This window comes from Vibrio lentus (assembly GCF_002875945.1).
In the GTDB taxonomy this organism is placed as follows: Bacteria; Pseudomonadota; Gammaproteobacteria; order Enterobacterales; family Vibrionaceae; genus Vibrio; species Vibrio apostichopi.
In genome coordinates this window covers 173,015-230,685 of record NZ_MCZK01000101.1, presented here as the reverse complement: position 1 = coordinate 230,685, position 57,671 = coordinate 173,015, and the positions used below count along the sequence as shown (strand labels likewise).

The 57,671-nt window shown below is 43.8% G+C and carries 49 protein-coding genes (2 of these 49 running past the window's edge); 16 read left to right on the top strand and 33 right to left on the bottom strand.

Annotated elements, in window-relative coordinates; genetic code table 11:
- The 3 genes from BCT49_RS08610 to BCT49_RS08600 form a co-directional block, all read left to right on the top strand.
- Positions 1 to 1,418, top strand: partial view of an NAD-dependent malic enzyme gene (locus tag BCT49_RS08610; protein WP_102434882.1) — the 3' portion only. Its footprint begins 271 nt before the window's first position; only the last 1,418 of its 1,689 coding nucleotides appear in the window; its start codon lies beyond the left edge, outside the window; it ends in the stop codon at positions 1,416 to 1,418.
- 214 nt (positions 1,419 to 1,632) lie between these two features.
- Positions 1,633 to 2,385: a SanA/YdcF family protein gene (locus tag BCT49_RS08605; protein ID WP_102434881.1), complete on the top strand. Its 753-nt coding sequence runs from the start codon at positions 1,633 to 1,635 to the stop codon at positions 2,383 to 2,385.
- A 245-nt stretch (positions 2,386 to 2,630) separates the two neighbouring features.
- The gene (locus BCT49_RS08600; RefSeq protein WP_102434880.1) at positions 2,631 to 4,001 is read left to right on the top strand and encodes an SLC13 family permease; all 1,371 of its coding nucleotides are present in this window, start codon (positions 2,631 to 2,633) and stop codon (positions 3,999 to 4,001) included.
- Between the two features lie 357 nt (positions 4,002 to 4,358).
- On the opposite strand, the gene BCT49_RS08595 is transcribed toward BCT49_RS08600, so the two are convergent.
- On the bottom strand, positions 4,359 to 4,709 hold the full coding sequence (locus BCT49_RS08595; protein ID WP_102434879.1) for a GlpM family protein: 351 nt from the start codon (positions 4,707 to 4,709) through the stop codon (positions 4,359 to 4,361).
- 122 nt (positions 4,710 to 4,831) lie between these two features.
- Entirely contained in the window at positions 4,832 to 6,127 is a 1,296-nt protein-coding gene (locus BCT49_RS08590; protein WP_102434878.1) for a GGDEF domain-containing protein, read from the bottom strand.
- A gap of 303 nt (positions 6,128 to 6,430) precedes the next feature.
- Here BCT49_RS08590 and BCT49_RS08585 point away from each other — a divergent pair, with 303 nt between their 5' ends.
- Complete coding sequence (locus BCT49_RS08585; RefSeq protein WP_102434877.1) at positions 6,431 to 7,255, top strand: DUF2797 domain-containing protein; 825 nt, start codon at positions 6,431 to 6,433, stop codon at positions 7,253 to 7,255.
- Between the two features lie 160 nt (positions 7,256 to 7,415).
- Here the strand turns inward: BCT49_RS08585 and BCT49_RS08580 are convergent, their stop codons facing one another.
- Complete coding sequence (locus tag BCT49_RS08580) at positions 7,416 to 8,708, bottom strand: sensor domain-containing diguanylate cyclase (protein WP_102434876.1); 1,293 nt, start codon at positions 8,706 to 8,708, stop codon at positions 7,416 to 7,418.
- Between the two features lie 286 nt (positions 8,709 to 8,994).
- Positions 8,995 to 9,879, bottom strand: coding sequence for a LysR family transcriptional regulator (locus BCT49_RS08575; RefSeq protein WP_102434875.1), 885 nt, complete (start codon positions 9,877 to 9,879; stop codon positions 8,995 to 8,997).
- 230 nt (positions 9,880 to 10,109) lie between these two features.
- Between BCT49_RS08575 and BCT49_RS08570 the strand changes: the two genes are divergently transcribed.
- The gene (locus BCT49_RS08570; protein ID WP_102434874.1) at positions 10,110 to 10,781 is read left to right on the top strand and encodes a type 1 glutamine amidotransferase domain-containing protein; all 672 of its coding nucleotides are present in this window, start codon (positions 10,110 to 10,112) and stop codon (positions 10,779 to 10,781) included.
- 180 nt (positions 10,782 to 10,961) lie between these two features.
- Here the strand turns inward: BCT49_RS08570 and BCT49_RS08565 are convergent, their stop codons facing one another.
- Together BCT49_RS08565 and BCT49_RS08560 are read right to left on the bottom strand one after the other, a co-directional pair.
- Positions 10,962 to 12,197 carry a cysteine desulfurase-like protein gene (locus BCT49_RS08565; RefSeq protein WP_102434873.1) on the bottom strand — a complete coding sequence of 412 codons (1,236 nt, stop codon included), beginning with the start codon at positions 12,195 to 12,197 and terminating at the stop codon, positions 10,962 to 10,964.
- Positions 12,181 to 12,837, bottom strand: a complete 657-nt coding sequence (locus BCT49_RS08560; RefSeq protein WP_029225866.1) for a 2OG-Fe dioxygenase family protein — start codon at positions 12,835 to 12,837, stop codon at positions 12,181 to 12,183. The genes BCT49_RS08565 and BCT49_RS08560 overlap by 17 nt, the downstream gene beginning before the upstream one ends.
- 1,016 nt (positions 12,838 to 13,853) lie before the next feature.
- Between BCT49_RS08560 and BCT49_RS08555 the strand changes: the two genes are divergently transcribed.
- Complete coding sequence (locus BCT49_RS08555) at positions 13,854 to 16,415, top strand: NACHT domain-containing protein (protein WP_102434872.1); 2,562 nt, start codon at positions 13,854 to 13,856, stop codon at positions 16,413 to 16,415.
- A 150-nt stretch (positions 16,416 to 16,565) separates the two neighbouring features.
- On the opposite strand, the gene BCT49_RS08550 is transcribed toward BCT49_RS08555, so the two are convergent.
- A complete protein-coding gene (locus tag BCT49_RS08550; protein ID WP_102434871.1) occupies positions 16,566 to 16,952 on the bottom strand; it encodes a DUF6575 domain-containing protein in 387 nt (128 codons plus the stop codon).
- 313 nt (positions 16,953 to 17,265) lie between these two features.
- On the opposite strand from BCT49_RS08550, the gene trxB reads away from it, so the two are divergent.
- The 5 genes from trxB (at position 17,266) to BCT49_RS08520 (ending at position 23,306) form a co-directional block, all read left to right on the top strand.
- Positions 17,266 to 18,225 carry a thioredoxin-disulfide reductase gene (gene trxB, locus BCT49_RS08545; protein ID WP_012603688.1) on the top strand — a complete coding sequence of 320 codons (960 nt, stop codon included), beginning with the start codon at positions 17,266 to 17,268 and terminating at the stop codon, positions 18,223 to 18,225.
- A 161-nt stretch (positions 18,226 to 18,386) separates the two neighbouring features.
- Complete coding sequence (gene cydD, locus BCT49_RS08540; RefSeq protein ID WP_102434870.1) at positions 18,387 to 20,171, top strand: heme ABC transporter permease/ATP-binding protein CydD; 1,785 nt, start codon at positions 18,387 to 18,389, stop codon at positions 20,169 to 20,171.
- A complete protein-coding gene (cydC, locus tag BCT49_RS08535) occupies positions 20,164 to 21,885 on the top strand; it encodes a heme ABC transporter ATP-binding protein/permease CydC (RefSeq protein WP_102434869.1) in 1,722 nt (573 codons plus the stop codon). Before cydD ends, cydC begins: the two co-directional genes overlap by 8 nt.
- A gap of 372 nt (positions 21,886 to 22,257) precedes the next feature.
- A complete protein-coding gene (locus BCT49_RS08525; RefSeq protein WP_102434867.1) occupies positions 22,258 to 22,833 on the top strand; it encodes a nucleoside 2-deoxyribosyltransferase in 576 nt (191 codons plus the stop codon).
- 125 nt (positions 22,834 to 22,958) lie between these two features.
- A complete protein-coding gene (locus tag BCT49_RS08520) occupies positions 22,959 to 23,306 on the top strand; it encodes a hypothetical protein (RefSeq protein WP_102434866.1) in 348 nt (115 codons plus the stop codon).
- Between the two features lie 179 nt (positions 23,307 to 23,485).
- Here BCT49_RS08520 and BCT49_RS08515 read toward each other — a convergent pair whose 3' ends face one another.
- A complete protein-coding gene (locus BCT49_RS08515) occupies positions 23,486 to 24,343 on the bottom strand; it encodes an EAL domain-containing protein (protein WP_102434865.1) in 858 nt (285 codons plus the stop codon).
- Between the two features lie 9 nt (positions 24,344 to 24,352).
- The gene (locus BCT49_RS08510; protein WP_102434864.1) at positions 24,353 to 24,643 is read right to left on the bottom strand and encodes a hypothetical protein; all 291 of its coding nucleotides are present in this window, start codon (positions 24,641 to 24,643) and stop codon (positions 24,353 to 24,355) included.
- Positions 24,644 to 24,902: 259 nt separating this feature from the next.
- On the opposite strand from BCT49_RS08510, the gene BCT49_RS08505 reads away from it, so the two are divergent.
- The 3 genes from BCT49_RS08505 to BCT49_RS08495 all read left to right on the top strand — a co-directional run bounded on the left by BCT49_RS08505 (position 24,903) and on the right by BCT49_RS08495 (position 28,206).
- Entirely contained in the window at positions 24,903 to 25,799 is an 897-nt protein-coding gene (locus BCT49_RS08505; RefSeq protein WP_102434863.1) for a winged helix-turn-helix domain-containing protein, read from the top strand.
- Positions 25,800 to 25,979: 180 nt separating this feature from the next.
- A complete protein-coding gene (locus BCT49_RS08500) occupies positions 25,980 to 26,597 on the top strand; it encodes a redoxin family protein (RefSeq protein WP_102434862.1) in 618 nt (205 codons plus the stop codon).
- A gap of 202 nt (positions 26,598 to 26,799) precedes the next feature.
- On the top strand, positions 26,800 to 28,206 hold the full coding sequence (locus BCT49_RS08495; RefSeq protein ID WP_102434861.1) for a hypothetical protein: 1,407 nt from the start codon (positions 26,800 to 26,802) through the stop codon (positions 28,204 to 28,206).
- An 84-nt stretch (positions 28,207 to 28,290) separates the two neighbouring features.
- Here the strand turns inward: BCT49_RS08495 and BCT49_RS08490 are convergent, their stop codons facing one another.
- The 9 genes from BCT49_RS08490 to BCT49_RS08450 all read right to left on the bottom strand — a co-directional run bounded on the left by BCT49_RS08490 (position 28,291) and on the right by BCT49_RS08450 (position 40,399).
- On the bottom strand, positions 28,291 to 30,174 hold the full coding sequence (locus BCT49_RS08490) for a methyl-accepting chemotaxis protein (RefSeq protein WP_102434860.1): 1,884 nt from the start codon (positions 30,172 to 30,174) through the stop codon (positions 28,291 to 28,293).
- Positions 30,175 to 30,508: 334 nt separating this feature from the next.
- Complete coding sequence (locus BCT49_RS08485) at positions 30,509 to 32,080, bottom strand: BCCT family transporter (RefSeq protein WP_102434859.1); 1,572 nt, start codon at positions 32,078 to 32,080, stop codon at positions 30,509 to 30,511.
- 270 nt (positions 32,081 to 32,350) lie between these two features.
- Positions 32,351 to 33,949, bottom strand: coding sequence for a BCCT family transporter (locus BCT49_RS08480; RefSeq protein WP_102434858.1), 1,599 nt, complete (start codon positions 33,947 to 33,949; stop codon positions 32,351 to 32,353).
- A 169-nt stretch (positions 33,950 to 34,118) separates the two neighbouring features.
- Positions 34,119 to 34,757 (bottom strand): response regulator transcription factor, encoded by a 639-nt coding sequence (locus tag BCT49_RS08475; protein ID WP_102434857.1) that lies wholly within the window; start codon positions 34,755 to 34,757, stop codon positions 34,119 to 34,121.
- Positions 34,750 to 36,105: a cache domain-containing protein gene (locus BCT49_RS08470; protein WP_102434856.1), complete on the bottom strand. Its 1,356-nt coding sequence runs from the start codon at positions 36,103 to 36,105 to the stop codon at positions 34,750 to 34,752. Before BCT49_RS08470 ends, BCT49_RS08475 begins: the two co-directional genes overlap by 8 nt.
- A 104-nt stretch (positions 36,106 to 36,209) precedes the next feature.
- Complete coding sequence (locus BCT49_RS08465; protein ID WP_017078694.1) at positions 36,210 to 37,493, bottom strand: TRAP transporter large permease; 1,284 nt, start codon at positions 37,491 to 37,493, stop codon at positions 36,210 to 36,212.
- 9 nt (positions 37,494 to 37,502) lie between these two features.
- On the bottom strand, positions 37,503 to 38,060 hold the full coding sequence (locus tag BCT49_RS08460) for a TRAP transporter small permease subunit (protein ID WP_102434855.1): 558 nt from the start codon (positions 38,058 to 38,060) through the stop codon (positions 37,503 to 37,505).
- Between the two features lie 265 nt (positions 38,061 to 38,325).
- The gene (locus tag BCT49_RS08455) at positions 38,326 to 39,420 is read right to left on the bottom strand and encodes a TRAP transporter substrate-binding protein (protein WP_102434854.1); all 1,095 of its coding nucleotides are present in this window, start codon (positions 39,418 to 39,420) and stop codon (positions 38,326 to 38,328) included.
- A gap of 586 nt (positions 39,421 to 40,006) precedes the next feature.
- Positions 40,007 to 40,399, bottom strand: a complete 393-nt coding sequence (locus BCT49_RS08450) for a MarR family transcriptional regulator (protein WP_102434853.1) — start codon at positions 40,397 to 40,399, stop codon at positions 40,007 to 40,009.
- 220 nt (positions 40,400 to 40,619) lie between these two features.
- Between BCT49_RS08450 and BCT49_RS08445 the strand changes: the two genes are divergently transcribed.
- Entirely contained in the window at positions 40,620 to 41,420 is an 801-nt protein-coding gene (locus tag BCT49_RS08445) for a DUF2982 domain-containing protein (RefSeq protein ID WP_102434852.1), read from the top strand.
- 123 nt (positions 41,421 to 41,543) lie between these two features.
- Here BCT49_RS08445 and BCT49_RS08440 read toward each other — a convergent pair whose 3' ends face one another.
- From BCT49_RS08440 to nrfB, 15 genes are all read right to left on the bottom strand, one after another.
- Complete coding sequence (locus BCT49_RS08440) at positions 41,544 to 42,197, bottom strand: MBL fold metallo-hydrolase (protein ID WP_102434851.1); 654 nt, start codon at positions 42,195 to 42,197, stop codon at positions 41,544 to 41,546.
- Between the two features lie 99 nt (positions 42,198 to 42,296).
- On the bottom strand, positions 42,297 to 42,845 hold the full coding sequence (locus tag BCT49_RS08435) for a YcbK family protein (RefSeq protein ID WP_004733385.1): 549 nt from the start codon (positions 42,843 to 42,845) through the stop codon (positions 42,297 to 42,299).
- Between the two features lie 200 nt (positions 42,846 to 43,045).
- Positions 43,046 to 44,584, bottom strand: coding sequence for a L,D-transpeptidase family protein (locus tag BCT49_RS08430; RefSeq protein ID WP_102434850.1), 1,539 nt, complete (start codon positions 44,582 to 44,584; stop codon positions 43,046 to 43,048).
- A gap of 81 nt (positions 44,585 to 44,665) precedes the next feature.
- Positions 44,666 to 45,754 carry a DUF1513 domain-containing protein gene (locus BCT49_RS08425; RefSeq protein WP_102434849.1) on the bottom strand — a complete coding sequence of 363 codons (1,089 nt, stop codon included), beginning with the start codon at positions 45,752 to 45,754 and terminating at the stop codon, positions 44,666 to 44,668.
- Positions 45,744 to 46,805: an imelysin family protein gene (locus BCT49_RS08420; protein WP_102434848.1), complete on the bottom strand. Its 1,062-nt coding sequence runs from the start codon at positions 46,803 to 46,805 to the stop codon at positions 45,744 to 45,746. The genes BCT49_RS08425 and BCT49_RS08420 overlap by 11 nt, the downstream gene beginning before the upstream one ends.
- Positions 46,806 to 46,947: 142 nt before the next feature.
- Positions 46,948 to 48,336 carry a di-heme oxidoredictase family protein gene (locus tag BCT49_RS08415; RefSeq protein ID WP_102434847.1) on the bottom strand — a complete coding sequence of 463 codons (1,389 nt, stop codon included), beginning with the start codon at positions 48,334 to 48,336 and terminating at the stop codon, positions 46,948 to 46,950.
- 112 nt (positions 48,337 to 48,448) lie between these two features.
- Positions 48,449 to 49,708 carry an imelysin family protein gene (locus tag BCT49_RS08410; protein ID WP_102434846.1) on the bottom strand — a complete coding sequence of 420 codons (1,260 nt, stop codon included), beginning with the start codon at positions 49,706 to 49,708 and terminating at the stop codon, positions 48,449 to 48,451.
- 177 nt (positions 49,709 to 49,885) lie between these two features.
- Positions 49,886 to 50,521 (bottom strand): GTP cyclohydrolase II, encoded by a 636-nt coding sequence (locus tag BCT49_RS08405; RefSeq protein WP_017110963.1) that lies wholly within the window; start codon positions 50,519 to 50,521, stop codon positions 49,886 to 49,888.
- Positions 50,522 to 50,730: 209 nt separating this feature from the next.
- Positions 50,731 to 50,907, bottom strand: coding sequence for a hypothetical protein (locus tag BCT49_RS25805; RefSeq protein WP_017106656.1), 177 nt, complete (start codon positions 50,905 to 50,907; stop codon positions 50,731 to 50,733).
- An 89-nt stretch (positions 50,908 to 50,996) separates the two neighbouring features.
- Positions 50,997 to 51,437, bottom strand: coding sequence for a heme lyase NrfEFG subunit NrfF (nrfF, locus tag BCT49_RS08400; RefSeq protein ID WP_102434845.1), 441 nt, complete (start codon positions 51,435 to 51,437; stop codon positions 50,997 to 50,999).
- The gene (locus tag BCT49_RS08395) at positions 51,434 to 51,991 is read right to left on the bottom strand and encodes a DsbE family thiol:disulfide interchange protein (RefSeq protein ID WP_102434844.1); all 558 of its coding nucleotides are present in this window, start codon (positions 51,989 to 51,991) and stop codon (positions 51,434 to 51,436) included. The genes nrfF and BCT49_RS08395 overlap by 4 nt, the downstream gene beginning before the upstream one ends.
- The gene (locus BCT49_RS08390; RefSeq protein WP_102434843.1) at positions 51,972 to 53,894 is read right to left on the bottom strand and encodes a heme lyase CcmF/NrfE family subunit; all 1,923 of its coding nucleotides are present in this window, start codon (positions 53,892 to 53,894) and stop codon (positions 51,972 to 51,974) included. The genes BCT49_RS08395 and BCT49_RS08390 overlap by 20 nt, the downstream gene beginning before the upstream one ends.
- Positions 53,895 to 54,068: 174 nt before the next feature.
- Positions 54,069 to 55,043 (bottom strand): cytochrome c nitrite reductase subunit NrfD, encoded by a 975-nt coding sequence (nrfD, locus tag BCT49_RS08385; RefSeq protein ID WP_102434842.1) that lies wholly within the window; start codon positions 55,041 to 55,043, stop codon positions 54,069 to 54,071.
- Between the two features lie 2 nt (positions 55,044 to 55,045).
- Positions 55,046 to 55,732, bottom strand: coding sequence for a cytochrome c nitrite reductase Fe-S protein (gene nrfC, locus BCT49_RS08380; protein ID WP_102434841.1), 687 nt, complete (start codon positions 55,730 to 55,732; stop codon positions 55,046 to 55,048).
- 3 nt (positions 55,733 to 55,735) lie between these two features.
- On the bottom strand, positions 55,736 to 56,320 hold the full coding sequence (gene nrfB, locus BCT49_RS08375; protein ID WP_086713605.1) for a cytochrome c nitrite reductase pentaheme subunit: 585 nt from the start codon (positions 56,318 to 56,320) through the stop codon (positions 55,736 to 55,738).
- 482 nt (positions 56,321 to 56,802) lie between these two features.
- Between nrfB and nrfA the strand changes: the two genes are divergently transcribed.
- On the top strand, positions 56,803 to 57,671 hold the 5' portion of the coding sequence (gene nrfA / locus BCT49_RS08370) for an ammonia-forming nitrite reductase cytochrome c552 subunit (protein WP_198595835.1). The gene runs 562 nt beyond the window's last position; the window shows 869 of its 1,431 coding nt (coding positions 1–869); it begins with the start codon at positions 56,803 to 56,805; the stop codon falls past the right edge of the window.

Genomic DNA, 57,671 nt, shown 5'->3' with positions numbered 1-57,671 from the left:
ACCACATCTCTGAAATGATGCCTATCATTTACACGCCAACGGTTGGCGCAGCATGTGAGAACTTCTCAAATATTTACCGTCGTGGCCGTGGTCTGTTTATTTCATACCCGAACCGCGACCGTATCGATGATCTACTGAATAATGCGACAAACCACAACGTTAAAGTTATCGTGGTTACGGATGGCGAGCGCATTCTTGGTTTGGGAGACCAAGGTATCGGTGGTATGGGTATTCCAATTGGTAAGCTCGCACTTTACACAGCTTGTGGCGGTATCAGCCCAGCTTACATGCTACCAATCGTACTCGATGTTGGTACGAACAACCCACAACGTCTTGCAGACCCAATGTACATGGGCTGGCGTCATCCTCGTATCACAGGTGCGGATTACGATGCATTCGTTGAAGAGTTCATCCAAGCAGTTCAACGTCGTTGGCCAGATGCTCTAGTTCAGTTCGAAGATTTCGCACAAAAGAACGCAATGCCACTGCTTGAACGTTACAAAGATCGCATCTGTTGTTTCAACGATGATATCCAAGGTACAGCAGCGGTTACTGTTGGTTCTCTACTTGCAGCATGTAAAGCAGCAAACAGCAAACTTTCAGATCAACGCATCACCTTCTTAGGTGCGGGTTCTGCAGGTTGTGGTATTGCTGAAGCTATCATTGCTCAAATGGTTTCTGAAGGTATCAGCGACGAGAAAGCACGTTCACAAGTTTACATGGTTGACCGTTGGGGTCTTCTACAAGAAGGCATGCAAAACCTACTTGATTTCCAACAACGCCTAGTACAAACCAATGCGAACACCAAAGATTGGGAAAGTGACGGTACTGGTTTCTCTCTACTTGACGTTGTTCGTCATGCTAAACCGACTGTACTGGTTGGTGTATCTGGCGCTCCAGGTCTGTTCAGCAAAGAAGTCATCAAAGAGATGAACCTTCACTGTGAACGCCCTATCGTGTTCCCACTATCAAACCCAACAAGCCGTGTTGAAGCGACACCAAACGACATTATTCGTTGGACTGATGGACAAGCACTTGTAGCGACAGGTAGCCCGTTTGAGCCAGTAACTCATAACGGTACTACTTACCCAATCGCTCAGTGTAACAACAGCTACATCTTCCCAGGTATTGGCCTTGGTGTATTGGCTGTGAATGCTTCACGCATTACTGATGAAATGCTGATGGAATCAAGCCGTGCGCTTGCAACGTGTTCTCCACTGGCTATCAATGGTTCGGGCGCACTACTTCCACCATTGGAAGAGATCCACACCGTGTCGAAAAAGATTGCTCTTGCCGTTGGTAAGAAAGCGATTGAACAAGGTGTTGCACTAGAAATCACTGAAGAAGCATTACAACAAGCGATTGACCAGCACTTCTGGCAGCCGGTTTACCGTCGCTACAAGCGTACTGCATTCTAATAAAGCGTACTGCTCTCTCAATAAAGCGTACTGCGCTTGGAATAATGCGTACTGCGCTTTGAATAAAGAGCGTTAACGACTCTTATATGAGCCTCTGCAATTGCAGGGGCTTTTTTCTTTACACTGTCTTGTCTTTTTAACTGATTTTTCTCATTTTTATTTGGTATTATCGAGCACTCAAAAAATAATGCTCAGTCAAAGGACCTTACCGAGAGTGAAATTCGATTCTCAAATTATCCGCAACAACTTACTTAAGGCTTGCAAGAAACTGCAAGGTTTTCTGTATGGCTCTTTCCTCGTCTTTCTGGTGGGCAGCGCTGCGGTTATTGCGATCGATTATTGGGTTTCATGGCAGGCAGAAGATCGCATCATCTACGAGATCGATGAAGTACCTGAACGCGAAGTGGCCGTTGTGCTTGGCACCAGCAAATATTTAGGCCGAACACTCAATGACTATTACAAATATCGAATTGAGGCCGCGATTGAGCTGTTTGATCGTGAGAAGGTCAATCAATTCCTGCTGAGTGGCGACAACGCTCATCGTTCTTACAATGAACCTTGGACGATGAAACGCGACCTATTGAGAGCAGGTGTCCCCGACGAACGTATCAATCTGGATTATGCTGGCTTTCGCACTTTGGATTCTATTGTTCGCGCGAAGAAGATATTTGATACTGATAACTTCCTGATCATCACTCAAAAATTCCACTGTGAAAGAGCGCTCTTTATCGCAAACTCTTATGATATTCATGCGCAATGTTTGGCGGTTTCCGGCCCAACTCACCACTCAGGTATCTCAATACGTTTAAGAGAAGTTTTTGCCCGAACCAAAGCGTTTCTTGACCTATACATTATGGGCACGACACCCAAATTTTTAGGGCCAAAAGAACCGATTCAGCCGAACCCAAAACAAGAATTACCCCCGATTCCTAGCCCAATTGCAGACCCAGCAGATACCGATGTGTAGAAATCTACACATTTTAAATTTGTTGCCTCACACTTCCCCACTGTTACACAAAAACACACCAACACGCCTTTATTAACTTAAGTAACATTCTCCCAACAAAGTCTGACCCTACATCAAGCCATACACCTCGAAGCTTTTTACTTTGAGAGCGGTATAACTTGAAATCAAGATACCTCGAAAATAATAAGCACCACTCAATGAAGTCGGTGCACCAATAAAACGAGGATAAACAAAAGGAGCGTCTTATGACGGCACTTGTTACTACACTGAAACATTGGTTGTTTACCCGCAACAGCATGATACTCATCGGCAATTTCACGTTATTTGCACTTTTGATCAATACCCTCCCTTTCGAAACACAAGTGAACACTGGCCTAAGTATTCTCGTATTTGTGGCTATCTTATGGTTAACCGAAGCGATCCACGTCAGCATCACTGCGCTGCTGGTTCCGTTACTCGCTGTGTTGTTCGGTGTATTTAACACGCCAGCTGCTTTGGCTAACTTTTCTAATCCAATCATCTTCCTATTTATGGGTGGTTTTGCCCTTGCCGCCGCGCTCAACAAACAAGAGCTCGATAAAGCGATTGCCGACAAAGTGTTGATGCTCGCGAAAGGCAAAATGTCGGTGGCAGTATTCATGCTATTTGGTGTGAGTGCTGGGTTATCGATGTGGATTTCAAACACAGCGACCACTGCGATGATGCTGCCTCTTGTTCTAGGTATCATGAACAAAGTCGACCAAAGTGAAGACCGCAACACCTACGTTTTCGTGCTATTAGGTATCGCTTACTGTGCATCAATCGGTGGTATTGCAACTGTGGTAGGTAGCCCTCCAAACGCAATCGCAGCTGCAGAAGTGGGTTTGAGCTTCACGGAATGGATGGCACTTGGCCTGCCGATCACGATGATCTTACTGCCAGTTGCTATGATTATTCTGTATGTGATGACTAAGCCAAAGCTTGACCACAAATTCGAGCTAGACCACGCCCCTGTTGAGTGGACAAACAGCAAGAAAATCACACTGTCTATCTTCCTTCTAACGGTAACGCTTTGGATATTCGGTAAGCCAATCAACGCAATGATCGGCGGATTCTCTAAGTTTGATAGTTTGGTTGCGATTGGCGCAATTGTACTGCTTGGCGCTTCTAGAGCAGTAGAATGGAAAGATGTTGAGAAGACTACAGACTGGGGTGTATTAATCCTATTCGGTGGTGGTATCTGTTTAAGTAACATTCTTAAAGCGACAGGCACCAGCGTATTCCTAGCGCACTCTCTAAGTGGCTTTTTAGAAACAGCAGGCGTTCTTCTTACTATTCTTGCAGTCGTCGCGTTCGTGGTATTCCTGACTGAATTCGCAAGTAACACTGCCAGTGCTGCACTGCTTGTTCCTGTATTCGCAACCATTGCTGAAGCACTAGGTATGTCGCCAGTTATCTTGTCAGCTCTGATTGCTGTTGCCGCTTCTTGTGCCTTCATGCTGCCAGTTGCGACACCGCCTAATGCGATTGTATTTGCTTCTGGCCACATCAAGCAGAAAGAGATGATGCGAATCGGTATGGTGTTGAACCTAGTTTGTATCTTAATACTGACACTGTTCGCTTGGATTTTCTGGTAAGCACGAACGCGTTGTAGGTAAAGCTCCACATAAACTGGCTGCAGTTCCCCCGGCTCAGCCAGAATAAAAATGCCCGCTCAGCTAATAAGATCTGCTGAACTAGCAAGATCTGCTGAACCAGCAAGATCTGCTTAACTAACAAGATCTGCTTAACTAACAAGATCTGTTGAACGAGCAATATCTGCTCAACGAACAGAAAGCACTGAGCGGGCATTCAAAAAACAATAAAACGCTTTTCCCTTTTGGTGGCTCCTCGCCACCTTTTTTGTTTCTAACCTATAGCCTTCCGAGTTGCTTAGATTACTTAGCCGAACGACACAGCCAACTTGATCTACAAATCCACCCGCTCACCCATGATTAAATCGCACTGGGTACTAAGCGCGTCCAACCTAACAGCAGCATAGAAGCGCACATAACCCAAACGACAGTGGCTAATGAGAGTGTTGATACCAAGTTATAGCGATAACTGAACACATAAACCGCACCAAGATAAGCCGCGTATGGCACAAGCGAAAACAAGCCAAATAACGCTGTGGTACGTAACTCCACCATGGTTTGTTCAGTGCCAACAATGTAGTGAGCTATCAAAGCAAAAGTGGGAAACAACGGCACAAAGCCAGCGATGTAAAAGCTCTTACTCTTCGACAACAGTGCAATCAGTAAAACCGCAGCCGCACCAAGCAAACATTTAAAGAACAGGGAAATCATTTCAATACGTTATCCAACAAACCAACAAAGGCTCTAGAGGGTAAACTCATATAGCGCCCATAAAAACGCCACACGTCACATATGCACGTGTGGCTTATAAAGTAATCAAAACAATTTTCAGATTAGTGACTCAAGATCACCTGATTTCGTCCTGAGTGCTTGGCTTGATATAAGGCTTCATCGGCGCGGGCGATCGTCTCTGTCACCCTCTCCTGCTTCATCTCGGCAATACCAATACTGCACGTGAGCGAATCGCCATGAATCCAAAGGTGTTGGCTAACCAGTAATCGAATACGTTCCGCTTTAATCTGTGCTTCTCCGGCCTCCGTTTCTGGGCAGAAAACGATGAACTCTTCACCGCCCCAGCGCACCAATTTATCTGTCGCGCTAATCGAACTGCCCACCACCATACTGAACTCACGCAAAATATGGTCGCCCATCTGGTGCCCGTATTTGTCATTCACACTCTTAAAGTAATCAATATCCAGATACAACATGCTCAGCTTTCCATGACCCTGTTTCACATACTGAGACTGCATCTTCAACCAATCACGAATCGCGTGTCGGTTAAGTATTCCTGTTAACTCATCTCGGTGAGCCATCTCTGAAAACTCAAAGTTTTGCTCTCGCAATGCTCGGTTGACGTTCTTCAAGTGATGATGCCTTTTCTCTGCAATCACCATACGTTTTCTGGAAATGTGCAGCTCAGAAAGCAAGAACACGGTGCCCGTACCGACCCAGACAAACAGCAAGATCATAAACAGGCTTTCACCCGTGATATACGAGCCTTCGAACTCAATACTGCGTATGACAATTCGATGGTGGCCAAGCTTGGCACCCGATGCAGTCGCGAATTCCACCATGTTGACGTTCGAATACTCAGGCGCAGAGTGCTCTAGCGCGACATCGTTATCAGCGAGCCACCAAGTCATCACTTGTAAATTACCAATCGGAATTTCAATAACTCCGCCATCCACGCCAGGCGAAAATTCCATGCCGTTGTATTTATGCGTGTACTCGTCGTCAGGAACGGAGTAAGCCGGATTATAATTGCGTAGATAGGTTCTTAAACGGCCGCTAGAATCCGCTTCCGCATGGTAATCAATATTCACTCTAAAGGTGTGGTACTGGGAAAGGTCAAGACCCGCGGTGATGTCTGGGTTGATACGAATCGATAGGCCGCAATACGGCCAAGGATACTCAGACTCTTTAAGCTCACAGTCGAGAATATACTGCCCATTTTCGTAGGATAATTGGGACGTACTAACGCCTCTATCCACCTGATCGCTGGTCGCGATAAATTCATACTTATCAGGCGTAATGGCCGTTATCACACGATTCCCGCTCACACGGTAATACTGCACAATGGCAAGCGTTGTGATAACGAGAAAAATAACAATCTTATGGATCCACTTCACGTCAAAGCTTCCGGCTTAATATCCCTATGGTTGGGATTTCACGATAAAAAATAAGTTAGGTGAATTGGTGATCTTTATTCCAACAATTCACTAAAAAACGTTATATCACGCCCGAACAAAATGTCATACTATATTTTTATGCACATATTTAGTGCCAATTATTCACGCCGAGAATCAAGTAATATTGCGTATAAAAACAGGCTCTATTTGTTATACTCATCGCATAATCATCGTTAACCGTAGCGCCTGCTTACAGAGCGTCCGAGTCGACGAAATAATAATCAAAATACAACGAGTAATGTCATGTCTTTATTAGCAAAAGGAACACTCAAGAAAATGAGTGCTTCGCTTGATGGTGCGGTTACCTACCGTTTACCTGTCGGTGAAGAGTTTGTAGAGCTAAACCCTCTGATTGGTAAAACCATCAACCTCACTCACACCGGTAATATTTTTTGCTGCTCGTGTGGTAAGAAAACCAAGAAAAGCTACTCTCAAGGCCACTGCTTTGTGTGCATGAGAAAGCTAGCAAGTTGCGACATGTGCATCATGAAGCCAGAGACTTGCCATTACGATGAAGGCACGTGTCGTGAGCCTGAATGGGGCGAAGCGAACTGCATGGTTGATCACTTCGTTTACCTGTCGAACACATCAAGCCTGAAAGTGGGTATCACTCGACATACTCAAATCCCGACTCGCTGGATTGACCAAGGTGCCACTCAAGGCCTGCCAATCTTGAAAGTGAAAACACGTCAGATTTCTGGCCTGATTGAAGTTGAGTTAGCAAAACACATTGCCGACAAAACCAACTGGCGCACGTTGCTAAAAGGCGATGGTGACGATATGGAATTGGTAGAAAAAGCCAAAGAACTTTTGCCATTGGTTGAGGATAAAATCCAAGAGATCAGAGGGAAGTTTGGTGACGATGCTATCGAGATCTTAAGTGAGAACATCACTTCACTCAGCTACCCAGTAGAACAGCACCCAGTGAAGATTGTGTCGCACAACTTTGATAAGAACCCAGAGGTGACAGGTGTACTTCAAGGCATTAAAGGCCAATACCTAATCCTAGATACGGGCGTGATTAACATCCGTAAATTTGGCTCTTACGAAGTCGAAGTGTCTGCATAATTTGTAGAACTTCAGCGTTTCTCACAGTGAGAACCGTTTAGCTGTTTAGCTGTTTAGCTGTTTAGCTAATAACCAAAAACTAACAATGCCCTGAAGCCAACACTTCAGGGCATTTTTGTTAGGAATGCGTTTCGATTTTAACCGTTATTAATTCAAGGAATTAAAGCGCAACCACATCGCCACACACGCGATTCTTACCAGCCGCTTTCGCTCGGTAAAGAGATTGGTCGGTTAGGTTAACCAGCGCATCGATAGAAACCTTTCCTTCGCAAGCTCGGCTATCACTCACTCCGATACTCACGCTCACATTAAAACGAACCTGCTCATCAATCTTAAATTCGGTTTGATGAAACTGTTGGCGGATCTGGTCAGCGACTTGACGCGACACTTGAGATGACGCATTAGGGATAAAGACAATGAACTCCTCATCGCCCCATCGACCTGCAACACCGCCCACAGCCTCGACATTACGCTTGGTAATATCAGCCAATGCGCAAATTACCTCGTCACCCACCATGTGCCCGTAAGTGTCATTGATCGATTTAAAATCATCGATATCAAGCAGCATACACACGAGATGAGTATCAGAGACAAGATGCTCCCTTAGCCATTCATAAATCGCCCTGCGGTTAAGCAAGTCGGTCATTTCATCGTAATTCGCTTGGTGAACCAACTGCTTTTCCAACATCACCTTTTGAGTCACGTCTTCGAGCACCACCTGAACCGCTGGCTGACCTTTCCAAGTGATCGCATTATCGTAAATATTGAAGAACCGATGAACGCCATCTAAGCCAATGTTTTCAACAACCGTGCTGGTTCCCGATAACTCACCAGACACGATCGCTTGATAGTGGCTACGAATGCCTTGGGTATCTTTCTGTGGCACTAAGTCTAGGATGGATTCTAGCTTTAAGACTTGCTCAATCGACTCGCCGCCTTGCAGTTTTACCCATGATTGATTGGCCATCAATGGTTTGAAATCTCGGTGAACCAAGATGCCCTGCCCTGATTGCATGATCATATCGTGGTACATCTGGTCTTGCTCACGCACCACATTTTGCAGCTGAATCGCAGGAGAAAGATCGATGACTGTCACTTGCAGCGCAGGCCTACCTTGCCACTCAGTCACATGATCAATAGAGAACACCGTGAACTCTCTGCCATTGCGGTCAACATTGGTAAAAGTATGAACCTGAGGATCTCGTTGACCACCGACGGTTTCTAGATAATTCTTATAGGCCGCGACATGAAACTTTTCTGGAATAAGATCCAGAAAGCTATCTATTTTAGACAACAGTTCTTCGGGGGATGGGTATCCATAGATGCGCGCATAATTAGCGTCAACACTAACCACATTCATATCTTGAATAGTTATTACACCGTACGTGGATTCGAAATTTATTGAAGACATGGCCAACTCCGCACTCTCGCTATACTTCACAAACTGGAGCATAACTACATATCCTACCAACACTTCCACATAATCCTTCACGCGTTAGGGGGAATTAATATTACAACTAGTATATCGTACTGATATAGGCTTCTCTACAATTCTATCGCTAACACCAGTTATCAAAAGTAGACAAGTCTCTCATTCCTATTATTCGCGTCAAAAAACACAAATAGATAACCTATATCAATGTAAGTATTACCTTTTTCTACTTTTGGCTTTGAGCTGAGTTAGCACTCTTATGTTCACCGCCTCAAACTTGTTCGCTATTCTTTTAAACCTGCGCGCGTTATTCATTCCAATCGGAAAAATAAGAGACTAAGAAATCAATCGCAAGTCGTGCTCTCTGTGGCAGGAAGCGACGGTTTTGATATACGATCCAACTGCTTGTTCCTGCTCCCCAATATTCTTCTAACACTGGCACCAATTTTCCATTGGTAAGGCCGCCATTGAAGCTGCTTTTAGGAAGGTAAACAATGCCAAGTCCCTCTTCACAAGCTTTAAGTACCGCGCTCGAATTATTGCTCTTCCAACGTCCATGCACTCTTACTGCATTTAACGGCTTTCCATCTTTCTCAAACAGCCACTGATCACTGTTGGCAATAATACAACTGTGTAGCTTCAACTGCTCAGGCTGGGTTGGACAACCAAATTGGTCGATGTAATCCTGACTCGCGGCCGCTGCCATCGGACGATCCACCAGCTTCCTTGCCACCAAACCAGAATCATCTAACCGACCATAACGAATCGCGAAGTCGATACCATCTTCGATGAAGTTAACCATGTTGGTATTGAAGTTCATTTCGATAGTCAGATCCGGGTGGTCTTTGGCAAATTCCATCAGCGCCGCTGCGACATGATTCTCGGCAAACGCACCCGCTGCACTCACACGCAAGGTACCGCTCAACTGAGCTTGTTGAGACGTGACTTGTTCATTCGCCTGCTGCAGCCCGATAACCAGATCTTTGCATTGCTGATAATAGGTATGCCCAGACTCGGTCAAACTCACCATACGTGTTGAACGCGCCAACAACGCCACGCCTACCCGTTCTTCTAGTCTCGATACTTGGCGGCTGACATGGCTGGTGCTGCAACCCAATTGTTTTGCTGCCGCAGAAAAGCCGTGGCACTCTGCAACCGCCACAAATTCATTAATACCTTCAAAGCTATCCATACATCACCTGATTACATCTAGCTAATTCGCGTCTAGCCAGTTTGCGTCCCACAAGTTCGCACTCCACGAGTTCAAACCCGACTCATTCATATCTTCACATTCAACTATTGCTATATAGCAATAATGTTTTGCTTATTACTTATATTATCACCCATACGATTTGCAATTAATATAACGACATCAGCAATTCAACTATGCTTAGACAAACATCAGCCCTGAAGGAACGAATCATGAAAAAAATACTAATCCCAGTGACTAACCACGCAACACTAGGCGATACAGACCAAGCGAACGGTACTTACGCTCCAGAATTGACTCATGCATTGAAAGAGATCATTGCCGCTGGTTTTGAGTACGACATCGCTTCTATCAAGGGTGGTAAAGGCCCACTGTATGGAACCGATATTGAAGGTGATTCAGTAAATGCTGAAATCTTAGCTGATGATGACTTCCAGAACCGCATCAACAATACAATTCCTGTAAGCCAAATTAACGTAGAAAGCTACGATGCTATTTTCTACCCAGGTGGATTCGGCCTACTTTCTGACTTAGCGACCGACGAGCAATTCGCAACGATTGCCGCTAAGCATTATGAAGATGGCGGTTTGATCGCATCAGTATGTCACGGCCCAGCAGCCCTGCTTCCGATTGTCCTGAGTAATGGCGAAAAGCTACTAAGCTCTAAATCGGTGACTGGCTTTACACGTGAAGAAGAGATCGACTTTGGCACCATCAACGACATTCCATTCCTACTGGAAGAGTCGCTTGCTCGCAGCGCAGCGCGTTTCAACAAAGTTCAACCTTGGCAAGAGCTTGTGATTGTTGATGAGCGAGTGATTACCGGTCAGAACCCAACCAGTGCTCACGCAGTAGGTGCAACTCTCGTTAAGCATCTGTCTTAACTAAATCACGGACTTTTTCGATTAGCTATTAGCGGCTTTAGTCTTAATAGACTTTGCTAAACAGATATAAGTTCATGAAACAAAAAGAGCATACTTCCTACTCAATATTATTGAGAGAAGTATGCTCTTTTCTAATTCTGTAGCTATTAAGTGCTAGTGACTTCTTGCTAATTACTTCTGCTAGTGGCTTCGCAAGATCCCTTCAAGCACATTGAACAGCAAGTCGATCTCTTCAATCGAGTTGTAATGCATACAACCAATACGCACCACGCCCTGCTCTTCAATAACCAATTGCTTCACCAAACCTAATGCGTAGAAGTGTCCATTCCACACACAGATATTATGCTCACCCAGCTTCTTAGCGATGAACTCTGGAGAATGGTTATCAAAGGTAATCGCAAACGTTGGAGTTCTTAGGTTCGAATCAAACTCGGTTTTCCCATAAAGCTTTGCCCCTTCAAGATCGGCCAAGCGTTTAAGGAAGTATTCACTGAGTTGGCTCTCGTGCTTGTTATACAGCGCGTAACTTTGCTCTAAACGAGAACGCAATGAATCTGCTGGATCACCTAGTTGTGCCAAGTAATCCACCGCCGCAATCACACCAGCAAGGCCTTCAAAGCTCTGTGTTCCTGTTTCAAATCGACCTGGGCCAATATTGGTTGCAGGCTCTACCTTGTAAGGCTTTAAAGTATGCAGCCATTGAGGCGCAACATAAGCAATGCCAACATGAGGGCCGAAGAACTTATAAGCCGAGCACGCTAAGAAGTCACAATTCAGTTGCTGAACATCAATCAAGTGGTGTGGCGCGTAATGAACCGCATCAACATAAACCTGCGCACCATGCTGATGTGCAAGCTCGATAACTTTCGTCATGTCGACAATAGAGCCTGTCGTGTTCGAAGCAAAAGTCACTGCAACAAGCTTGGTTTTCTCGTTAAGTAGCGATTCAAAGTGCGCCATATCCAAACTGCAATCCGACTCGTCTACACGAACTTGGCGAACAATCGCGCCTTTGTCGTCTGCCGCTTGCTGCCAGCTCGATACATTTGAGTAATGGTCTAACGCAGTGACGATAACTTCATCGCCCTCTTTCCAATCGCGACTGATCGCTCGGCTAAGTTGGAAGGTCAACGATGTCATGTTCGCACCGAACACAACGTTGCCAGAAGACTCCGCATTAAGCAGTGCTTGCGCCGCTTCTCGTGCTTGCTGCATTAAGCTCGTGGTCTTTTGGCTAGAAAAATAGTGACCGCCTAGGTTTGAATTGAAATGCCCTAGGTATTCCGTCATCGAAGCTAAAACATTCTCAGGCACTTGAGATCCACCTGGCCCATCAAAAAAGGTCACAGGCTTGCCATTATGATATTGGCCTAAAGCACTAAACTGTTGGCGTACATCATTAAGAGTGAAGGACATTGCGCGCATCCTTAGCCGTTAGAACAAACACATCCATATAGCCCATCTCATCGTGGTCTATGGTACGAATCGGCTGTGCATTGTGCCAAAGCTTACTGTCTGCCAGCATCGCAACCTCACCATCGCCTAACACTTTTCTAAAGAATGGTGCTTCGTGTGAGTCTTGGTACAACATGATTTCGCCACCCACAATGTTGTGTCGGTTCACACCAATTAAAGCGATATGGTCAAAACCGTCTTGGTGCACACCTTCGGGAGCAACCTGAGTCTCTTCAAAAATAGCGGCAATTCGGATTTGATGGATTTCGATTTCTTGCCCGTCTTCAAGTCCGTTGGTTTCAATAAACAGTTCACACATTTCTTGCATGCCTTCACTGCTTAGAATATTCGCTTCAATCGGCTCGAACTGACGAACAACGTCACCTTGAAAGTGATTAATGTTTTCAGACTGAACAAAGTTATGTTTGTCTTGCTCAACGACTTGTCCATTACTGAATTGAACCACCGAGTACCTTCTCAATCGAAACTGGCCATCCGCATGCTCTGTGCTTGGTAGCTTAGAGAATGATGGTGACAACTCCTCAACCGCGTGGTTACTGAGGTGGGTAATATGTAGGGTATTTTCGTGAGCATGTAACATCATCGACTCCTTAATGATTGTTAATTTACTTTCGATATTTAACGTTTTGTTTACATAAAGGATACTTGAAGATCTTGTCAAATCAACATTAAACAATCATTTATCCCGTCAGATTTAATAATTCAGACACTAAATCCAACTTGAAATTCAAAAGCAGTGTATAACACCAGAATAAAAGATGACCAACTCTTAAAACTAGCACACTCCACTAGCTAGTTATAAATCCCTACAAATTTAAATTTAACGATATTATAAACTAGCAAGCTATGTTTCATATTGTGTCAGCCCTTGCACTTCAATACGTCAGCCTCCTTGCATGAGTTCAGCCCTCACTCTCGCCATCATTCATTTCTATGCTTTTGCACAGCAAAATACGACCTACCTATCAGTTGCCAAGCTATTGATTATTTACACAACAAACTGAAATTGGTTAATTTATGACTAAGCCAGAAACCAAACGCCTTTGCTTGCGCGTCTGGAACAGGTCGAGTTCGGGGGGAACTCGGCCGCCCTCAAATACCTATCGTTATATTCAATAACATAACCGAGTGACGATAATACGCAGCTTCAAACGGCATTCGCCTAATTTAACCTGTGCTGTATCGATCAAGCGTTTGAAGTGGAATACTGAGAAGGGAATTTACTTATTGGCTTCTGGCAACCAAAGCATGAAGCGTTTTAAATCGACTGTCACAATAAAGGTAACTTCGAAATCATCGACAAGGGGATTCCTCCTAGTTTTAGGAAGGTTTTTTAATGGTTATGTCGTTAAATTACACAGAATAAATACTAATTCACATGCTATTCATGGGCGTTTGCCCACAAAAAACCATCCATTCTTATAGCACTGTTATCTGCGAATCATCGTTCTATGTCACGGGATAAATTCGCATGTCACCATGCAAGTTTTAATAAGGAACTAGTAGTAGTGCACATATGCTAATTAACTGTTTGTATTCATAATTATTTAACGTAGCATAACGCAATAAGAACTAACTGACCAAAGTATGATCCTAATGCTAAATAAACTCGGTAAAATACAAGAAAATGATTTAACTAGAGAAGTGATCGTTCCCTTATTTGAACGGATGTATGGGTGCAGAGTTTGCTTTACAGGTGGGGCTAATGAAAAAGGCCGTGATTTAATCGTCTATTATAAAAACCCACTGGATGAGCCCGAATATATTGGTGTTCAAGTAAAAAGAAAAGTAGTGACGTCCAATTCAAATTCAAACAGTTTCCAGCAGCTTGTCAATCAATTGAGTCAAATGCGAGATGAAGCCGCAGTCTGTCCTACTAGCCTCCAAGAAGTATACTTTTCTAAAAAAGTATTTATAACTTCTTACGAGATTCCAGAGAAAGTTTATGATACTCACCACGGTGCCATGAAAACTCTAGAAAACCTGAACGTATCAATAATCGATGGCAAGAAACTTCTTCTACTAGTTGAGCAATACATCCCAGAAAAATTGAGTTTTATTAGTGGAGACAACTCCGCTATTGGAGATGCGCTCAAGACAAACCTAACCAATAACGCTTTGATGGATGCTTTATCGTTTAAAGATAACAAACAGATCTGCGATATATACTGTGAAACTCAACTATCGATTGGTAATAAGAAAACTGACAAATTAATTAATAGTGAATTCAACGCCAAGCCGGACAAATCTTTTCGTCTCAATAACTACATTCAAGCCGAAGAGCTTCATAAGTTGAACTCGGAGTTTTTTGATAAGTTTGGGAGTACCTGGCACGATAACACTTTGCTTGAAAAAATTGAGGAAGAGCTTACATATCGTCAAAACTTGCTTTATACCGACAACGTTGAGAGCGATGTAATTGCCACTTGCGGTCAGTCCATCCAGGACCGAATAAAATCTTCTCGCTTCGTAGCTTACTTTCCACATGGTCGTTCTTTCGATTCATTAGAAGATTTCTGCTTCAACGGGTTTAGAGACGTTTCATCGATACCTAATGATGATTATATGGCGTTTATGGAATTGATCTCTGAGCTACAAGGACTGTTCTCAAAGCGAAAACAATCGGATGAAGAACGAATTGAGATCAGAAGTAAAGTAGCAGAACTCCCTGTTTACCATGAGTTGCCTTTTAGCGGAGATAAAATTGTCCAAGCTTACAAAGAAAGGCATGATAACTTGCAACGCATGGCTAAAAAGCAAGATAACCTTCGTGATGTCAAAAACTACCTACAAGAAAGCCAGAACGTTAATTTCTTAATCAAGATTATCGATAAATATAGTTCTTACTTCGAGATTAGTGAGAACAAGAACTCATCCCAGAAAACACTAGTAAAACTATCAATTCATCAAGTCTTTGATACCAAAATGAATACGTTAGTTCTTGGAGATGCGGGGTCAGGAAAAACGACGAATCTACAAGTTTATACCTCAAAATTAATCGAAAACAATGATTCTCGATTGACAATATTCATGACTTTGAACGAACTAGCAAACTTAGCGAAAGTTTCAGAAGACAAAGATATTGTTTATGGAGTTTGGGCTTATCTCAACAAGCTTCAATCTTTTACATTCTCGATTCAATCGTTTAGAAAACATATATCAAGCAATGAAACTTGCATTGTGTTAGATAGTGTAGATGAAGCAATTAGCCAACATCAATGGGTGGTTGATAAGCTTTGCGAATTTGTCAAATTGTATCCTCATTGCCAAGTGATCACCTCATCACGCTTCACTGTCGAAGATGTTGAGAAGTTGAATTTCGTTAACGTTAGTTTATTACCATTCGACAGTTCGCAAAAGCGAGAGTTCTTCCTCAAGTGGTTTGAAAATGATTACAGTAAAGTAAATGAAATAATGAACCACTTAGGAAAATACTCGGGATTAGATCAAGTCGTTACAAATCCATTGTCTGCTACGATCATGGCTACATTACAAGGCTCCAACGTCCCATTACCCGCAACTGAAGCACAGTTATACAAAAAGCGATTTGAATTGCTAAGTGGCATGTTTGACAAGTTCAAGGGAGTAAACCGAATGGTTACTGCACCTGAAGTTATACTTAACGCAATTAGGCAGCTTGCTTATCAAATGCACCTTGATGACAGAAGAGAATTAGAACGCGAAGACATTATCTCAATTTTGGCCACTGTTCTGCCAACAGGTAGTGATCCTACATTTATTTTTAAAGAATTGTGTAGCCCTTGTGAAATCCTTCTAGTTAATCCTAATGGTACTTTTGGTTTCGGCCATTTAAGATTTCAAGAGTATCTAGTGTCAGAACAATTAGTCCATATTAGAACTGCGCCTTATGACCGCTTCCTTAAAAGCCCGTGGTGGCATGATAGCCTAGTTTTATATGCGCAGCATGCTCACGAAATCAACTGGTTAATTGATTATATCTGTCAAGATGCAGACCTCACGCTTAGCTGTCACAATTTGGCTAGAGAAATGATTTCATTCAGAGATGTAAAGGAGCGCGACATTTTAGTTAAAAGGCTAGAAAGTGCTATAGCAATTTCACATGAAGATAAACTTGATAGCTCTTTATTTGATATCGATTACGAAGACTTTGATTCAGTAGACATGTTGGAGTACTAGTTATTCGTTCAAGGAATAAACCGCGATTTAAATAACGCCTATTAGGTTATTTACTCACGTAAAAGTACCTCATTGGGTGCAAATTTGGCAAAATCACTGACAAGATTTTGCCAAATTACGCACTTAGAACCCGCAACTCGCCTGCACCCTCTAAAACATACAGGCTTCTTCAAAATCGATTTCAAAATCAACGGGCGGTAAGTTTACTAAGTGCTTGCTCGTTGTGTTTAGCAGTTCGACTTTCGCGGGCTTCCCTACTTCGTTTGTGTAGATAGTCGCTAGATAAAGCTTGTCTGAACTGTGGAACGCATCATGAAAGCTCACTTCTTTGTTTAACAAGCTGGCTAGCAATGGCTTGGTTACCGGAATGTAAGCCCACTTAATGCACTGGCCGTTGTCATAGTCCCCACTCCAATACACCATAAACCTTTGGGTATTTTCATTCTTAACCGAAAAGCACTTCGGCCCTAAAACGTCTTGATACACTTCCAGTAGTTCCAATTTGCCTAGCTGTGTGCCCGTTGGGAGTAAGTTCATTGCTCGTTCCTCATCTTTCTAACGTTGCCTATCAAACCTTGCCTATAATCTTATAGTTAAATACTGTTTTTATATACAGTTAATTGGGTGTATTTTGATATGCCCGTTCGAAATCGAAAAGACGGCAGCAACAATCCATGAAGAAGACGGTGGTTTCGCCGATCTTTAAGCTACGAAAACGTTTGTCTACATTAAGTTCTAACGTATAACGATTAATTACACTTCAGCCCTTGTTTACACTTTTATTGCCTCCATATTTTCCATACAATCCTAAGCGATTATAAATAAAAACAATTTCAATTTCGGAGTCCTCATGAGCGACGTAAAGCACTGTAATTTATTGATTCTTGGTTCTGGCCCTGCTGGCTATACAGCTGCAGTTTACGCTGCTCGTGCAAACCTAAACCCTGTACTTGTTACGGGTATGCAGCAAGGTGGTCAGCTTACAACCACAACAGAAGTAGAAAACTGGCCGGGTGATCCTGAAGGTTTAACGGGTCCAGCTCTAATGGATCGCATGAAAGAGCACGCAGAGCGCTTTGAAACAGAGATCCTGTTCGACCACATTAACGAAGTCGATCTATCAAACCGCCCTTTCCGTCTTAAAGGCGATTCTGGCGAGTACACATGTGATGCATTGATCATCTCAACGGGTGCATCAGCTAAGTACCTAGGTTTAGATTCTGAAGAAGCATTCAAAGGCCGTGGCGTTTCTGCTTGTGCAACGTGTGATGGTTTCTTCTACCGCAACCAGAAAGTGGCGGTTGTTGGTGGTGGTAACACGGCTGTTGAAGAAGCACTTTACCTATCTAACATCGCGTCTGAAGTTCACCTAGTTCACCGCCGTGACACGTTCCGCGCTGAAAAGATTCTAGTGAAACGTTTAATGGACAAAGTAGAGAACGGCAACATTGTTCTTCACACTGATCGCACGCTAGACGAAGTTCTAGGCGACGACATGGGCGTAACGGGCGTTCGTATTAAAGATACTCAGTCTGATAAAACAGAAGACATCGAAGTAATGGGCGCTTTCATTGCTATCGGTCATCAACCGAACACGGAAATCTTCAAAGGACAAGTTGATATGAAAGATGACTACATCATCGTTCAATCAGGTCTTGAAGGTAACGCGACACAAACCAGCATCCCAGGCGTATTCGCTGCGGGTGATGTAATGGACCACAACTACCGCCAAGCAATCACTTCTGCTGGTACAGGTTGTATGGCTGCACTGGATGCTGAACGCTTCCTAGATGGCCTTAACGATAAGTAAATCTGAGATTGCAGATTTGATTATCGAAGCCCTCGCACCAATAGATGCAGGGCGTCATCACATTTTGTTGTAAATCCCTAGAGCCCAGTGGTATATCCACTGGGCTTTCTTTTGTATACTAGCCGCCCTCAACGAATAATAATTATCATTAAGCCTTCATAATGGATAAGAAAAAACAACGCAGCTTGAATAAGTGGCTTAAGCAACAGAGCAGTTTAGCGAAACGCTGGCTCATGATTGCGATTGGCCTTGGCGTACTCTCAAGCGTGTTTTTAATTGCTCAAGCAGCTCTTCTCGCCTCTATTCTTCACCAGCTGATCATCGAGAATGTCGATAAATCTGAACTGGTTGGTCATTTCGCTGGCTTGGCATTATCGGTCGTTGGCCGAGCTGGGTGTACATGGGGACGTGAAATCGCAGGCTATCGCTGCGGTGAACAGGTTCGTATTTACATCAGGCAGCTCATTCTCGATAAGTTACGAGAGCTTGGCCCTGCCTACATCAAAGGTAAACCTGCGGGTACTTGGGCAACCTTGTTGTTAGAGCAAGTAGAAGACATGCAAGACTTCTTCTCTCGCTACTTACCTCAGATGTCTCTCTCAGTGATGATTCCGTTTATCATTCTTGTGGTGGTGTTCCCAGTAAACTGGGCAGCAGGTTTGATCTTCTTGATTACCGCACCACTGGTACCGATGTTCATGGCACTTGTCGGCATGAAAGCCGCTGATGCCAACCGTAAAAACTTCAAAGCGCTGCAGCGTCTTTCTGGTCACTTTTACGATCGTCTTCAGTCTATGACAACCATTCGTCTATTCGACAGAACAAGCTCAGAAACAGAAGTATTGAAAGGTGCATCTGAAGTGTTCAGAACGCGTACTATGGATGTGTTGAAAATCGCTTTCTTGTCTTCTGCGGTTCTTGAATTCTTCACCTCTATCTCAATAGCAATGACGGCGGTTTACTTCGGCTTTACTTATATTGGTGAGCTGAACTTTGGTCATTACGGCGCAGGCATTACGCTATTCGCTGGTTTGTTCATTCTTATCTTAGCGCCAGAGTTTTACCAACCTCTACGTGACTTAGGTACTTTTTACCACGCGAAGCAACAAGCGGTTGGTGCAGCCGAAAGTATTGTCGAGTTCCTAGAAACAGACATCACTAAGGTTAAATCCGGTGACACTCAGCTCGATCCGGCTCAAGGCATAAATATTGAAGCTACCGACCTAAAAGTGTTAAGCCCTGAAGGTGTTCAATTGGTTGGTCCTATCTCGTTTGCACTGAACACTCGCCGATCGACTGCGTTAGTTGGCCCAAGTGGTGCGGGTAAAACAAGTTTGATCAATGCCATACTTGGTTTCATGCCTTATGAAGGAAGCTTGAAAATCAATGGTATTGAATTACGTGAACTCGATTTGGCTTCATGGCGCAAAACCATTAGCTGGGTTGGCCAAAACCCATTGCTACTGCACGGCAGCATTCGTGACAACGTCACCCTGGGTAAGCACGATATCGCTGACCAAGTTGTCGAGAATGCACTTGAGCAATCATTTGCTAGTGAATTTGTAAACGAGCACGGCTTGGATTACATGATTTCTGATCGCTCTGGCGGCCTGTCTGTTGGTCAATCTCAACGTTTGGCTTTAGCTCGTGCAATGATTCAAGACGGTCAGTTCTGGTTGTTAGATGAACCCACAGCCAGCCTAGATACTCGTAGCGAACAGTTAGTGATGAAAGGCATCAATAGCAACATTGAAAGCCGTACTGCCCTACTTGTGACGCACCAACTCGCACCTCTTAAATCAGTCGATAATATTCTGGTGATGCGCGATGGTGGTTTGGTTGAACAAGGTCATTACTCTCAGCTTTCGACTGCGGGTGGTTTGTTCGAAGAGATGCTGAACGCGAACTTAGCTCAACAAGATAATAAGGGTAATTTAGATGCGTGATTTACTGCCTTACCTGAAACTCTATAAAAAGCATTGGTTTGGCCTATCGCTAGGCATGCTATTGGCTTTTGCTACTTTGTCGGCTTCTATCGGCTTGTTAACGCTATCGGGTTGGTTCATTTCAGCTTCTGCGGTTGCTGGCCTTACGATTGCACGTGAAACCTTCAACTACATGCTACCGGGTGGCGGTGTACGTGGTTTGGCAATGAGTCGTACTGCGGGTCGTTGGGGTGAACGTGTTGTTAGCCACAATGCAACATTCAAACTATTAACCGATTTACGTATTTTCTTCTTCAAGAAACTGGCTCCGCTGATCCCAGGTCGTATTTCAAACCTTCGTGATGCTGACCTTCTCAACCGTTTGGTTGCTGATGTCGACGCGATGGATCACGTATACTTGCGCTTAGTAAGCCCTGTGACGGTTGGTGTGTTCGGGATTTTCTTCCTGACTCTGTTCTTGATGTGGTTCGATAGTTCACTTGGTTTGATCTTAGGTTCTATCCTGCTGATCATGCTAGTGGTTTGGCCGATCTTGTTCTACAAACTGGGCAAGCGTAACGGCGGTGAACTAACACAGAACAAAGCAGACCTTCGTGTGACTGCACTCGATTGGATTGAAGGCTACAGCGAACTGACTCTGTTTGGTGCTGAAGAGCGTTACCGCAATGCGATTCTAGAGACTCAACGAAAGCTGATGGCGAATCAGTTTGTGAACGCTAACCTAACCGGTATGGCGTCAGCAGCACTGATGCTTTTCAACGGTTTGACGCTTGTTCTTATGCTTTGGCTTGCCGCTGACGGCGTGGGTGGTAATGCACCAGACCCGTTCATCGCGCTAATGGCATTCGCAACTATGGCTAGTTTTGAACTGCTGATGCCTATCGCAGGCGCGTTCCAGCACTTAGGTCAAACCCTGTCTTCAGCACGTCGCTTGAATGAGGTTATTCTGTCGGAGCCTGAAGTTCAGTTTGCTGAAGAGAAACTCGACATCAGCAAGCCGTTGGATATTACGTTCTCAAACGTGACATTCAACTACCCTGACTCTGAGCGTAGTGTTCTGAACGCTGTTGACCTAACGATTCCTGCCACGAACAAGGTTGCGATTGTGGGTCAAACGGGTTCTGGTAAATCGACTCTGATTCAGCTTCTGACTCGCTACTGGGATCCTAAAAAGGGCTACATCTCTATCGCGGGCATTGAACTGACGCAGTGGAACGAATCACAGCTTCGTGAATCAATCAGTGTAGTAAGCCAACGTGTCGACATTCTAAATGGTACTTTGCGTGACAACTTGTTGATTGCAAGACCAGAAGCGACCGATGATCACTTAGCTAACATCCTAAAAGACGTTGGTCTAGAAAAGTTGCTTGAGAACAACGCACTTGATAGCTGGTTAGGTGACGGTGGTCGTCAACTGTCTGGAGGTGAGAAGCGCCGTATTGGTATCGCACGTGCCATTCTTCATGATGCCCCTATCCTGCTTCTCGATGAGCCAACAGAAGGCTTAGATAAGCAAACTGAGCAGAGCATCATGACGCTGTTCGAGAAGCACTTCGAAGGCAAGACGGTTATCTTCATCACTCACCGTTTGATTGGTCTAGAGTCGATGGATTCTATCGTTCTGATTGAACAAGGCGAGATTGTAGAAAATGGCTCTCACGAGAAGCTGTTAAACGAAGAAGGACGTTACTTCCAACTTCGCCAGGCAATCTAGTTAGCCCGCTTTCATCAGCACAGATAAGCAATTCAAAGCCCGAGTTTAGACTCGGGCTTTTTTGTGTCTCTCACTTTTGACTCTCCACTCCGCCCTTATCAACCTGAGCCTGTAACTGCGATCTGTAACCTGTAACCTATGACCTGTTAACCAGCATTTGTTATTGATATCGGGCTTAGTGCCAAAATCGACAATCAAAATCATAGGGTTAGGAAAAGTAACGAACATCTTCCCCATCTTTGAACCATAAATATAAAAACACATGAAAATCACACGTTATCAAACCGTGTACTTTTGGTTATTACTTAAACAACCCAATAGATAAAAATATCAACACAAACACCAGCACTGTTGCTAATCAGGAGTTAACCGTTGAAACGTATTTATCTAGCAGGACCAGAAGTATTTCTAAGTGATGCAGTCTCTATCGGAGACCAGAAGAAGAAGATTTGTGAAGCCTATGGGTTCGAGGGCATTTTCCCTCTCGACAACATTTTAGAGTTGAATGAACCTAGCCCGCAACAAAACGGTTTGAAGATCGGTCGCGCAAATGAAGAGTTGATTGAGAGCTGTGACGCAGTGATCGCCAATATGACGCCTTTCAGAGGTGCGAGTTGTGATGTGGGTACCGCGTATGAAATGGGGTTTGGCAAAGCACTAGGTAAGATTGTGCTAGCGTATACCAACAGTTCAGAGCTTTTCTTGAAACGAAACCTCGACCAACTGCCAAACGCAAAACAAGTCGACAACCAAACCTATGTCGATGGCATTGGTATGACGCTAGAGAACTTCGGTTTGATTGATAACCTGATGCTCGATAACGCGGTATCAGGATCAATAGAATTAGAAAACGTTGCGGTCGTTTATGATCAAACGGATGTGTATCGTAACTTGCGTGCGTTTATCCGTTGCCTCGAACAACTAAAAAGTGACGTTAAGGCAGCATAAACCGCAACCCAAGTAGACTGACTATGATTCTCCCGGCACCCTCGCAATGTTGGGAGACTTTCTATTAACGATAAGGTACTAACGCTAAAGTATTAGCGCTAAGCTATTAACACTAAGGAAGAAATATGAGTGAGACTTGCATGATGTCTCTTACGAGAGATGAAGTGGCGGAACGCAAAGACTATGATGCAATAAAGGCATCATTCGACGATTTATGGTCTTCAATTAACCAAAGCGAAGACGCAGCAGTTAGCATTTTTACCAGTGAAGGGACCTGCCTTTTTGTTGATAGAAAATGTCAGCTATACAGCATCAAACTCGGTGTTGATCAGAATGAAGATTATCTATCATGCAGGATGAATCAAGTCGGGATTAAAGAAGTAGAGAAGTTTCTCTATGCCTATTGCACGTACAGCAAAAGCCAATTGATCCAGTTAATCAAAGAACACAACGTAGAAAACCAAAAACGATAATCCTTCCCTCCAAAGACTTGCTATTCAAAATAACTCAAATAGTGCTCTACCCTATCGATTTCACAGGTTAAAAAGCTAACCTCCCACACGAGAGGTTAGTGAACTAAAAGAAAAGGCAGTTCAGTTAAGGGAAATCTAAAAATGGCTTATTTTTAAACGCAGCTCCGTCACTCTACGAGTTAAGCGCTTCTACTCGTAACTCTTGTTTTCTTACTCAGATAAGCATTAAGCCGAAACTTGTCATCGGGCTTTGTCTCACCTTGTTCTATCAGATTTACTGGGTATGGCTTAGGAAGGTCTAGGTAATAACCCTGATAATAATCAGCCCCATATCGACCCGCCGTTTGATAATTTTCGACATTTTCAATACCCTCAAAGATCACCTTGATCCCTTGCAGGCTAGTGATGGTGTTCAGCTCTTCAAGCAGGTTATTCTCTATTGATTCGCTCATACCAAATTCGAGCAACATTTCTCGGCTGACTTTAATGTAGTTGGGCTGCACTATCGCCATACGGCTATAACCAGACCAACCCGTGCCAAAGTCGTCTAACGCGAACGATATGCCAATACTCTTTAGGTATTCTGTGCCCTTATGTAAGCTTTCGATATCCGCTAACGGGCAGTAATCTTCTACAATTTCAACGACTATCTGATTGAGATCGACCTGCTCTTCTTCGATTAACGGAAGGTATAAATTGTTTAAGTCATGCCCGTGCGAGAAGTATTTAAAGAAGCAAGGTGTCACGTTGAGGAATAACTTGGTATCACGATCGTAGATGCTCGATTGTCTAAAATTTCTTAAATGCATGATGTTCAGAAAGAACTTAAACCTGAACTCTGATTTTTCACCAAAGCCCTCGAGTATTTTAAAGAACCTCTTGATGTTAACTTTTTCACCTTGCATCTCAATCCGGCAAAGCGCTTCATAGCCAAACACGGTCTGAGAGTCATCACTGATGGATTGAAATACACTGTGTACTTTGAATCCAAGTATGGTCATCTCATATCGATTGTTCTCTGAGCTCCACTCAAGCATAGGTGAGCCTCACTTGGTTTGGTTAGAACAGCACAGAGGCTGAATTGAATCCAATAAGATTACCTCTGCCTCTTCTAACTCCATATTCCTTGCAAATGTGAGCTCTTCAGACACCAGCTCCTTAATATGATCAGCTAAGATTTGGCGATCATCGGTTGAGATTTTTTTGCTCTGCAAATGGCATAGACGCACCAGTAAACCGACCACATCTAACCCTTTCGATTCCACGCAAGCGAGTTGTTTATACTCTTCAATGCTGCCTAGAATACGTGTAACACTTTCTTTAGAAACAACTTTCATTTCCACTCCCAAAAACAAACAACACGATTGATTATCCCTTTTTCTGTTGATGCTCTATCCGTGAATAAGTTTTTAATGTTACTTACGCCTACCTCAAACCACATCACTCAAAAATAATGAAAAACACACCAAATCTACATTCCACACATTTTTCAAACGAACTTGATTTTTGATGGCTAAAACTAGGAAAAAAAATAGAATCGGCAGCAAATAGGTTAAGCGCAATAACGACGACAATAATTAATTTTTGAGAAGTAGAATGAATAATGATAATTCACTTGTAATTAATGATGAGCTACATATAAACCTTAGCGATCGTTCAATAATGAATATTGAAAATAAAACCTTAATCAAATTAAGGCCAAAGCCTTTTCGGGTTTTACTTTACCTTCACACCCACAGTGGCCTTTGTATTAGCAAAGATGAGCTGTTTACTGAATGTTGGAATGGCGCAGTGGTATCCGACCAATCACTGACCAATACAATTAGCACACTAAGAAAAGCGCTGAGTACACTTGAAATAAAGAAGGTAAAACTCACCACAGTAAGTAAAGCTGGCTATCTACTTGAGAACGTCGTAATTGAAGAACTTATAAATACGGTGGTTCCTAGCGAGATGGATGCCGAACCTGTAGAAATTGAGGGGAAGGTTGGGGGCGAGGTTGAAGTTGAAGTTGAAGTTGAAGCAAAAGTAGAGGCGTTGCCGCCAATTAACGAGCAAGCGATAACTAAAGCCCCAACAAAAAGTAATGACAAGGTGGTTTACCTGAGAAAGGTAATGATGCTGTTATTGGCGATTACTTCCCTCTCACTAATCAGGGGTTGCTATAACACCAATAATATTAATAAGAACATGAATCAACGTTTAGTCTCTACCGAGAGTATTTCATACAACCTTGTTGATCATACGGGAATATTAGATCTTGATAACGTTGAAGGGATAATAAGATTTAACTCTTACAAAGACTGTAAAGCGCGCCATATTGATATCACAGTAACTAAAAATGATGATGACGTCTTCGAAACGGACTTCTCAATCATCTACAAAAATAAAGCTCATAATTACTTACACTCTTACAAAGTAAGAAATGACAATTCAGAAGTGAGAATAATACAGATCTCCAAGATACTCAGTTTATGTAAACTTTCTTTTTAACCAATAAGTCAATAGTGAGTCATCCATTGGTATTGGCACGTTAATTCGATTGTCATTAGCGTATTACATCAATTGGTGTAATTTTCGTTATCTATTTGTTTGAACAAAGCCTGAATAACTCAGATAGAGTTCGCTCCGCTTGGAAACTGAGCTTAATTAAACAAATTCAAGAGACTAAACATGAAAAAAACGCTAATCACGCTAGCTGCACTATTTCTTACAACGACCGTTAGCGCTGCGGACTACTTAACCACCAGCGATACCGCTCCGACAGGGAAAGACAATACGCTGACTTTATACTACGAGACGACTTTCAACCTTGTTGGCAACAGCCTATCTGTGGGTGACTACTTGCCTTCGTTTACATTGATGACGAACCAAAATCAGCCATACGACACCACGGCAAAAACAGAAAAAGTTCGTATCTTCAGCGTTTTAGCATCCGTTGATACACCAGTATGTGATCAACAGCTTCAAGATCTTTCTAACTTTGTAGAAGCGAACCCTGCATTAACAAGTAACATTGAATTCATTGGCTTAAGTGCAGATACAACGTTCGCACTTGACCGATTCAAGAAAGAAAAAGGCATTACCGACAAATTAACTTTGCTTTCAGATGCAAAAAACCACGCATTTGGATTTAAGTCAGGTACGCAAATCAACGAATTGGGCTTACTGGCTCGTAGTACTTTCGTTGTCGATAAAGACAACAAAATTGTTCATATTCAACGTGTTCCGGAGCTAACGATGATTCCAGATCTGAACAAGGCTGTTGAAGTCGCGAAAGAGTACTTCTAAACACTGACACGAAATGGGTTAGCTGCGGCTAGCCCATTTAAGTCTCACTCAAGAAAGACCTTCAAACTATCGATGGATGTAATCCATAACCAAAAAACCATTTGTAAGCATTATCAATATACAACTTACAAAAGCTTACTAAGAGCAAATACCATCTCTAGTAACATGTTGGCTTTATAGCTTGCAGATAACTTGGTTCCCTATGGTATACAAACTCATTATTCCAACTCTTGTTCTGACTACGATGCTTACTGCGTGCGGCGGCAGCGACAGCAATAACACGAGCGCATCAAAGAATGTAATCGATGCATCAAGCGCAAAATCCGTTGTTAGCTTAGGAAGTAATTACTCACTGCAATTCCGTGTTAAGTCGATTGCAACGGGTACAGATAAGAACGTGAACATTGATATTACCCAGTACGGTAATAATCTAAAATCGAGCGGCAGCTTCGCGCAAGTTCACGGCATTCCAAAGCGCAATTACAAGACTCAAAGCGATGCAGATATCACCTTCTCTGTGACGGCAACAAACTCAGCGGGGAAAACGTTCAACGTCGAAAATTTCAGTATTTACTACGAAAACTTTAACTCAACGAGCACACTGGAAAAGCTTGCTATTGCAGAAGTTGAAAACAATATAAACAACGTTGTTCGATGGAAACAGGCCGATACTGTCACTATCAACAAGCAATTCATTACCGATAGCACGGGCGTAAAATTTAATATCGATCAAATGAGACCGATGAACCTCTATGTTCGTGTGGGCAACACTTTAAGTAACGGCATTCAATTTGTTCCATCCTTTGCTCAAAGTGCGTCAGAGACGTTTGCACGTGTACCAACGAGTGACTGCGCTGTTATCATAAATACGACAGGTGATTTGCTCGCCAATGGCATCAAGCAACGCACATGCGTAGAAGCACACGGTTATAAGATCCCACTGTTGATTGAAGACCAGTCAAAAAATAACGGTGCAGCAAAAGTGGCTCACGTTAAGAACATCATGCAGTACTACTTGGATAGCTTCCCAACAGAAGTAACTAAGGCCATTTACGACAGTAAAGCGACCATGGGTTTCTTTTATGATGAAGATTGGTCTGACAGAGACGGAGGAGACTTCTTAGATGAGAATTACCGCTTCCAAGATCTGTTCGCGACTGAAACTACAGACACGACAAAAGGCGAGAACAAACCGGACTTAGCGACTCAGAGAGATGCTGCATTTGAAGAAATCATCCACTTTGTACACGATTACGGTGTTATGAATCTAGCGGTACAATCGTCTTCTTCGAAATGGGCAACGATGCAGAAAGAGTTAGATGAACTCAATGAAAAAGCGATTCTTGCGGGCTCTTACTTTCCAAACGGAAAAGACTCAACGATTGTCGAAGCAGATCTAGACGCAGAGTCATACGATCAAGAGTACCTAGCTTACTCTCTGTATGCTTACTACGACGTGAACTACAAAGGCTACCGCGCTCAGGAACTAAGTTCTGCGACATTCACAGAGCTGCAAGCTAACGACCCTGCGATGGTTAAATTTATGGAGCAGTACTTCCCTACTCGTGCAGCCCTTAAAGCTAAGTTCCCAGGCTACCCAAACAACTAGTTCGGTAGTTTAAGGCTCTAACGAGCAGGCACAAAAAAGCCGAATGTGATAATCACATTCGGCTTTTAAATTACCTGTTAGCGCTTACAGCTTGAAGCGGCTGATTTCGCTTTCTAGCTCGTGAGACAGTTCAGACAGTTGAGCGGCTTGCTCTGCTGCTTGGTGCGCTTCGTCAGCTAGCTCGTTAGATACGTCACGGATTCCTTCAGTGTTACGAGTAATCTCAGACGTTACTGACGCTTGCTCTTCTGCAGCAGAAGCGATCTGTGTTGCCATGTCGCTAATGCGTTCAACGGCAGCATGAATTTGCGTTAGGCTCGCGGCTGCTGAGTTAGCGTCATCAACACTGGTTTCAGCAAGCGTACGGCTATCGTTCATGATGTTAACCGCTTTGCCTGTTGTGCCTTGCAGCAATTCGATAGTCTGTTGAATTTCTTGCGTTGAACCGTGTGTACGTTGGCTCAGAACACGAACTTCATCCGCTACTACTGCGAAACCACGACCTTGCTCACCCGCACGTGCTGCTTCGATAGCGGCGTTAAGTGCAAGTAGGTTCGTTTGTTCAGCGATACCTTGAATGTTCGACAAGATAGCGTTGATGCTGTTGCCGTGCTCTTCAAGTTCTAGAATCACATTCGTTGCGATTTGAACTTCTTGAGCCAGATTTTGGATAGAGCTTTGAGTCTGTGTCACTTGACCAGTACCGTGCTCACACGCGCCAACCGCTTCAGATGAGTTCTGAGCTGTGTGGTCAGCGTTACCTGCGATTTCTTGTGTTGCTGCAGCCATTTCGTTAACGGCTGTTGCGACCATGTTTATTTCGTCTTGTTGCATCTGGATGCGAGCACTACGTTCTTCCGCTTGAGAAGCTGTTTGGCGCGCTTGGTTGCCCAATGCAGCAGACACTTCGCTTAGCTTGATCACCATGGTGTGCATGTTGCCCACGAAACGGTTGAAGTTTGTAGCAAGCTGACCAATCTCATCGTCGCTCTTAGGCTCAAGACGCTGAGTAAGATCACCTTCACCTGAAGCAATTTCTTCAAGTGCAGCAGAAACACGGTTTAGGTCGCGGAATAGGAAGCTCACTAACCAAGAAACCAATACGATCACGATAAGCGTAATCACAACAGCGGTCATGATTAGCTGAGTTAGCAGTGTCGAGTGGTTCGCTTCTTCAGTTGCTCGGTCCATTTGAACCGCGAAGATCCAGTTAGTATTAGGAACCTTCGTGAAGTAAAGCAGCTTCTCAGCGCCACGCTCTTTAATGATCTCGATGCTACCAGTACGCACTGCGTTCTCGATGATAGGCATAGAGATGTCGTTTGAAAGCTGGCTTACCGGCTTCAAGCTCAATGCTGAATCAGGGTGTGCTAGGAACGTGCCGTCAGAGGCATCAATTAGCATTGCGTTTGCATTGTCACCCACATCTAGGCTGATTACATCGTTAACCAATTGATCGATAAGTACGTCTGCACCCACAACACCAACAAGTTTGCCGTTATGGCGCACAGGTTCTGCAATTGTTACTAGCAGTGCTTTCGTGATCGCATCTTGGTAAGCCGTAGTAATGATTTGCTTACCTGCAGCGTTTGCTTCTTGGTACCAAGGACGTTGACGAGGATCGTAATCTGCGCGATTACGTTCAGGATGTGAACGGTACATTCCGCCTTCTGGAGTACCTAAAAAGATATCGTCAAAGCCACCCGCTACACGAGCTTGCTTAAGGAAAGGAACAACATCATCCTCTCGTGAAAAGTCATTAAATGCTGATGCGATATCCGTACGAATATCGATCCAGTTCTTAATACCTTCAGATGCTGCTTCTGATACGCTTTCAGCTCGTAGGTATACGCCATTACGAGTCTGTTCAAATAACTGGTTTGCTGATAACCAAGTCAACGCTGTAGCCATAACGACAACAGCAGATAGGCTAGCACCTATTAACTTCTGTTTTAGTGTTAGTTTCATGTCAAAGTTCACGAGTGGTGGGAAATCTCGCGCATACTACCCAATATCAGTATTAAATTCGAGCGATTTCACGATTTAATAATGGAATATATTTTTATGTAAACCATAGCCTTAGCTTATGCCAATTAGTTGTCATGCCGCCAAATTCAAGGCGCTACTAAGTATATGGTTATTAGGAAATATGTCAGCTCCAATACGGTAAAAAATGTATAGAAATAGGTATAAAATCTAGATAGAAAATAGATGCAAAAAAGGCAGGTGAGTTTCCTCACCTGCCTTCGTATTATTTAGCATTCGACCGCCTATAAATCGCGGTCGATTTAAGCTTCAGAAGTTAGCGTTTTTCTGTACGCATACCCATTAGCAAGCTCACACACATCAGTAATAGAATGATGGTGAACGGCAATGCTGTCGAGATAGCACCTGCTTGCAGAGCTTGTACTGCTTCTGTACCGCCAACCCACAATAGAGCCACAGCGATCGCACCTTCAAGGAACGCCCAGAACACACGTTGAGGTACTGGAGTATCAACTTTACCACCCGCGGTGATGCTGTCGATAACTAGAGAGCCTGAGTCAGACGATGTAATGAAGAATACTAGAACCAAGATAACCGCAATGATTGATAGCAGCGTACCGAACGGCAGAGCATCAAACATTTGGAACATCGCTAGTGATACATCAGTCAAACCATCTTGACCAAGGATACCCACGTTATTCACGATTTGGTCAATCGCCATACCACCAAATACTGACATCCAAATGATAGTAACAGTCGTTGGAACAATCAGAACCGCTGTGATGAACTCACGAACAGTACGACCTTTAGAAACACGCGCGATAAACATACCTACGAATGGTGACCATGAAATCCACCAAGCCCAGTAGAATACTGTCCAACCGTGCATCCACGTTTCATCTTCACGACCATGAGGGTTACTCAATGGAATGATATTTTCAACATACGCCATAAAGGTAGTTGGGATAGAACCTAAAGTCACCGCGTAGCCGATTAGAGCCACTAAGATAAGCAGTAGGAAAGCAACCAACATGTTGATGTTACTGATAACTTTAACACCGCCATCAATACCACGAAGTACTGATACCACCGCTAATAAAGTTACTACAGTAATAACAACAACTTGTAGCCCTAAGCCAGCCTCGATTCCGAAGACATGTTGGATACCACTTGCTGCTTGTTGCGCACCTAAGCCCAGCGACGTCGCCAAACCAAACAAAGTTGCAAGAACCGCTAGAATATCAACAATGTGACCAGCCCAACCCCACGCTCTATCACCCAAGATTGGGTAGAAAATAGAACGAATAGAAAGAGGCAAACCTTTATTGTAAGAGAAGAAAGCAAGTGACAGCGCTACAACACCATAAATAGCCCAAGGGTGTAGACCCCAGTGATACATGGTTGCACCCAATGCCAATTTTGCAGCTTCTGGTGTATTTGGTTCAACGCCTAACGGGGTTTCAAACCAACCCGTGAAGTAAGCAGCGGGTTCCACCACACTCCAGAACATAAGGCCGATACCCATACCTGCAGCAAACAACATCGATAGCCAAGACATGAATGAGTAATCTGCGGTTGCATCAACGCCACCAAGGCGGATTTTGCCGTATGGTGAAACAATCAGGCCTAAACAGAAAATAACAAAAATGTTACCAGACCAGATGAACAACCAATCAAACGAGTTGATGATTTGACCTTTAACACCATCAAGTGCTGCTTTTGCTGATGCGGTATCTGTAATCAGAACACCGATCAAAAACAAAGTAATTAGGCCTGCGCTAATACCAAATACAGGGTTATGAACATCAAAACCCCATTTTTGGACGTTATCTTGACCGACAGTGTAATCCGTACTGTCGATACTGTATTTATCTATACCTTTAGTCATTATCCCTCTCTACGGAATACTAATACGGTCTGTTGACCTCGTATCCCTTACTTACCTGCGACTTAATCACAAACTCGAACATACGATCCAAGTAGTACAAGCTGTTGTCACATAATTCAAATACTTGGATGTCTGAAGTTTAGCAGGTTAACTTATTGTTTTCAGTAAACCAGAATCGGTTCGATGAGTTTTCAAACAAAATTCACGTAATTACTCAAATTACTGACGAAAAAAAGGCCGACCCTGTCGACCTTTATTTGGAAAATACTTTTAGCTCAAAGCATTTTGATGCTTAACCAATTGATTTTCTGTTCGTAAACCTAACAATAAGCTTAGGCACATAAGCAATAATATGAATGCAAATGGCAACGCCATAGATACTGTTCCTGCTTGCAATGCTTGGATTGATTCCGTACCACCAACCCAAAGTAAAACTGCGGCAATCGCACCGCCCATCAACGCCCAAAATACACGTTGTGGCACAGGTGCATCTACTTTACCGCCAGAGGTAATGCTATCGATAACCAATGAGCCTGAGTCTGAAGAGGTGATGAAGAACACCATGATCAAGCCAATCGATACAACAGAAAGCACTGAACTCATTGGAAGCGCATCGTAAGTGTGGAACAGAGACAGTGTAATATCTTGCAGACCATTCACACCGATCTCACCGACCTTGTTTGCCACTTGGTCAATCGCAATGCCACCGAAAATCGCCATCCAGATAATAATTACTGACGTTGGGATGAATAATACCGCCACGATGAATTCGCGAATGGTACGTCCTTTAGAAATACGAGCGATGAACATGCCTACGAATGGTGACCAAGACATCCACCACGCCCAGTAGAATACCGTCCAACCTTGCATCCAAGTTTCATCATCACGACCATGAGGATTACTTAAAGGAATGAAGTTTTCGATATAACCCATCAATGCCGTTGGAATAGCTTTAATACCCGCCATGCCACCAGCGATGGTTACGAAGATAAGCAAGCCCAAAGCAACCAACATGTTGACGTTACTTAGAACCTTTACGCCGCCGTTAATGCCGCGAACCACTGACATGGTTGCTAAGAAAGTCACCACTGCGATAACAATCAACTGCATGCCAATACCACCATCGGTACCAAACACATGGTTAATACCACTGGTAGCTTGTTGTGCGCCTAGGCCAAGCGACGTTGCAAGACCAAATAGCGTTGCTAATACCGCGACGATATCAACGATATGTCCAAACCAACCCCAAGTTCTGTCCCCTAAAATTGGGTAGAAAATAGAACGAATAGAAAGTGGTAGGCCTTTATTGAATGTGAAAAAAGCAAGAGATAGAGCAACAACGGCGTAAATAGACCAACCGTGTAAACCCCAGTTATAGATAGTCGCGCCAAGCGCCAACTTAGCGGCTTCAGGAGAATAAGCTTCAACACCAAGTGGTGTTTCATACCAGCCGGTGAAGTAAGCCACTGGCTCAGCAACACCCCAGAACATCAAACCAATACCCATTCCTGCGGCGAATAACATCGACATCCAAGATAGGTTAGAGTGCTCTGCTTTGGCATCATTGCCACCAATACGTATCTTGCCATACGGGGAGACAATGAGGGCAAAACAGAAAATAACAAAGATGTTGGCTGCCCACATGAAGAAACCATCGAAGTTACCGATGACTTTCCATTTAATTCCATCAAGTGCTGATTTTGCGGTTTCAGGGTCAGCAACCAGAAGTGCAATTAGGAAGACGATGATCGCTCCTGCACTGATTCCAAATACTGGGTTATGAACGTCAAAACCCCATTTCTGAACGTTATCTTGTCCTACTGTATAATCGGTATTTTCAATACTATACCTATCTTTTACAGGCTCCATGCTTCCTCTCTAATTTGTAGCGCACAGTTTGCAACATTGCATTCGGCGCTTAAATTTCGAAAAGAAGAATATCAACCTGTCGCAAAAATACTAAAAAAACCTCCAAAAAGTAGGCATAAATGGCAAAGTTAGTAATTCAATTACACTTTTCATGTAATTTAGCGTAAGATCAGTCCACAAGCCCCAAATTGACAGCATACTTAGCTAATTCTGCAGTTGAGTGAATATCAAGCTTATGCTTAATGTTTTGTCTGTGTGTTTCTACCGTTCGGTAACTGATATTTAAACCCTTCGCGATCTCTTTACTGCTCTCCCCTTTTGCCACCAATTTCAACACCGCCTCTTCACGTCTGCTCAATGGATTCTTGACGGATTGCGTGGGAGTAATCGGTTGAGTAAACAAATTCTGTGTGACTTTTTCACAGAAATAGGTCGAGCCTTGATTGACCGTTTTGATCGCCTGCACCATTTTTTCAGCGGAAATCTCTTTCAACATATAGCCGACAGCACCCGACTGCATCACCTTCATAATGTATTCACGGTTGTTATGCATGGTCAGCATCAGCACCTTGGCATCAGGGTCTTCTTCTTTAATCAGGTGGGTTGCGTCAATGCCGTTCATGATAGGCATGCTAATATCCATCAACACCACATCGGGCCTTAAAGACTTAACAACCTCTACCGCTTCCAAACCATTACTGGCGGTTCCTATCACGCAAATATCTGGCTCGAGTTCCAATCTCGCCATAAAGCCATCCAGTACCACTTGGTGATCGTCAGCGATCACAACTCGAATAACTTCACTCATTCATTAATCCCTCTAGTGTCAGTAACACTGTAATTTCCGTTCCGAGGCCAATCTCACTCATCAGTTCAAAATCACCACCGATGAATTCCACTCGCTCTCTCATATTGCGCAGACCGATCCCTCGTTTTTCCATCGCTTTATAAGTGTTGAAACCGACACCGTTATCTTGGATCAGCAGTTGCAACACATTGCCGATTTGCTGCGCGATCACCGTCACTTTGGTCGCTTGTGCGTGTTTCTCTATATTGTTCAGTGACTCTTGCACCACTCGATACAAGGTCGTCGCCGCTTCTGATTTCAACTTGCCAGGTTGAGTGGTAAACAAAGTCTCCACTTCAATACCCGAGTGCGCCTGAAAATCTAACAACAACGAAGACAGCGCCGCTTCTAAGCCAATATCATCCAGTGAGCTTGGACGAAGTTGATGGGAGATGTGTCTCACCTCTTCAATCGCTCGCATCAGTGAATGCTGCGACTTATTCAAATGCGCTTTAAGGTCTTCATTTTGTAACTTATTACCAAGCAGTTCTAAGTGGCAACGACTTGATACTAATAATTGATTAATACCGTCATGCAGCTCTCGCGCTAAATGCTTCTTCTCGTCTTCTTGGAACATCACCGTTTTATGGGCGAGCTCTTTTAAGTTGTTATCCGCGATTCGATGCTCATGCATGTTAATGGCCAAGGTAAGTACGATAATAACCGCCACGGTCACACTCAAAATCACCACAATCGAAAAGAACGTGGTTTCAATATTCTTGTTGATCGCGGCCTGCATCGAAGCCACTTCTTGATGCACGTCTTCAATATACAAACCCGTGCCAATCATCCAATCCCAACGCTCCAACCAAGCGGCATAACTCAGCTTAGACACCACTTCTCCGGTCGACGGCTTTTGCCACAAATACTGGTGGAATCCTCCTCCGGTTTGCGCCTCTCTTAATAGCGCTTCTATCAGAAAGTCACCGTCTTCATCTTGCAGTTCAAGTAAGTTTTGGCCAACCAACTCTGGCTGGATTGGATGAACCAAATTGGTTCCGTGGCGATCGTACGCAAAAAAGTAACCATCAGAGCCATATCTAAGTTTAGACAATATGCTTCGGACTTCTGTTTTGGCTTGCTCTTCTTTGATGTCGGGGTCGTTGTAGATATGTTCGATCGCATCGAATGCGAGGTCGACGGTGTCTTTGAGGGCGTTTTCACGCGACTTGATTAAGCTGTCTCTGAAGATCTCGACCTCTTTCGCACCCAACGTCTTGGTCTGGTGTAACGAGATCCAACTTATGCTCGCCGTTACTAGCAGCAACGGGAGTAACGTCAGCAAAATCAGCTTAGCTTTTAGAGGCATTCCTTACCCTCACAAAAAACGGCTTACTGAACATCAATAAGCCGTTTTACTTTATCAATTTATAGATAGCCGTTGAAACATATCATTCACATTCTAGGCTTCACTCACATTCCATAGAAAGATGGGAAAGCGAGAAGTGATCCAAGTACGAGGATTTGAATCAGAATGAACGGCATCACGCCTCGGTAGATGTCCTTAGTGGTGACGCCTTTCGGTGCAACCCCTTTCAAATAGAACAAACTGAAGCCAAATGGCGGTGTTAAGAATGAGGTTTGTAGGTTCATTGCGATAAGGATAGCGAACCAAGTCATGTTGATGCCCATCAATTCAGCCACTGGCGCAATGATCGGCACGATGATGAAACAGATCTCTACGAAATCGATGAAGAAACCCAGAATCAAAATAACCAACATGGTAATGATCAGGAAGCCCCACTTTTCACCTGGCAGTTGCAACATCCACTCTTCAACAAGGTAATCACCCCCCGTGTAAGTAAACGCCATCGAGAATGCCGTCGCACCAAGCAAGATAGCAAAGACCATCGCGGTCACTTTAACTGTCTCTTTCGACGCAGCAAACACCATCGACCAACTAAATTGACCGTATAACAGCGCAAGTACCAATGCACCAGCACCGCCTAACGCTGCCGATTCTGTTGGCGTAGCGACACCCGCAAAGATAGAGCCCAGTACAACAATGATCAGCGCTAATGGTGGAAGAATCGCTTTAAGCGCATTAAACACTTCTTGCTTACGGCTAATAGAGTCATCACGCTCAATAGGTTGAGCCGATTCAGGGTTGAGCTTTGCGTATATCAAGATATAAACAATGTAAGCACCCACTAGCATCACGCCCGGCCAAATTGCCGCTTGGAACAAGTCCCCAACCGGTACACCCAATACATCACCCAATAAAATCAAGACGATGGATGGCGGAATGATTTGCCCTAACGTACCAGACGCACAAATGGTGCCGCAGGCTAAGCCTTTGTCGTAGTTGTACTTGAGCATCACGGGCAGAGAGATAAGTCCCATTGCCACTACTGAAGCACCAACTACACCCGTTGATGCGGCAAGTAGTGAGCCCACCAGCACAGTCGAGATAGCAATACCACCTCGAACACCACCAAACAATCGCCCCATTGACTCAAGCAACTGCTCAGCAAGCTTGGTCTTTTGTAGAACAAGCCCCATGAAAACGAACAATGGAACGGCCATCAGCACCGTATTTTCCATGATCGATTGGATTCGATATGGCATGAAGGCAAACATTTCGATGCCTTCAGCCCAAACACCAAAGATTAACGCGATACCACCAAAGGTGAACGCAACCGGGAAGCCAAGTAAAAGTGCAAACAAGGCTACGAAAAACATTACTATTCCAATCATGTTCAGCCTCTACTTATTCTTTGTATGATTATTGCTTGCGTGGATGAGATGGGGATTAAAAATCTTGTTGAGCGAATGCAGGATCAAACCGACTCCGCTGAGTGCCATTAAGAAAAATGAAAGTGGGATCATCGCTTTAATGATCCATCGGTAAGGAAGGCCTCCGGGATCGCCCGACGTTTCACCGAGGTTATAACTTTCTTTCGCAACATCGATTCCAAACCAAGCAACCAGCAAACAGAAAGGAAGCAGGAAGACAACGGTGCCGATTAGGTCAATAATCGCTTGTGCCTTGAAGCTGAGTTGTTCGTAGAAAACATCAACTCGTACGTGGCCACCGGCTTTGATGGCATAAGGAACACCTAACAAGAATACAGCTGAGAAAAGGTGCCATTCCATCTCTTGGAAGGCGATAGACACATCGTTAAAGGCGTATCGCATCACAACGTCATACACAACGTTAGCAACAAGAAGGATAAACAACATACTGGAAAGCCATCCCAGTGCATCACCAATACGATTAAATAGGCGTTCAATATAAATTAGACTTCGCATTCCCGACTCCATGGAATTTGAAAAGACATCGCGTATTAGAGTTAGTGCAGCTACAACGAGTAGCGCTAACAAGATGCACGACGTAGAAAGGGTTCTTGGGCGTATTACAGGATTTATCCTGCTTAATTATTATGGTTAAAATGAACCCGCCGCTTAGCTGCTTAGCTGCTTAGCTGCTTAGCTGCTTATCTGCTTAGATACTTAAGCCCTTAGGCACAAGTGATATAACAGTGCATCTGCTTTGGGTTCATTTAACTTTTAGGTCAATCGCTGTCGACTATTTCGCTTGGCTATTTAAATAAGCTCTGTGTGAAATATCCGTCCATGAGCGCACTTGCTCTAGGTAGCTTGCTTGTGAAGCTTGAATCTCTTTTGCTAGCTCATCTTTCTCAGCATGTGTAGCAAGTAGGCGATCGTTCGCTTCTTTCAGTGCAGACATAACCTCTGGCGGGAAATCTTTCACTTGTACATCTGGGTACTCTGTCTTCATTGAAACCCAGTTCTTACCACTTTCGTGCGTTGCTTGTGTGTACATGTCGTAAGCTGCTGTACGCATTGCAACACGCAGGATTTCTTGTAGGTCTTCAGGTAGCTTGTTCCAAGTGCGTTTGTTCACTAGGAATTGAAGCTCTGAACCCGGCTCATGCCAACCTGTGTAGTAGTAAGGCGCAATCTTGTGGAAGCCCATTCGTAAATCAAGTGATGGGCCTACCCACTCTAGTGCATCTATCGTGCGACGCTCTAAAGACGTGTAAAGCTCACCAGGGGCAATATTGGTAGGTTTAGCGCCTAGCTCAGCCAGAATCTCACCAGCAAAGCCTGGGATTCGCATTTTCAGACCTTGTAGGTCTTCCACGCTGTTGATCTCTTTTTGAAACCAACCGCCCATCTGGATATCCGTGTTACCACCTGGGAACGACATCAAGTTATGTGGAGAGTAAACCTGCTCCATCAACTCCATACCACCACCGTGATAGAACCACGCGTATTGTTCTGCAGGCGTCATACCGAAAGGCATAGAAGTGAAGTAAAGAGTGTTTGGAACTTTACCTTTCCAGTAATAAGAGCCTGAGTGACCCATGTCGTATTGACCAGACTTAACCATGTCAAAAACGCCAAGCGGTGCTTTGTGTTTGTTCGCTGAATCGATTCTGATTTGCAGTCGACCATTCGACATTTTCTCAGCCATCGCAGCCATGTTCTTCGTCGCGTCACCGAATACAGGGAAGTTTGGTCCCCATGTTTCAGCAAGCTTCAAGCGATAAACCTTATCAGCAGCAGTTGCACCGGTAGCGACCAAAGCTAAACAAGCCGCTGCAGTTACCGCAACGTTTTTAAAAACTCGTGTGAGGGAGTTAGAAATGAGACTCATGTTCACGTCCTTTTGTTGGGTTAACACTCTTTCTTTGAGTGTTTTTTATGATTCAACATAAGAGTGCACCTTGATGAGGCAACTAGATATCAGGGAGAGCACGCACGACGGGCCCACACAAACTGCGTATTAGACCAAAGGATTACGTAGAACTACGTAGGAGATCATTAAGTAATGTCGATTTTAAAGGACTCACCTTATTCACTAGAGAAATGCTTATTGATAAATACCTAAGTATTAATAATTAAACACCGTTAACAATTGATTGCCATTTCGTGATAAAGCCCTATTCCCACCACACATCAGATATGCACACGAGCGCATTTAATCCATAAGAATCAAGGTTTCAGAGAATCAGACGCCCTACTTTGGTGCTTACTGATTCGAAACATGGGACACGCGAAACACAGATGAATAACGGAAGGGGTCAGCCGATTGGAAATGAAGCTTCTGGGGCTAGGCGTGAATGTTAGGTTTGAATATGAGTATGGGATTGGGATTGGGATTGGGATTATCCGTCAGATACAAAAAAGCCTCGATAATCGAGGCTTAAAAACTTTAACGAAGCGAGTGTAATCCCGAGGGATTAGATAGCTTTGTAGATAACCTTGTTACCTGCAAGTTGCTCTTTCGCTACTAGGTTTTCTTCAAGAAGTTTTTTCAATGCGCCTGTTGCCCATGAAGCTGCTTTCGCGTCTTCTTGACCAGCTGTGAGGCCGATACCTTTAGGGTTAATGCCTTCAGCATTGCTAACAACGATGTCTAGAACTTGTTGTTGCTTAGGAGTCAGTGCTACTGCAACTTCTTTCGTTGCTGCTACTGCTTTCTCTACCGCTGGTTTTGCTGCTACAGTTTTTTCTGCTACAACTTTCTCTGCGACAGGCTTCGCTTTTTTCGGCGTTGCCACTGCTTTAACTACAGCCGCTTTAGTGCGTTTCTGCAGTTTAGCCTGCACCTTACGCTTATGAGCAAGTCTCATTGAATATTTCTCCAGTTCACTGCTCTTTTCGCAGTGGTGAAAATTTGAAGCGCGATTTATACCAAAAAACGGGAGCTATTTGTAGAGTGAAGCGTCGAAAGTCGACGAAAAATACCGATATTGTCTACCACCGTCTATTATTTAAACATAGACTTATCAATTTAGGGTCATATACACTGGTTATCCATCCAGACAAAAATATGAAAACTTGGTGTTGCCTATGGACACTCGTCACCTTACAAATTTCTCTTTGCCTGCATTTACGCAATCATATCGAATTATCGCCATCATTTTAGGTTTCGCTTGTCTAATCATGGCGTTATACATTGATAACTCAAAACTGCTGATCGTGGGTGCATTTTGCATTAGCGCACTTTTAGGCACGGGCTATTATTTAATGCTTCGTAGCAGAGTGATGTTCACGCTCACCCCCACTCACTTTCAACAGCATTTTTATAAAGGTGGATGGGTTTTAAAGTGGAGTAATATTGAAAAAATTGGCATGTGTACCTACGAACAAGAAGGGTGGCATCAACCTCTCCCTTGGGTCGGTATTAAAATGAAAGATTACTCGCCCTACCTCGACTCTATTTGCCCAAAAATAACCTGCGAATTATTGCTGAGCCAACGTGCGCTTTTGTACTTGGGAGCGAAACAAGCGGGTAAAGAGTCGAACTTTGAAGACATGGTTTTAGACTCATCGCACTACCACACGCGTTGTACCGAAAACGGCTGTGTTGAATTGAGCCAATATAAAGACTCAGAGAATATCGACGACGATAACGTCAGTGATTACCAGCCACAGACTGCCCTTGATTCAACTAATGAATCAAACACTCAAAACGCGTTGATTAAAGACTATTCAGGATTACAGGCGATGCTTGCGAACAGGATGAAATATCAAAGAGGGTTTCACGGCTACGATATTTTCATATCAACCCATGATCTGAATATCAGTGGAGAGGAGTTTATTGGACTAGCTCGACGCTACTTGGCGGCTGCCGAGCGCTTTTCTGATTAAAAACAGACAAGTTTAGAAATAAACTCGCACGCTAATCCACGATGAACCATAAAAAAAGCTTAACTTTCATAAGAAAAGCTAAGCTTCATTTTCAATCGTTCTTATATTAAATCAGAGACTTAATTAATAAAGAGGCATTTCATCCGCTACGAATGGGTTTGATGCGCGCTCACGGCCAAATGTAGACTCAGGACCATGACCCGGTACGAATGTCACGTCACTGCCTAGCGGCCAAAGCTTAGTCTTGATTGAAGCAATCAGTGTGTTGAAGTCGCCTTGTGGGAAATCCGTACGACCAATAGCACCGTTAAATAAAACGTCGCCAACAAACGCCATGCGCGCTTGCTCGCTGAATAACACGACGTGACCCTGTGTATGACCCGGTGTATGAATCACATCAATCACTTGGTTACCAAAAGTAACTTTGTCGCCCTCTTCTAACCATGTGTTTGGTTCAAAAGCTTTGCACAGTGGGAAACCAAACATCTGACTTTGATTCTCTAAACCTTGAAGCCAAAAGTTGTCTGCCTTATGTGGGCCAACAATGTTCACGTTCAAGATCTCAGCAAGTGGTACTGTTCCGCCCACATGATCTAAGTGACCGTGAGTCAATACCAAGTTCACCACTTTAACACCTAACTCTTCGATGATAGCAGCCAGTTGCTGAACATCACCGCCCGGATCGACAACAATGCCTTCCATTGTCTCATCACACCACACAATTGAGCAGTTTTGAGAGAAAGAGGTAACAGGAACAACTTGATACTTAAGAGACATATACAAACCTTAGAGGGCAAACTGAAATTTGGGCAAACTATGACATTGGATGTCTACTTTGACAAGTACCTAGCATTCGCTCGCAAATTCAGCTTAACGCTACCAACTGCGTACAGGACCAGTATCAATATGGATAAAGTTGCTACGCGCATAATAACCGACACCACCCGCATTCAGGCTTTTGGCTACGTCTCTTAATTCTTTTAGGTTGACGCCATCAATACGGAAATCGATCGCTTTACCCAACATGTGGTAGCTCTTCTTGGCTACACCACTCGACTTAGAACGCAATGCTTCATTGGTCGCTGGAGAACGGTAACCAGAAATGATTTGAACTTCTTTTTGAATACCCAGAACATTTTGAATCTGTGTGATCTGATCAAACAGGTTCTTGTCCATCGGATGAATTTCGTTGCGGCGGAAATCACGGCACAATTTGCTTAAACGAGCCATTTCATCACCAACATAGTTAGTGCCATCGAAATAACAGGTCTCTAATCGTTCACCAGTGTGAAGATTGTTCATGCTAATCGTTCTTGGTTGATCAGGGTATGAAGCAAAAGCGATAGAAGGAGTGATTGAGGCGACAACAGCGGTACCACCAGCGTAAGTCAGAAACTGACGGCGTGAAAATAAACTTTGAGACATACAGCAAAAAAACCAATTAGATCGAACGAAAAATGCACGATACATAATGGAAATTGCTGCGTCAACGTACAAAAAGCCGCCCAAAAGGTTAGTATTTGTAACCTTTGCACGGTTAGTTATTGATCCACATTATAATTTTATCAATAGAAGCTTCGTTGTCATTTTTTGGTCAAGATCACCCTTATTGGCTTCACTGATAATTAACCACCCTCTTTATCATATTGGTAGATGTCACCTCGATACTGAATGCCCCCTTCTTCAAACAACACGGTTTGATAGATGATATGCACGGGGATTCGCTTCTTGAGGCGAACCTTAGTATTAGGAGCAAGGTCATCATTCTGGTTCGGTACTTTCCTTACCTTGGTGGCAAACAACAACTCAGCCAATTCCTCTGCATGTTCGACACGTATGCAACCGGAGCTATAAGCGCGGAAGTCGTCATTAAACAGGCCTTTACTTGGTGTATCGTGCAAGTAGATAGCTCGCTTGTTAGGAGTGTTGAACTTGTACAAACCTAATGCATTGCGCGAGCCTGCCTGCTGACGCATTCGATATGGGAAAGAATTGAAATTAATGGTCTGCCAATCGATCTCTGTGGTATCGACTGTTTCCATAGTGCGCCAACCGTCAATCACTTGGAAGTTGTGTGTTTCTAGGTAGCTTTCGTCTGCTTTTACCTTAGGCAGGATGTCTTTGACCATGATTTTCCACGGCACATTCCAAGTCGGGTTTAGTATGACTGAATCTAGGTTTATCTCTAAAAGCGGTGTTTTTCGCGACTTTCTGCCCACGACAACTTTGGACTCAAAAACCTCTTCACCATCTTCCCAATACTTCATATCAAAGCTAGGTACGTTAACGACAATGAGTGAGTCTCTGTCTCGTGGCCACAAACGCACGCGTTCCGCATTCAAAGCCAATGACGTCAATCGATCATCAAAGCTCATGTTGATCCATTTGATCGTGTCTGGCCCAACGATCCCATCGTCTGTAAGGCCGTGCATGCGCTGAAATGATTTAATCGCCGTTTGCAGATCTCGACCGAACTCGGGAAAATCGACGGCGATCATCGAGGTATCAACGCCGACTAAAGCAATACGCTCAACAAGAATGGCTTTGTCTGAAAGCTGATCACCTAATCGCTTCAAACCTTTCTGTCTATAGCGTTCGATATTGAGTTCAGAGGCGGTTTCTAACACCGAATAGGTTGCTTTGAATTGGTCAAAATCCCCAACAGGCGGCGCGTAAGACAGCACCATCTCCAATAAGTAATCATTGGCGACGCTGCTTTTTAATCTCATTAGAATATGCGGAGAAGGCGCGGGTAACTTGGAACGCAGTTTGCCCGAGAAGTACCACTCCTTACCGGCAAGTGGCGCATTTTCAACGTAGCTAAGGTAGTAGATAAAAGTATCGGTTAATAAGATGTCTAACTCTTGCCATTGAGCATGGGATTGATAGTGACGGATTTGCTTGAGTTGTCGTTCGAAGAGCGGTGCCATTTGCGCTTGTTCTAAAAGCGACAATTGGAATTCAAACGCTTTAACAAGTTCAGGGGAATCCCACAGAATAGGCAGAGAAGAGTCTTGATAAATACTCTGGGTGAGCTCTGGATAAATCAGCATAAATGAGAGTTCTGAATCAGCCGGAATAAATCGGCTCTCGTCAGAACTCGTATAGCTCCATGCATGCACAGACACTAACACCAATAATCCACAGAAGTATTTCGCTAACATGCTTAACCCCATCACCAATCATCTCATAAGTATGGCAAAGAAATAGGAGTAAGCATGTTATTTTTTAAGGAGTTTTATGAACTAGATTGCACTCCAGTGATTGTCCCACTGGATGGATGATTGCTGACTGGATTTCTCATAAGGCTTGCGTTGGCTCACCACACTGCCCGCTCCAGAGCTAAGTCGAAACTCACCATCAAGCAGCACAGCACCAGAAGCATCCGACAGCGCAGAGAGTTCCACTAATTCTTTGGTCTCTTTAGACCAAATACCGTAGCAGTTGCCTCTTGGCGAAGTCGCAATAATCCAATCGTCTGACGCCGCAATACTCGCAATATAGTGATTGAACCTTGCCCATTGCTCTGGTTCCGCGTTCAGTGATTCAAACTGCCCGCCTTTAGTATGCATCGCCAATAGCGAAGGATACTCATCTGGTTCACCACGATATTGCTGACCACAAAGTACCGTTTCAGCACCATCATGGGCTAAGTGTCGAATGCTCAGCTTCTTGTCTAGCAATTCAACCTGATCAAGCAGCGCACCTTCAGGTGAAACATAACTTAAGCTCGGTTGCATTGAATCCAAGTTTTTCGGGGTTCTGCCATCAGTATGAACGCCACCAACGCCAATCGCGAGATTTCCATCCGGCATGATGATCACTTCATGAGGGCCAATACCAAAGCCTGTGAACTCCTCGACCTTACGATAGCCTTGTGCGACATCGTAAACGCCAATCACACCTTGGCTGCTGTCCGTTTTCCCTTCAGTGGCATACAGTAATTTGCCATCTAATGAGTAAACGCCATGACCATAAAAGTGACGATTATTTCCTTTCACAACTAACTTGATTTGCTCACCGCTTTTATAGTCAAACACCATAAAATAGTCACCAGGACGACGAGCAAATACCACCGCATGCGATGAGGTTGGGCAAATCGCGACGCCATGGCCACGATCGGGGATCGGTAGCTGATTCAATGGCATGCCATATTCGTCGGCCACAACTGCTGAATATTGACCACGACCATTAAGCGCACAACCAATCAGCTGGGGATCGTTCGACGCACTCACCCCATCCTTTCGACTCGCACACCCAAATGGAAGTACTGGAACAGCTGCACAACCCAGTGCAGCCTTGAGTAGCGTTCTTCGCGTAGTATCAGTCACCATCGGTAGCATTAAATCCTATTACCACGCCAAGCTCTATCGCCACTTCTTCATGAATCAGGTACTTCAAACGTTCTAGTTTGTTGTATTGAGTCAGCACATCTCGGTAGCCCTCTTTGCTCTGTAATAACTCAAACAAGCTTGAGTCTGTAGGCCAAGTATCTAGCGTCAATGTGAACTGCTCAGCAACGCGATCAGCAAGGTCGTTTAAGCCTTTCTCTCTCAATAAGCCATCTAGGCCATTGCCATCAGCCAGATAAAGCTTTTGAAGTGCTGCTACATTCGCTTTTAGTTGAGTCATCGAGGTTTGTGCACGCCATGATTCTGAGAAGTAAGGACGTGGATGACCGATTTTCGCCATCGGACGACTCAGCTTTTTCATGCTGTAATCAAGTTGGTTGGTCAATAAAGCGATGTATTCAGACTCCCAACGCGTCTCGTCCAGCGCTAACCAAGGGTTAACCTGCCATGCCTGTGCAATCGAAGATGACTTAATCGCTAAGTTTTCAGTAATCGCTTGCGACGACTGGCAACCTAGCGCTTTGTCTTGAAGCAGTGGCGATTGCTCGTCATAAAGCGACCACTCCAATGCGCCAAGTCCTTGCACTGTCACACTCTGCTGAGCAATTTCGTCTTGAGACCAAACTTTATCTTTCTGAGTCAGCTGGCGCATTTTTAGGCCGGTGGTGTTCTTTTTATCTGGCCAGAATTGAACATTCCAGCTCTCTTCAAGCGCTGCTGTTGGGCCTCTTTCTTGGCCTTGTAGCGCCATCCAGCTGTTCATGGTGAGCTGCCACTGATTTTTCAATGCATCTAACTCAACTTCGTTGGTTTGGCAGTAACCCTGCATCAAGACTTCTAGCTCATTCGCTTGCTTGGCGAATAGAACGGCTGAATCAAACTCTTGTTGATAGACACTACGACTGATGTGATCGGTCGTGTCTGCTTGATAAGACACACCGTTAACCTCAGATGAAGCGGCTTGCTCACCCGATGATTGGCAGCCTGCCATGATTAATACCGACAAAGGCATTAACAAAAATTTATGAGTCATGCTGTTACCTTACTTCCTATTTTTTCTTTTAATTATATGAGTTCAATAAATATGAAACGACCGCTGACCTCGTATTCCTACAAGTTCAGCGGTTGTGTTCTTTAGGTTAACTCGGTCGTTGAACGACTGAATCTCAGACCGACTATAGCGAATTCAAAAACGCCAGTAGTGCTTCACGCTCTGTGGCGTTTAAAGACAGAACGTTTTGTTTCGTCATTTCTGCTTCACCGCCATGCCAAAGCACCGCTTCCATAACGTTTCTTGCGCGACCGTCATGAAGCAGGAACGTATGACCATTCACTTCTTTGGTATAGCCTAATCCCCATAAAGGAGTCGTGCGCCATTCTTGGCCATTGGCAAGATACTCAGGACGGTTATCTGCTAAACCTTCACCCATATCGTGTAGCAACATGTCGGTATATGGGCTAATTAACTGATTAGACAATGCAGGCAAGCCTTCACGCTCAGCCGTGCGGAATTCAGCTTGGTGACAACTTTGACAACCCGCGTCTTTAAACAGCTTTTTACCCTGAACAACGACTGGATTGTCGACGTTACGACGAATAGGTACCGCTAAATGCTGCGAATAGAACTCAACGAAATCTAAGATGTTGTCGCTGACTTCTGGCTCGCCACCATTCGGAAAATCATCACAGGTTGATTGCGCTGATGTGCAGTTTTCATTCGGGAATAAACGACTCGTTAGACCTAAGTCACCGTTAAACGCCGCGGCATTTTGCTGCATTAAATTTGGCTGACCGGCTTTCCAACCGAAACGGCCTAACGTCATTTCATTGGTTTGAACATCAAGAACGTAGTTGGCTTTGCCTGATATGCCTTGCTTGTCAGCTAATTGCTGCTCAGCAAATCCAAGAATCGTTTCTTTTGAAATGCTCTCAAGCAAGCCAAGGCCGATCATTGGCGGCGCAACACGCGCTGAAAATTCAGTTTTAGGGTGCATCTCACCGAACGCAAGTTCAGTAATCTTTAGGGTTGGTTTACGCAGAGTCACGACGGTGCCGTCTTTGAATTCAACCGGAACATCGGTGTAGCTGATGTTCACTTTACCCTCTGGTTTCACACCTTGAAGCGCGAAATCTTGTAGCTGTCCACCGTAAGTCGGTTCTGGAATGCCACCATCGCGAATAAAGGCTTGTCTCTGCTCTGGTGTTTCGGCAGGAATACTCAAGCGAACCAACATTGAAACCGCGTTCTCATCACCTTTTTCTGGCGCGTGGCCACGACCATCTTTGATGTGACAGTTTTGACAACCGTTGGTGTTGAACAATGGACCCAATCCATCACGAGCATCGGTTGATGATGGTGCAGGAACCCAAGGGTTTCTAAAGAAGCTGTTACCTACGCTGAAATCCAAGCGTTTACTCATTGGCAGGTTGGCAGCAGGAAGAGAAAAAGCATTAGCGCCCTCTTTCTTCACCGTTGTTTTACCACCTGAGTAGGTTTCATGGGCGTGTAATGGAGATAAGAAAAACAGTGCGGTTAATAGTGAGGCTGAGAGATACGACTTCATACATTGCCTTGCTGTGTTTTTGATTTTAGTTTTTATTTGGGAGTAACTTTCTTGAGTAGCAAACAATTAAGGGCTCAATGAGAGCCCTTACAATAGTTTTGGACTCGGGTTCTTAGAACTCGTGATCCGCTGTGTCTGGGTTTAGGCTATCGATGCCAATAACACCAGCAGCACGCTCGATTGCAGCGGTTTGAGACACTAGCGCAACAATTGTTTTGTTTACTAGTGCGTTACCCGCAGCGTTGTCAGCAGCAATTAGCTGATCGAAATGCTGGTTGTTTTTCTCTGCAGAAACAACAAGCTGACCAACTTGTGCACGTGCTAGGTCAAACTGCTTTTGAATCTCTTTGGCAGCTTGCTCGTCTTTTTGCTCAACTAGGTCAAACAGGCTAGGACCTGAAAGTAGAGAACCATCTTCACGCTTGTACAAGCCAGTGTATACGTTGTAGATACCTTGCTCGTTGTAGTAGTGAGAGTTGTGCGTGTTATCAGAGAAACAGTCGTGCTCATCTTCAGTAGAGTTAGCTTCTAAAGCTACTTTCATACGCTCACCAGCCAATTCACCTAGAGACAGTGAACCCATGCCGAACAACATTTTACGTAGGCCGTTGTCGCTAGATTCAGAAAGAAGCTCTTGACGGTAGTTGCCTTTCTCGCCCTCAGCCCACTGCTTTTCCATCCACTCTAGATCTTGGATAAGTAGTTCAGCTGATGCTTTTAGGTATGCGCCACGACGGTCACAGTTGCCGTTAGTACACTCAGCGCCAACAACGAAATCAGTGTAAGCACGCTCACCTGCACCGCTGTTTGTGCCGTTTAAATCTTGGCCCCAAAGTAGGAATTCAATCGCATGGTAACCAGATGCTACGTTTGCTTCAGAACCGCCGATCTCGTTAAGATCTGCGATTAGCTCAGGAGTAATGTTGGTTGCGTCTACAGTAGTTTGACCAATTTGGAACGTTTTGTTCGCAACGATGTTTGCGCTTGCGCCTTCGTTACCAAGCTCATATTGGTAATCAGAAGAAACGTAATCGATAAGGCCTTCATCTAGTGGCCATGCGTTTAATTGGCCTTCCCAATCATCAACAACAACGTTACCAAAGCGGAATACTTCAGACTGTTGATAAGGTACACGAGACTCAAGCCAAGCTTGTTTTACTTGTTCGAAGTTGCCAGCAGAAGGAGAAGCTAAGAAGGTATCAATAGAAGAGTTCAACGCTTTTGCTGTAATTACTGAATCTGCAAACACTGCATGAGCAATATCTGCGTAATGTTCTACAACTTGATCTTGAGTTACTGCTGCGAAAGAAGAAGCAGAGGCAAAAATGAGTGACGAAGTTACGGCTTTGGTCACTAAAGATTTAATGGTCATGAAGCATCCTTGTTGAGCTTTAAATTATTATTCGTAGTAATAGTGCAAACCATTATCATTTGCACTACAGATTGGAATAATACAAACTTACAATTTTATTGCAAGATAAATACAAAAAAACCTCACATTTGTGAGGTCTTTAAACATTTTTGTGTTAAGCGCAACAGTGGAGGCTAATCAGATGTCCAGATTATGCTTACCGTGTGAGACTTTGGCCTTCAAGTAGCTTTCGTTACCCGATTTAATGTGGGCCGAAGTGTTAACCACTTCTGCAATCTCAATACCAAACTCTTTAAGTTCGTTGATTTTCTTAGGGTTGTTGGTCACCAAGCGGATTTTTGTAGTACCCAAAGCACGCAGCATTTCTGCAGCTTCGGTGAAATCACGTAAGTCGTCGCCAAAACCCAAGTGGTTATTCGCTTCGTAAGTGTTCATCCCTTCGCTTTGAAGGCGGTACGCATCAATCTTGTTGTATAAGCCGATACCACGACCTTCTTGGCGTAGATAAAGAATCACACCGCCAGTTTCACCCATGATTTGAATGGTTTCGTCTAGCTGCTCGCCACAATCACAGCGAGATGAATGAAAAACATCACCAGTAAGACATTCAGAGTGCATACGAACAAGAGGTATGTCTTGTGTCTTATCGGCTGATTTAAATATCACAGCAACATGCTCTTTATCTGTTTTCAATCCATGAAAAGACAGAAGTTCAGCATCAATACTGCTCGTTACCCCTACTTTGAAATCTATTCTGGCACGTACTTCCGCCATATTTATACTCACTTGAAAATTCGATGTATTTAACAACACTACATTATTTGTCTAAACAAGTTTTTGTAGCCAACTATCTAATGATAGACACTATGGGGCTGTTAACAATTTTTTTCAAGGTCGACTACGCACAAAGTGTTACATTATAACAATTAATCATCGAACAAGAAAAAACCCCACATTGGTGATACCAACATGGGGTTATAAATTAATCAGTTGCGGCTGAGGCTCTACTTTTTACAGAACGATCAACTTACTTGAGTTTGCTTCCAAATGACCAGTTGAACCCAAGCATTCTCCAGCTCGGTCAGTTCTTCTTGCGTAAGCGTAGAAATACTCGACTTAGCACTGTATTTTTCTCCCCACTTGTCGGATTGGACATGGGTATGGAATTCTTTTTTCAAATTTGAGATTAGGTTATCCACAAATACATCCTTATATAACAGTGCTCAGCCTTTATAATCCCTTAATGTTACAAAATACAGGTTAATTGGTAAACAGTAATACGTAATTTTTATGAGCTCTTTCTAACACTTTTTACTGATAAATATATAAATAAGAGAAAAAGTGCGATCGGTAAGAGCCAAAGTAATAGGGTTGAGGCTCCCATTGATGGCTTATAGAGCACAAATTCACCAAATCTTTCCGTCATGTATTGAGTAATTTCATTATTACTCTTCCCTGCTTTCACCATATTAAACACAACCAGACGCAAGTCTTTTGCTATCGGAGAGTTCGATTCAATCAAATTTTGATTCTGACATTGTGGGCAGCGCAGCGATTTTGCCAAAGTAATAGCACGTTGTTGTTGATCAGGGCTTTCAAACTCAAACAGCTCGACTTGAATGCTTGTCTCTTTATCACCTGCAGTAAAAAGGTCTTCCGCTTGAAGAGGAAAAATGGCAAGCAGCGTCGTTGAAAGCACAAAGACTATTTGTAGAAGAGACTTCATCATCCGTTTGTACCCGAAAAATAGACGGCAAGTTGCTCCTGCCAAATCGATTCATTCAACACGCCCAAGAGTTTCTTCACGATTTGTCCATCGGCATCGACTAAATACGTCTCAGGAGTCCCTATGACTCCGAGTTCTAAAGCCAACTTCCCTTGAGGGTCACTGATCACTTTTGAATATGGATTTCCGTCGCTGGACAATACATTAAGCGCCGCTCCGGGGTTATCTCGATAATTGAGACCAACAATTGGAACGCCTTTCTTCTGCAATTCGAGCAAAAACGCGTGTTCTGTTTTACAAATACCACACCATGAAGCCCATACATTAACGAGCTGGTAAGGGTGCTGTGTAATATCAGCTAACGTAAGTGCCTGTTTGCCTGTGTTACCCCTTTCACTATCCATTAGCTCAATAGACGTGAATTCAGGGAACGCTCTTTGTTGTTGTGACACAATCGTCGTTTGCTGCTTATTCTCGATCACAAACACAAAAGCAACGACCAAAATCAGGGCCATTGTGAACAGAAGAATCAGTTTTTTACGAACGCTGGTATGCATACTGGGCAGCCTTAACGGTTTTCTTTTTACGATGTGTCAATGAAAGTACGGCACCCAAAATTGAGAAAAGTGCACCAAACCAAATCCAACGCACGTAAGCCTTATACTGCACTCTAAATGCATAAGACGTGGCGTCTACTTTCTCGCCCATCGTGATATAAACATCACCATGCCAGAACCACTTCATCGCGGGTTCGCTCATGTTCATCACTCTAACTTGATAATGCCTTCTTTCTGGCGCAATCAAAAAGGTGTGCTCTTCATCTTTTAAATCGAGTATTGCTTTTTCAGCGGTAAAATTTGAAGCGACATAAAGCTCGGTGTCTCGATGAGAAATAACCCAATCGACAAACTCAACCTGTTCGCCTGGGCTCAATTTATAACTGCGTTCGAATGAGTGGTAACTGTTCATCGCAGCGCCTACGGCTAAAACGGCAATCCCAACATGAGCAAACGTCATCACCCAAACTTTGCGTTGGAACTTGGAGCTTCGCGTCACCACTAAGCCATAAACATGCGTCAATACCACCCAGAAGGCGAGCGCCCAAGTCAGCAGCGCCATTACTTGTAGTTGTGCCTGTTCAATTTGCCAAGAATAACAAAGGTAACCGAGCACCAATGACACCAAAGCTAACGAGACAATCACACCTTTGCTTGCTTGCGGTTTAATACTCAGCAAAGGAGCTAGACCAACCACGCCAAGTGCGAGCAAAGCCAAAGGCGCTATCAATAGATTAAAGTACGGCGCACCTACCGATATGTTGCCCAATCCAAGCAGTTCAAAGACCATTGGATAAAACGTACCAAACACTACAACAGCGGTCGCCAGTACAAAAATGAGTACCGCAACTAAGCTCAAAAAGCTCTTACTCGCGAAGCTGGTAATCGGGTTCGACTCGAAAGACTCGCCTCTCACAATAAGCAACGAGAAGGAGCTCAACAGCACAGCCACGAGTATTAATAACAGCGCGATGCCTTTAGTTGGATCAACCGCAAACGCATGCACAGACGTTAATACGCCAGAACGAACAATAAAGGTGCCTAAGATACTCAAACAAAACGTAATGAACGCAAGGCTTAGAGACCACTTCAACAGCTGCTGCTTTCCTTTGGCAACACCTAGGCTGTGCAGTAATGCGGTCGATGTCAGCCAAGGTAACAAGCTCGCATTTTCAACCGGATCCCAAAACCACCAGCCTCCCCAACCTAATTCGTAATACGCCCACCAAGAGCCCAAGGCGATCCCTAAAGTTAGAAAGATCCACGCAGTCAAACACCAGCTTCGACAATGCACAACCCAGTCAAACTCGATTGGATCGACCAGCAAGGCGGCAACAGCAAAGGCCAACACCACAGAAAAACCGACATAACCAAGATAAAGCAGAGGCGGATGAAAAATCAGACCAACATCTTGTAGCATTGGATTGAGGTCGCGTCCTTCAAGGGGCAAGGTCGAGTTCATTTCAAATGGGTTTGATGCAAGCAAAGTAAACCAAGCGAAGATTGCCAACAGTACGTTCATCACCCACAAAACACGACTTTGATACTCACTTGAGTAGTGCTTCTGCAAGGCAATAACACCTGACCAACAACTGATAGTCAGTACCCAAAATAACAGCGAACCTTCATGACCCGCCCAAACGGCCGCCATTTTAAAAAAGGATGGTAATTGTGTATTGGAACGTTCAGCGACATAGAGGATAGAAAAGTCATCGCTGATAAAGGCATAGCCTAGAAGAACAATCGCGCCACTCGAAAACAAGGCACTGGAAAGGGAAAAGCTACGAATTAAACCAATATTCAATCTTTGTTTAGTTAGCATTTGATAAAGAGATGACACAGCAATAATGCTACTGAGGACAGCAACCAAAATTAAGCTAAACAATCCCACAGAACCGACCATATCACCTCAATAAGGCTCCGCTAGAGCAGAGCCAATTAGAACACGCAAACTCATGTTTATTTAAAGCATTTTCATTAAAAGCATGTTTATCAAAAACAGACTTATTAAGAGTATGTTCATTAATAAGCAGATATTTAGTATCCAACATCTGCTCACTAATAAACTTGCGCGAAATTAAGCTAACGTTAACTGCCCTGCATAAAGGACAAAAGTTCGCAGCATTAACACGCCCATTAGGCTTAACGAAGTTACAGAGAAAATATACACCGAACTATGACGGATAGACGTTGGGGTGACCGCATTCAGCAGCAATGGTAAAACCATGCCAACGCCGATCACGCCATACCAGAACCAGCTTGCCCAGAAACCACTGCCAATCGCGTTCCATACTGCTTGTTCACTTTGACCACCGGTGAAGATAAGACCAGTAAAGAAAGTAATAAGAACAAATAATTCAAACATCACAACAGGGCGTTCGAATCCGTGGATCCATGAAATACTCGGGCTATGAGGTGATTCTTTAAAGACCAACACACCAAATAAAATACATGCCGCCGCTCCCGAAGATAAACTCGAGAATAAGAACAAAATTGGCAGCACTGGGTTATTCAACAGTGGGAAGGTATTTAAAGCGGAAAGCAGGAATCCGGTATAAGCAGCAAGCATCAGAGCAAGAACAGCTAAGAATATTTCCAAAGCATTCTCGAACACTTCTAATTTGCCAATCCAGTTACCGACAAAATCGAGTCGTCCTTTTAACCATACTTGGTCATTCAAGAACACAACGATTTGATCTCTAAATATAATGCCGATCCAAAGAAACAAGATCACCATATACACTTGGAATAAGATCACACCCATCGACATCACAGACGTTGGATTGTAGAAGATCATGATCTTCCAAAATGATAACGGTTTTGTTAGGTGGAAAACCAAGATCAACAGACCTGAAATGATCCCAAAGGGCGCAAGAAAAGCTGTGGCCTTTAACACACCATTATGGGCAGGATCGCCTTCAATGACCTTACGCTTAAGGTAAATGGAGATCATGACGGCACCCGCCGACATCCCCGCAAGAAATAGATAGATGGCTATAATCCAGTCCCATACCACGGTACCAGACTGAAAAGCTGTGTCCCATGCACTCATAATCAAATCTCCCCTTTTTGGTGTGGCACTTTATAGAGTTTTGGCTGAGTACCTAGGTAAGCTTTATCTCTGTAAACCACTTCCGATTGAAGCACCTGGTTTATCTCACTCTCAGGATCATTGAGATCGCCAAATACCAACGCATTGGTCGGGCAAGATTCGACACAAGCAGGCAACTTCCCTTGTGCAAGGTTGGTATCACGACAGAAGTTACATTTATCTGCGGATTTATTCTCGGGATGGAAAAAGCGCACTTGATATGGACAAGCTAATAAGCAATAACCACAACCCACACACTTCTCTTGATGAACGTCGACAATGCCGGTTTTTTCATCTTTGTAGGCCGCCCCTGTTGGGCAAACCATCACACAAGGGGCATTATCACAATGTTGGCAAGAGTTACGGGTAAAACGGTAATCAACATTTGGATATTCACCTTGGGGTTCGCTCTTAACAATTTCTAAGCGCGATACACCTTCAGGTACTTTGTTTACTTCACGACATGCTTCGGTACAAGCAGTACAACCAATACACGCGGTTTCGTCATGAATCATTCCATAACGTTTAGTACCATCTTCTTGAACATTGGCTAGCGTCTTACGACTTGTCACCGCCGCAGTTCCCGCAACACCCGTGGTGAAGATAACGGCACCAGCACCTGCTAAAAAGTTTCTTCTTGAGCAGCTCATAGATTACTCCCCTTCTTTCTTCTGGTTGAAGTCTGAATGGCAATCCACACACAGCTTGATAGTTTGCTTTTTATCTAAACCCAACACTTTCGCTTCAGTGGCATGAACGTCATGACAGTTTGAACAGGTTAAGTTTTGCGCGTGAACATCGTGAGTCCAGCTAGCTTCACGAAGATCATCCGGTTTATGACAATCTATACATTGGCTATTGGCATCTAGAATTAAGCTTGGATCTAGGAAAACCTTTTCAGTTCCCGGTTGTGATTGAGCCGAACGATACTTCACCACTTCAGGTGCACCTTCACGGTGATCGGGGCCAATAGAGGTATGACAATCAGTACAATTCACTTCACGGCCAAGTAAAGCGTGTGCGCTTTCGCCATGAGAGCCCAATACGGTTTCTTTGGAATCTTTATGGCACTGAACACACTTGTAATCTTTGTCGCGGATTAATTCGACTTCATGTCTTGTTGATTCTCCTACTGGCGTAACAGCAGGCTCAGCAACAGCATGAATGGAATAACCATAGAGGCAGAATGCTAGAAGGGATTTAAGCATTATGACTATGGCCAATTTAATATTGCCCATTTTATCCTTTCCTTATACCGGCATTATTTAACTCTCAACTAAATAATATTCCGGTTAAACAAAAGTACCCTTAAACGATATTATTATCGTTTAAATGATATCAATTCTTATTTTGGATAAGCCACAACGCTTTCTATAGTTAGAATATACCTCTAATTAGGTAATACGAAATATGAGTAGGTTAATGTGTGAACACAATCACCCTATTTATATCATGGTCAATTTAGGTAATTGATTGTTATATATGATAATAATTATCAATTAAATTCCAATAACCACGCCAACACATACCCCTTTAGGGTTATATAAACTTCAACGTGATTGAAGTCACTGCCGTTAATTGATCTAAAACAAGCAAACTACCGACACGTAACAAAATGTGTTTGTTTATGAATTAATATAAACAGGAATTCTCCAGTTCTTAATTTGAATAGCAAACTCACAACGCTTGGTATAAAAATCAGTATATTGGAGATATCACTGTGAAAAAGCATTGGATACGTAATTCGGTCACAGCACTATTAATGGTTAGCGCATCACTAGCAAGCGCGACCAGTTTTGCTGCGTCTGAACAAAAAGAAATTGGCGATCCTCGTAACGACCAGTTCGAGCAAAACCACCCCGATCAATACCACTCATGGAGACAGACGTCAGAAAGCGAAGTCATTGAAGATGCTCTAAAAGAAGATCCGAATATGGTCATCATGTGGGCAGGCTACGGGTTCGCAAAAGATTACAATAAAGCGCGTGGACACTTTTATGCCATTGACGACGTAACACAAACGCTACGTACTGGCGGGCCAACTGACGAAAGCTCAGGCCCAATGCCGATGGCTTGTTGGAGCTGTAAGAGCCCTGATGTCGCTCGTGTGATTGAAGAGCGTGGCGAAGATGGTTATTTCGAAGGTAAATGGGCGCGTCTTGGCAACGAGATCGTTAACCCTATTGGCTGTTCAGACTGTCACGATACCCAAAGTGAAGGCTTTAAGAATGGCGAACCCGCGCTGAAAGTTACTCGTCCTTATGTGGAACGTGCATTTGAAGCGATTGGTAAAAAGTTCGATGAACAAAGCCGATTAGACCAACAAGCGTCTGTTTGCGCGCAGTGTCATGTGGAGTACTACTTCACAGGCCCTAATAAGAGCGTGAAATTCCCTTGGGACCAAGGTACAACCGTTGGCGATATGGAACGCTACTATGATGCGATCAACTTTAAAGATTGGACGCATAAAGTATCTAAAGCACCGATGCTAAAAGCGCAACACCCAGGCTTTGAAACATGGCGCGAAGGTATTCACGGTAAGAACAACGTCGTTTGTGCTGACTGTCATATGCCTAAAGTCACCAAAGA

What these genes read in the sequence shown, in the direction of transcription:
- BCT49_RS08435 (WP_004733385.1), bottom strand. Translation starts at nt 42,845, where the DNA reads ATGTCTCAAAGTTTATTTTCACGCCGTCAGTTTCTGACTTACGCTGGT.
- BCT49_RS08410 (WP_102434846.1), bottom strand. Translation starts at nt 49,708, where the DNA reads ATGACCATTAAATCTTTAGTGACCAAAGCCGTAACTTCGTCACTCATT.
- BCT49_RS08560 (WP_029225866.1), bottom strand. Translation starts at nt 12,837, where the DNA reads ATGTTACATGCTCACGAAAATACCCTACATATTACCCACCTCAGTAAC.
- BCT49_RS08490 (WP_102434860.1), bottom strand. Translation starts at nt 30,174, where the DNA reads ATGAAACTAACACTAAAACAGAAGTTAATAGGTGCTAGCCTATCTGCT.
- BCT49_RS08550 (WP_102434871.1), bottom strand. Translation starts at nt 16,952, where the DNA reads ATGAACTTACTCCCAACGGGCACACAGCTAGGCAAATTGGAACTACTG.
- BCT49_RS08460 (WP_102434855.1), bottom strand. Translation starts at nt 38,060, where the DNA reads ATGGAGTCGGGAATGCGAAGTCTAATTTATATTGAACGCCTATTTAAT.
- trxB (WP_012603688.1), top strand. Translation starts at nt 17,266, where the DNA reads ATGAGCGACGTAAAGCACTGTAATTTATTGATTCTTGGTTCTGGCCCT.
- cydD (WP_102434870.1), top strand. Translation starts at nt 18,387, where the DNA reads ATGGATAAGAAAAAACAACGCAGCTTGAATAAGTGGCTTAAGCAACAG.
- BCT49_RS08595 (WP_102434879.1), bottom strand. Translation starts at nt 4,709, where the DNA reads ATGATTTCCCTGTTCTTTAAATGTTTGCTTGGTGCGGCTGCGGTTTTA.
- BCT49_RS08415 (WP_102434847.1), bottom strand. Translation starts at nt 48,336, where the DNA reads ATGAAGTCGTATCTCTCAGCCTCACTATTAACCGCACTGTTTTTCTTA.
- BCT49_RS08500 (WP_102434862.1), top strand. Translation starts at nt 25,980, where the DNA reads ATGAAAAAAACGCTAATCACGCTAGCTGCACTATTTCTTACAACGACC.
- BCT49_RS08600 (WP_102434880.1), top strand. Translation starts at nt 2,631, where the DNA reads ATGACGGCACTTGTTACTACACTGAAACATTGGTTGTTTACCCGCAAC.
- BCT49_RS08440 (WP_102434851.1), bottom strand. Translation starts at nt 42,197, where the DNA reads ATGTCTCTTAAGTATCAAGTTGTTCCTGTTACCTCTTTCTCTCAAAAC.
- BCT49_RS08580 (WP_102434876.1), bottom strand. Translation starts at nt 8,708, where the DNA reads ATGCTCCAGTTTGTGAAGTATAGCGAGAGTGCGGAGTTGGCCATGTCT.
- BCT49_RS08470 (WP_102434856.1), bottom strand. Translation starts at nt 36,105, where the DNA reads ATGCCTCTAAAAGCTAAGCTGATTTTGCTGACGTTACTCCCGTTGCTG.
- BCT49_RS08450 (WP_102434853.1), bottom strand. Translation starts at nt 40,399, where the DNA reads ATGAGACTTGCTCATAAGCGTAAGGTGCAGGCTAAACTGCAGAAACGC.
- BCT49_RS08515 (WP_102434865.1), bottom strand. Translation starts at nt 24,343, where the DNA reads ATGCTTGAGTGGAGCTCAGAGAACAATCGATATGAGATGACCATACTT.
- BCT49_RS08425 (WP_102434849.1), bottom strand. Translation starts at nt 45,754, where the DNA reads ATGGTGACTGATACTACGCGAAGAACGCTACTCAAGGCTGCACTGGGT.
- BCT49_RS08480 (WP_102434858.1), bottom strand. Translation starts at nt 33,949, where the DNA reads ATGGAGCCTGTAAAAGATAGGTATAGTATTGAAAATACCGATTATACA.
- BCT49_RS08485 (WP_102434859.1), bottom strand. Translation starts at nt 32,080, where the DNA reads ATGACTAAAGGTATAGATAAATACAGTATCGACAGTACGGATTACACT.
- BCT49_RS08575 (WP_102434875.1), bottom strand. Translation starts at nt 9,879, where the DNA reads ATGGATAGCTTTGAAGGTATTAATGAATTTGTGGCGGTTGCAGAGTGC.
- BCT49_RS08455 (WP_102434854.1), bottom strand. Translation starts at nt 39,420, where the DNA reads ATGAGTCTCATTTCTAACTCCCTCACACGAGTTTTTAAAAACGTTGCG.
- BCT49_RS08390 (WP_102434843.1), bottom strand. Translation starts at nt 53,894, where the DNA reads ATGGTCGGTTCTGTGGGATTGTTTAGCTTAATTTTGGTTGCTGTCCTC.
- nrfD (WP_102434842.1), bottom strand. Translation starts at nt 55,043, where the DNA reads ATGAGTGCATGGGACACAGCTTTTCAGTCTGGTACCGTGGTATGGGAC.
- BCT49_RS08505 (WP_102434863.1), top strand. Translation starts at nt 24,903, where the DNA reads ATGAATAATGATAATTCACTTGTAATTAATGATGAGCTACATATAAAC.
- BCT49_RS08395 (WP_102434844.1), bottom strand. Translation starts at nt 51,991, where the DNA reads ATGCATACCAGCGTTCGTAAAAAACTGATTCTTCTGTTCACAATGGCC.
- cydC (WP_102434869.1), top strand. Translation starts at nt 20,164, where the DNA reads ATGCGTGATTTACTGCCTTACCTGAAACTCTATAAAAAGCATTGGTTT.
- BCT49_RS08475 (WP_102434857.1), bottom strand. Translation starts at nt 34,757, where the DNA reads ATGAGTGAAGTTATTCGAGTTGTGATCGCTGACGATCACCAAGTGGTA.
- nrfF (WP_102434845.1), bottom strand. Translation starts at nt 51,437, where the DNA reads ATGATGAAGTCTCTTCTACAAATAGTCTTTGTGCTTTCAACGACGCTG.
- nrfB (WP_086713605.1), bottom strand. Translation starts at nt 56,320, where the DNA reads ATGGGCAATATTAAATTGGCCATAGTCATAATGCTTAAATCCCTTCTA.
- BCT49_RS08570 (WP_102434874.1), top strand. Translation starts at nt 10,110, where the DNA reads ATGAAAAAAATACTAATCCCAGTGACTAACCACGCAACACTAGGCGAT.
- nrfC (WP_102434841.1), bottom strand. Translation starts at nt 55,732, where the DNA reads ATGAGCTGCTCAAGAAGAAACTTTTTAGCAGGTGCTGGTGCCGTTATC.
- BCT49_RS08555 (WP_102434872.1), top strand. Translation starts at nt 13,854, where the DNA reads ATGCTAAATAAACTCGGTAAAATACAAGAAAATGATTTAACTAGAGAA.
- BCT49_RS08445 (WP_102434852.1), top strand. Translation starts at nt 40,620, where the DNA reads ATGGACACTCGTCACCTTACAAATTTCTCTTTGCCTGCATTTACGCAA.
- BCT49_RS08510 (WP_102434864.1), bottom strand. Translation starts at nt 24,643, where the DNA reads ATGAAAGTTGTTTCTAAAGAAAGTGTTACACGTATTCTAGGCAGCATT.
- BCT49_RS08420 (WP_102434848.1), bottom strand. Translation starts at nt 46,805, where the DNA reads ATGACTCATAAATTTTTGTTAATGCCTTTGTCGGTATTAATCATGGCA.
- BCT49_RS08465 (WP_017078694.1), bottom strand. Translation starts at nt 37,493, where the DNA reads ATGATTGGAATAGTAATGTTTTTCGTAGCCTTGTTTGCACTTTTACTT.
- BCT49_RS08520 (WP_102434866.1), top strand. Translation starts at nt 22,959, where the DNA reads ATGAGTGAGACTTGCATGATGTCTCTTACGAGAGATGAAGTGGCGGAA.
- BCT49_RS08565 (WP_102434873.1), bottom strand. Translation starts at nt 12,197, where the DNA reads ATGTCCTTCACTCTTAATGATGTACGCCAACAGTTTAGTGCTTTAGGC.
- BCT49_RS08430 (WP_102434850.1), bottom strand. Translation starts at nt 44,584, where the DNA reads ATGTTAGCGAAATACTTCTGTGGATTATTGGTGTTAGTGTCTGTGCAT.
- BCT49_RS08585 (WP_102434877.1), top strand. Translation starts at nt 6,431, where the DNA reads ATGTCTTTATTAGCAAAAGGAACACTCAAGAAAATGAGTGCTTCGCTT.
- BCT49_RS08495 (WP_102434861.1), top strand. Translation starts at nt 26,800, where the DNA reads ATGGTATACAAACTCATTATTCCAACTCTTGTTCTGACTACGATGCTT.